Raw genomic sequence first — 57,671 nt, 5'->3', positions numbered from 1 at the left:
AACAAATACTAGTAGCTTGCTCACGATTACTGTACCATACTTTCCTTAATAGAACATTAATTTTTTTAATGAAATAAATAGTAATTTTATCTTATTTATCATTTTAGCCCAACAAATTAATAACATACCTATCCAAAATAAAAAGACATTGTTATTTCAATGTCTTTTCTATATGGTGATTAAAAAATAAACGTTGTAATCTCATCTACTTCTTTTCTTGGAAGTTTCTTCGGTTTATCTTTCGGATAACCGAGTGAAATAACCATATTTATTTGTTTTTCGGTCTCAATTTGGAAATATTGTCTTAGTTCTTTTTGAGCTAACAATACAGGCCCTGTCATTGGACACGTACCAAGACCCTTCGCATGTGCAGCCAGCATTAAGTTTTGTGCCGCTAAACAGCTACTCTTAATTCCTTCCTCTTCCCACACTGCATCCGGAACGAAGACAATTGGATCAAATATCTTTTCACGAAACTTTGATTCATAAGGTGTTGCCAAACATACGATTAATACTGGTGCCTCAGAGAAAGCTGTTGCATATGGCCCGAAAGAACGTGTAAGTAATTTCCCTGCTTTCTCTTCTCCATTTTCTGCTGCTTTTGCCGCAAGTTTATGTAATGCATCCCAAGTCATTTGTTCAATTTCTTTAATTTTCTCTCGATTCATAATGACTAAGAACTCCCACGTTTGCGAGTTCGTATCACTCGGTGCATAACGAGCGCAATCAATAATTTCTTTTATATCACTAGTAGATACTTCTTGTTCTGTAAACTTTCTAACACTTCTTCTTCCGTGGATTACCTCTTTAAAAGCTTCATAATTCATACATTAAATCCCCTTTTACAGCGTTTTCAAAACCTGTCCTATGTTTGAATTATATCACGAAAAAAAGCTGGGGGAATACCAGCTTTTTTCTTCATTATTAATTTGTCACTTTAAACAAACTAATACTTTCTTCATATGCAGATTGTAGTTTTTTCGTAATTGGTCCTCTTTCGCCGCTAGCAAACTGTTCATCGCCAATTTGAACAACCGGGAATATTTCGAGTGGTGTCGCTGTAAAAAAGCACTCATCCGCCTCATATACCTCTTGTAATGAAAATTCTCGTTCTTCTACTTCGATATGTAACTCTTTCGCTAATGTTATAACATAATGGCGAGTAATACCATGCAAAATAAAGTGATCAGCTGGATGTGTAATCAGTTTATCATTTTTTACTATGAAAAAATTAGAATGACATCCCTCTGTTACAACTCCATCTCGCACTAAAATCGCTTCTTGATATCCTTGTTCATTTATTTTATTTTTAATCATGATATTAGGAAGTAGATTTAATGATTTTATATGACAAAATTTCCATCTTATATCCTCCTCTACCGTTACTTTTATACCGACTTCCATCGTAGCGACTGGTCTTGGGAACGAAACAATATTTGCAAAATACGTTGGTTGAAGGTCTTTTTTATATACATGGTTTCTTGCTTGAGCACCTCTTGATATTTGTAAATATACATTACCATCTTCTTGAAATTGATTTTTTTCAATCATTTGATGTAGCTCTTCTACTAACTCTTCCTTTGTAAATGGTGCAATGAGTTTAATTTCTTCCATTGATTTAAAAAAACGCTCCAAATGTAAATCTAATAAATGTGGCTTCCCATCGTATAGTCTGAATACCTCATATATACCATCACCAAATTGAAAACCTCGCTCTTCTAATGCAACCATCGGCTGTTCTTCCTTCGTATTTACAATTCTCCCATTAAACAAAATCCAATCTTTATGAGTAGCTTTCATTCCTTCCCACTCCTTTATTACGTGATTGATTTTATTGTACAACTTAAAACGACTGAAAAAAAGGAATTTTCTGTATTTATATAAATAAAAAATGCATCACCTATTTAAAGTGATGCACTCAGCCATTCATTTATCCCGCTATTGACGGGCAGTAAAACTCCCACCTCAAGGTTAGGTGGGAGATAACGGCCCGTAATTGCCTGATTGGTTCAACTTTATTTCAGAAAATATTTTTCAATATCATCTAGCATTAGGTTTGCTGCTTTAATACCGCCTGCTGTATTCCAAATTACTTCATCTACTTGGAATACTTTATTATTTTTAGAGGCTTGTAGCTGCTTAAAGAGTGGGTCTTCTGTCCATTCTTTTGCTAACGTGTTTCCTTCATTCTTCTTATCGCCATCTTTATCAGATGTGAAATAGAATAAGTAGTCCCCGTCCATATTTGGAATTTGTTCTTTTGTAATTCCTTTTATCGCAAATTCATCTTTATCTTGTAATGGTGGTCGTTTAAATCCAATATCGTTTAAAACAACACCTGAGAATGAGTTCTTTTGATATATACGAACATCACCTGGAACGAAGCGAATAATAGAAACTTTAGAGCTTAATTTATCTCCTAGCTTCTCTTTCATTCCTTCAATACGCTTTTTATAATCTTCAATTGCCTTTTGACCTTCTTTTTCTTTATTTACAGCCTTTGTATAGAGCGTAAAGTTTTCCTTCCAATCTCCACGCAATGTTTCAGCGTATACAGTTGGCGCGATTTCTTTCAATTGTTCATATATTTTTTCATGACGCATTTTATTCCCGATAATTAAATCCGGCTTAAGCTTCATTACTGCCTCTAAATTAATATCACGCTCAGTTCCTACAACTTTCGTATCTTTTAACTCTTTCGCTAAATGAGGGTACCATTCATCACCCGCACGCGGTTTCGTAGTTCCAACTGGCGTTACTCCCACAGCTAGAAGAGCCTCTGCACCTTCATTTGTTAAAACAACAACTTTTTTAGGTGTACCATTTACTGTTGTTTCCCCCATTGCATGCTTTACAGTATAAGAATCTTTCGCTTTAGCTGATGGATCATTTTCTTTTTTTTCTTCTTTACTACACCCTGCGATTATAACCATAAGTATCATAATGCAGAACATAAACATTTTTTTAGTATGTAACATATGTCCTCCCTAGATGAAATCGATTATCATTAACAACTAAAGGTTAATGTATATTACATACATTGTCAATGTATATCAGAGAACTTTTTTAATATATACTATTTAGATTCTATCCGTTATTCAAATGTTTCTTTTTGAAACTTTCTGTATAAGTATGTAAATAATGGCCGTTCTTAAAATGCGTATCTATGTTATATATAGATACGCATTCATATTACATTATAAATTTATTTCCTAATATTGATTATATTTAATATATGATGGATCATTATACACCCACTGATTTCCACCAAGGTTCAACCAACTGTTTTGATTAATAAATACTAAATAAGATTCTGGTTTATTTAATTTACGAATTACTGAAGAAGATGTTGATGGACCACTTCTTAAATTCACATTCGTTCCTTGTATATATGCGACACCGATTGCGCTACCATCACTATTGCTCGTCTTTACAAAATTAATGTAAGACGGGTCATAATACACCCACTGTCCGTTACCTAAGTCTAACCATCCATTACTTTCTTGATATACGACATACGATTCTGGAGAGTTTAATTGGCGAATTACTGAAGAAGATGTTGATGGGCCACTTCTTAAATTTACATTTTTCCCAAGTATATAAGCAACTCCCTTCGTTTGTGGTGTTGGCTGAGGGTTTGGAGGTTGTGGATTTGGAGGATTCGGATTCGGAGCTACTCCAAAAATAGCTGCTATTCCGTTTGCATATGCTTGACATAGATCTTCAATAAATTGTGGATTTTTCAATAAATTTGCATCAAACGTTGTATCAATAAAAGCAGTCTCAGTTAAAATTGCATCCATTGCAGTCTCTCTTAGTACTGCATAATTTGCTTTTTTTGCCCCTCGGTCACGAAGGCCGTATTTTGTTAATACAGGATTGACTGCTGCATGAATTTTTTGTTGCTTTGCATATGCGGAGCTACTGTTAGATAACCCATTATAAATATAACTTTCAAATCCAGTTCCACCGCCACTATTTATATGAAATGAGATAAAGTAATCTGCTCCAAAAGAATTAGCGATATTAGCACGTTCTGATAAAGAGATAAATACATCACTATCACGTGTCATTTTAATAGTAATTGGGTAGTTTGCAGATAGAATGTCTCGCACACGTCTCGCTATTTGAAGTGTTAAGTTTTTTTCTACTAAACCATTACCAACAGCACCAGAATCATATCCACCGTGACCTGCGTCTATTACAAGTTTCATATCACTGTCTCGTTCCTTTCTTTCGTGTAATAGGTTTACATTGCTACTCGTCCTATTTTATGTAAAATGTACAAGTTCCGTTACAATTACAAATAAAAAACCACCTTATGTAAGGCGGTTTCTATCATCTTGCTTTAACCAATTTAAAATAAATATATACGATTGATAGTGAATATAACGTATGCAAAATAAAATAAATAAAAGACCCATTCCAACACCGCTGTATAACAAACCGAACTTTAAAAAAATGTTCAAAAGTGGCGGGAAATTAGTAATATTTTGTACTGTAACAAGCATGCAAAACAAAATAAAAAACACAGGTACATATTGTAATTCGTACGGCTTTCTTTTCTTACTAGCTCTTTTCCGAATGAACTTATGGCTTAGTTCTGCCAAAATAAAACATCCTCCAATTAATACAAGACCAGAAGTCATTATCATGTATCCACCTGCCTTATATTTATTTTAGCACATTACTAATCATCGTTATATTTTCTTCACGTATGTTCCATCTTCTTCATTAAAGCCAAAGCTCTCTATGAAAGTTTTTGCTTGTTCTGTTAATTCCTTTTGTAACACTTTTATCTCTTTCACACCTCTTTGTTTCATCATCTCTTCAAATGTAAAATACGTATTTGTTCCATATCCGTAACTTTGATAATCAAAATGAATTATTAATTGAGATAAAACTACACTCTCTTCTTGAACACTGTAATCTATTACACCAATATATGTATCATCAACTTTTACGCAATACTGCACCTGTTTCTCACTTACATTATGCGAGCGGAACATTTCTTTAACAACGCTTTCATTTTCTACTGTTACTTTTTCAAACGCAATCATATGTTGTCCATCCTTTTACTATTATTGTATCAATAATACGTTCTATTTATGAAAAAAAACCTTAAGACCATATGCGGTCTTAAGGTTTTTCTTATTAAACTAAGCTATACGCACGTTTTGTTTCTTCGTGGAACTTATTCGTATCGTATTTATGCTCAACATAAATTTGGTGCCAAACCATAAACGCAAGTACAGTCCAAATTTTACGGCTATAATCGCCTTTATCTGCACAATGTGCTTCCAGTAAGTTTAATACATACTGTTTGTCGATTAAATGATCTGTTTTACTTTCGTTTATAATATTTATAGCCCAGTCATGCATTTCATCTTTTAACCAGTGACGAATTGGTACCGGGAATCCAAGTTTTTTACGATCTAACACGTGATCTGGAACGATTCCGCGTGCTGCTTCACGTAAAATAGCTTTCGTAGTTCCGTTAGCAATCTTTAATTCAGTTGGAATTTTTGATGCAACATCGAATACTTCTTTATCTAAGAACGGTACACGAAGTTCTAATGAGTTTGCCATTGTCATTTTATCAGCTTTTAATAAAATGTCACCACGTAACCACGTGAACATGTCAATGTACTGCATTTTACTTACATCATCATAATCTTTAATCTCGTTATACAATGGTTTCGTGATATCCATATAGTTAACACTTTCATTGTAGAACTTCATTAATTCCGCTTTCTCTTCTTCACGGAAGATTTTCGCGTTTCCATAGTAGCGCTCCTCAATTGGCGTACATCCACGCTCTAGGAAGCTCTTTCCTTTAAATCCTTCTTTAAGAGCACCGCTTAATGCTTTTAGAACACTCTTACCTGGGCTAGGAATGTACGAGAACATTTTTAGTGAGTTTGGCTCACGGTAAATGTTATAACCACCAAATAGCTCGTCTGCGCCTTCCCCTGAAAGAACAACTGTTACATGTTTACGTGCTTCTTTTGCAACGAAGTACAATGGTACAGCTGCTGGATCTGCTAAAGGATCATCCATATGCCAAATAATTTTTGGGAACTCATCCATAAATTCTTTCGCTGAAATAAATACGTTATGGTTTTTAACGCCTAATTTCTCAGCAGTTTCTTTCGCAACATCAACTTCACTGAAACCACGTTGTTCAAAACCAACAGAGAACGTTAAAAGGTTCGGATTCATTTCTCTTGCGATAGAAGCGATAATAGATGAATCGATACCACCAGATAAGAATGAACCTACTGGTACATCACTTCGCATATGTACTTTTACTGAATCGTATAATACATCACGAATTGCTTGGATATGCTCTTCTTTCGTTGCGCTTGAAGCATTGAAATAAGGCTTCCAGTAGCGATGGATTTCCATCTCTTTACCGATTTCCTTTACGAAATAATGACCAGGCTCAATTTTATTAACATCAATTGTTAATGTTTCTGGTTCTGGACCATATTGGTACGTAAAGTAATGTTGTAGTGACGTTGGGTTTACCCCTTTGTCTTCCATTACATGCATAATACTTTTCTTCTCAGATGCGAAAAATGTAGTATCACCTTGTTGCGCGATATATAATGGTTTAATACCAAAGTGGTCACGTGCACCGAAAAGTTTCTTTTCTTCACGATCCCAAATCATAAATGCAAACATACCACGAAGATAGTCTACACATTTTTCTTTCATATGTGCATACAATGCAATGATAACTTCTGTATCAGATTGCGTTGCGAAAGTCGCACCTTTTTCAAGTAACATTTCGCGTAATTCTACATAATTGTAAATTTCACCATTAAAAATAATTACATATCGATCATTTTCATAAGTTAGCGGCTGATGTCCTGCCTCTAAGTCAATGATACTTAAACGGCGGAAGCCAAATTGTACATGTTCATCACGAAAATATCCTTCGTCATCTGGACCGCGGTGGAAAATCATCGTGTTCATATTTTCAAATTGATGTTTTTCTGTTTCTGAAAACTCTCTAGGGTTTTCACATAAACATCCTACAAAACCACACATACTTCTTACCCTCTTTCGGTTTTCATTCTGTTTCTATACTACTATATCAACCCTATTTATACTAGCATAATCAACTCAATATGGCGACCAAAAACTATAAAAAAATCACTCCATTTCACATTTTTAACATTTTTTTATGAAAACATGAAAATTAGGCAATCACCTTTCTCCGCTTTTGTCATATGATATTGCAAATTGATTTCTAGGAGGGAATACCATGAGTGAAGAAAAAAAAGATTCTTCTCGTCCACCGGTTCGCAATTATTTAAAGCAAATTGATGATTTTTTTGAGCAAACACCTCTTCGCAATGTAATCGCTGATTTGAATCATTTTTTCCAAAAAGGAAATCGTTTATTAACATTCCCTGTAGATTTATATGAAGTTGATGAAGAACTCGTTGTTACCGCTGAACTACCGGGTATACAAAAAGAGCAAATTCAAATTGAAATACAAACCGAATACTTAAAAGTCTCTGTAAAAGAAGAAATACTTGAAGAGGCAGAAGAACAAACATCTCATAACTATTATCGCCGAGAACGGTCTATTTCAGAAGCCGCAAGAATGATTAAATTGCCTTATTCTATTAATAAAAAAGCAGCGAAAGCTTCCTATCAAAATGGTGTGTTAGAAATTCGTGCACCGAAACTTCCACAACAGCATGACATTTTATCTATAGACTAATGTAAAAAAATAAGGGTGCTACGCGCCCTTATTTTTAATCCACTAATCGCTTCATATCACGTATTATATCTTCGTACGGTGTATTACTAATACCGCTATACTTTTTCATTACTTTTCCATTTTGATCAATTAAATAAAATGATGTACCATGTATTACTTGACCGTTCTCTGGCTTATCTACAAGTGATTGGAAATTATCTTTTGAAAACTTTGTAATATCTTCTAACGAATAACCCGTCAATAAATTCCAATTACTAGTATCTTCTGTAAACTTTTGAATGAAAGCTTTCAGATTTTCTGGTTTATCAAGATCTGGATCTACACTAAACGAGACAAACTGAACGTCTAACTTCTCTTCCTTTGCCATCTTCTGTAATTTTGCCATATTAGCAGTCATTGGCGGACAAACTGTTTGACAGTTTGTGAACATAAAATCTGCAACCCATACTTTCCCTTTTAAATCTTTTGTACCAAATTGTTTTCCATCTTGATTTGTGAATTGGAAAGTTTCTAAATCCCAATTTAATGGTTTACGAAGCTTTGAGCCTGATCCACTACATCCAGCGAGTACAAATAGACAAAATACAACCATAAGACCAATTAGTTTTTGATAACGCTTCATTTATAAACCTCTTTTCTCTATCCTAAATTTAAATAGGTTATGCTCATCATAACAAAAGTTAACACTACGAGAAAATTGTTTACTGCATTTGTTCACGAAATCGTACGAATTTACGTATGATACTTCTTAATTTCAAGCGAATTACTAGACAAAATATGTTTTTTCACTATTATTTATCTAAATCGTATTCGCAAAACAAAGCTCATTGTTAAAATTGTAAATACCTCTCCCTATTTTTTAACAATTAATTAAACATTAATCCATGTTATACACTGTATTCCTTAACAACATTTCGGTACAATACAACTACAACGATTTTAAATGAGGTGATGTTCATGGCAAAGCGCTATGAAAATATGGATAATGTCAGTACAAAAAAATCAATTCGTTCTTTTTTAAGATGGCGTAAAGAACGAAAGCTGAACAAAAAAGACTTTTCTTTTTTAGTAGAACAATCACCTGTTAAACAAAATGCATTTTTGCAAAGCAATGTTGAAAAAACGACAGTCACATGGGTGGGCCATTCTACTTTTCTTATCCAAACGAATGGACTTAATATATTAACAGATCCAGTATGGGCAAATAAATTAAAGTTAGTTCCGAGGCTTACTGAACCAGGTCTTACTATACAAGAACTACCTAAAATTGATATAGTCCTTATTTCACACGGTCATTATGATCATTTAGATTTTTCAACTCTTCGTCAGTTAAATGATGATGTTCTATATCTTGTACCTATCGGATTAAAAAAATTATTTACTCGTAAGAAATTTACGCATGTAGAAGAATATAAATGGTGGGAAAGTACGACGATTAATGAAGTTTCTTTTCACTTCGTACCTGCTCAGCACTGGACGAGAAGATCCTTATTTGACATGAATACATCTCACTGGGGTGGATGGATTATTGATAATGAAACGACTTTGGAAACCATTTATTTTTGTGGCGACAGCGGCTATTTCCAGGGTTTCAAAGAGATTGGAAAGCGCTTTTTAATTGATATTGCTCTTATGCCAATTGGCGCTTATGAACCAGAATGGTTTATGAAAGTATCTCATGTTTCCCCTGAAGAAGCAGTGCAAGCTTATTTAGATTTAAACGCGACACATTTTATTCCAATGCATTACGGAGCTTTTGCACTTGCTGATGAAACACCTCGCGAGGCAATAACAAAACTTCGAAGTAATTGGAATTTGCGTATGTTACCGTGGGAACAACTGCATGTACTCTTTTTAGGCCAAACTTTTACTTATAATAGCGACACAAATAAAAAACAAGTACAAGAAAAAATCGAAACTTTACAAGTGTAATGTAACTACTTATTTTCTATATCCATCATATAATATAGAAAATCATAAAGGGTGTTTTCTATGAATGAATATTTACAGACTCGCTACATCATTAGCGGGAGCGCCTGTATAGCCCTTCTCATTTCTTACTTTCTATTCACATAAAGTGAAACTTTAATCAGTGGGGGTTGTTCATCATCCCCACTGATTATTAGCCTTCACCAATCGGGCATTTACGGACAGTTGATCTCACACCTAACTTCTTTGCTTTCGCTGAATTTTGAGGTGAGGGTCTTACTGTCCGTTAATGCGGGATAAAAAAGCTACTTGAAATATATTTTCAAGTAGCTTTTTTATTACTCTGCTAAATACATAAATCCAATTGCACCCGGACCTGTATGAGTACTAATAATAGGCGTTGTATAGAAAATTTCTGATTGAGTAAATCCACTCACTTTTTCCACAGCTGCTTTCATACTTTCAGCTAAAGGAATTGCTTTTGCATGCGGAATCGCAACAGCTTTTACAACTTTTCCTGCTGTATCTTGCTCAAATAACTTAGCTAACGTTTTTACAATTTGGCCTTGACTGCGCACTTTCGTTACAGGGTTATAAACACCGTCTTCAAGGCTAGCAATTGGCTTTATATTAAGTAGCGAACCGATAAACGCTTTTCCTTTACCGATACGTCCACCCTTCACTAAGTTTTCTAATGTATCTACCACTACATATAAACGAGTATTCTTTCTCACTTCATCTACACGTTTTAAAATTTCTTCTAGTGAGCGTCCTTCATTTGCCATTTTTGCAGCTTCTATTACTTGATATGCTAAAGCATGTGTAATAAATTGTGAATCAACAACTGTTACTTTTGTATCAGTCATCGATGCAGCACTATTTGCAGTCGCAACAGTACCACTCATTCCACTTGTCATATGGATAGAAAGTACTTCACTTCCATCTTCACCTAGCTTGTCATACATTTCTACAAATGTACCCATAGCTGGTTGTGATGTTTTTGGTAGTTCCTCTGATTTAATCATTTCTTCAATAAACTCATCAGGTTGTAAATCAACGCGATCTAAATATGTTTGTCCATTTACAGAGATTGATAATGGTAGAACATGAATGTCATACTTCTCGATTACATCTTGTGATAAATCTGCCGTTGAATCTGTTACAATTTTAATTTTTTGCATACTATCCTTCTTCCCTTTCCAATACGCTCTCCTTGTTATTATACTAGCATTCCTAATGCTTTCAACAATTTCGAACGAAATTTCATCAAATTAATTATATTTTTATACCTAAAATAAAAAGACAGAGTATTCCTGACTCTGTCCTGCTCTAATTTATGCGTTTTTTTCAAGGGTATTTGTTTTATATACATTTAAATAATCATTCCACTTCAAACATTTTTGTAAATATTCACGGAAAGAATACGAAAATCTTGGGTGCTTTTGTTTTTGAATTTTTGCAATAAATAATTGAAGACGAGACTGAATTAGAAACGATAATGGATGCTGCGCCTGTAGGACAGGGATTTCGAATATTTTAATACAATCCCCTGTTGAATGAGTGAAATAAAAACTTTTCGTAATCACAATATCAATCCTCTTTTTCATTGGATTTTGAACTTCCTCTACTTTACGCTGTAACACGTTGTTTAAAGTGGAGACTCCTTTGAATACAAAAGTATCCTTAGATGATCCCTTTAGTCCTTATGGTTAGTAGATTTATTCTCTATTCATCTCCACCTAATCCATCCCCCGTCCTAATTATCACGTGAGACGGGAATCTCGTTATCCGTAAATTGCTTAATACATTCAGTATAAACTTATAAAGGTGCAAAGTTTGTCTAAATTTTGGAGATTCTATTATTTTTTTCTTCTTTATATTGTATACGTTTATAGCCATAGTATAACAAATAATTAAAAAAGTGCCTTTATAACGAGGCACTTTTCGACTGTATTTCTTCTTCCCTTTTCTTTTTTCGCTTACTAACAATCTTTGATAAGGCAATACTAATTTCATAAATACAAATAAGCGGTACCGCAACTAAACTATGAGATAAAAAATCTGGCGGTGATATACACGAGGCAATGATAATCAATGCTACGTAAGCATACCTTCTTATTTTTATTAGAAACTCCGCCGTAAGTATGCCAATACTCGTTAAAAACATTACCACTACAGGTAATTCAAAAATCACAGCAAATGGAACTGTTAAATTAAGTACAAAATGAAAATACTTTTCTGTCGTAAACATCGTATTAAACATTTCATTACCTATCGTAGTTAAAAAATGAAATAAAAACGGCATTACAATAAAATATCCAAAACTTAAACCTGCAATAAATAATATAGACAATACCGGTATATACATTACAGTCATCTTTTGTTCATTTGGATGTAAACCTGGTTTTACAAATAACCAAATTTGTATAGCAGCAAAAGGAATTGTACAAACGATAGCAAATACTGTAGCAATCGAGAAAAAAATCCACAATACATCACTTGGACCGAGAACAGTTAATTTCATTGGTAAATCTTTTACAAGCCAAAAATAAATATCCTTCGTAAAAGTAAATCCAATAATTAAAAATAATACAAAGGATAACACTGTATAAATTACTCGTTTGCGAAGCTCAACGATATGTTCTACTACACTCATTTCCCGATCTTCCATCTCGTTCACCACACTTTACTTATCCATTACGAGGAAAATCCATTACATTTTTTCTTTCTTTTCCTTCTCTTGAAATGCGTCATCAGTCAATTCTTTCGTTGATTTTTTGAATTCTTTTAACGTTTCCCCTAAAGCCTTTCCGATTTCCGGCAATTTTTTAGGCCCAAATAATATTAGTACAGCTACTAAGATTAAAATTAACCCTGGAAAGCCAATATTTGAAAACATTTCCCCATCCCCTTTATTAGTAGATTTCTTGTCCTACTATTGCATAATTTTATTTTGTCAAAAAAGTTTGAAAACGTCAACAAATCCATCGTCTTTTGTCAAAAAAATTCAAAAATATAATCAATTATACAAATTTCATTTTCTATTGCTCTTGTGTATGATATGGTAAGGGAAATGACATATTATTTCATGATAGTAGAAAGGATTTGCATTATGACTGAAAAAATGACACGAATGACCCAATTTGTAAAAGAAGAAATTGCAAATGCAATTACACATGGTATCGGTGCCATTTTAAGCATCCCTGCCTTAATCATATTGATTATTCATGCTTCTAAGCACGGTACCGCATCAGCTGTTGTTGCATTTACCGTTTATGGTGTAAGCATGTTCTTACTGTACTTGTTTTCAACGTTGCTACATAGCATTCACCATCCAAAAGTAGAAAAATTATTTACTATTTTAGATCACTCAGCCATCTATTTATTAATCGCTGGCACATATACTCCTTTTCTACTCATTACACTTCGTGGACCTTTAGGTTGGACGTTACTCGCAATTATATGGACACTTGCAATTGGCGGTATTGTCTTCAAAATTTTCTTTGTACGCCGTTTTATAAAAGCATCCACTTTATGTTACATCATTATGGGCTGGCTCATAATCGTTGCTATTAAACCACTTTACGAAAATCTAACTGGACATGGTTTTTCACTACTTTTAGCAGGTGGCATTTTATATTCAGTCGGGGCAATCTTCTTCCTTTGGGAAAAGCTACCTTTCAACCATGCCATTTGGCACCTCTTCGTTTTAGGCGGTAGTGCAATGATGTTCTTCTGTGTACTCTTTTACGTCTTACCTGCAGCGTAATAAAAAAGGTTTCAGCTTGATGAAAGCTGAAACCTTTTTTATTACTTATGTAATTGTGATGCGATAACATCCTGTGTATGCTTCGTTAATTCTTTAATATCCATATTCGCATACTCTTCAGGTATAATCGGCTTAGAAATCGTTACTGTTGCATGAGCTGGTTTCATACGATTTCCATTCGCTTCAAACATTTTATATGTACCATCTAACGTTACAGGTAAGATTGCTACACCAGATTTTACTGCTAGGTGAAAACTACCAGCTTTAAACTCTCCAATTTCGCCACCCTTACTTCTCGTTCCTTCAGGGAAAATTACGATAGAATGTCCATTCTTTAAAAGTTCAATTCCATCTTTAATCGCTTGAAGAGATTGACGACGATCATTACGAACCATAAATACACAATTCATAAGTTCCATCCAAGTTGGTACAACTGGAAACTTCTTAATCTCTGCCTTTGAAACGAATCCAATTGGTTTATTTAAGTAACCTAGTAAAACAGGAATATCCATATTACTTTGATGATTACTTACAACTAGTACCGGCTTGTCTTTCGGAACATTTTCAAGCCCTTTTACTTCTACTGCCCCACCAGCAACACGTACCATTTTTTTACCAAACCAATTTGTCGTTTTATACACAGCATTATCTTTTTCTTGAGGTGACATCGTATTTACTTGTTTTTTAAGACGCCACATTCTCGGTGTAATCGCAATTACAATTAAAATTAAATAAAAGATTTTAAAAAACGTTTGAATCATACAGAACCCCCACCTATTATCATTCCGACCTTCATTATACTAGACAAACGAAGGAAAAAGAAGAAAAAATGTCCAAACAACAAGTGTTTGGACATTTTTAAGTATTCTATATTAGAAACGTTTTGCTAATTCACGTGCGTTAGCAATTGCTGCTTCTTTAATTTCTTGTGCTTTTTCAGGATTAGCATTCATACCTTCAACTGCAATATATTCAGTTTCATTTACACCGATGAATCCTAATACTGTTTTCAAGTGATTACGACCGAAGTCTACAGCTGCGTATGCTCCTTCAGAATAAACGCCACCTGTTGCTTGAATGTGAAGTGCTTTTTTGCCTTCTAATAAGCCAACTGGACCATTTTCAGTATATTTGAATGTTTTACCTGCGATTGCTAAGTTATCTAAGTATGCTTTTACTACTGGTGGATAGCTAAAGTTCCACATTGGAGTTACGAATACATAACGATCTGCATGCATAAATGTTTCTAAGTTTGTGTTCATTGCTGCAACTTTTTGTTGTTGAACTTCTGTTAAAGTTTCAAAGCCTTCACCTGCTGCAAATTTACCCCAAGCAGCAAATACATCTGCATCAATTGCTGGTACAGTCGTATTGAATAAATCAACTGTTACAACTTCGTCTTGTGGATGCTCGTTTTTATAAGCTTCGATGAAAGCTTCTCCTACTGCCATTCCGAAAGAACCTTCTGCTGAATTTGGATTTGCTGTGATAAATAGTACTTTTGTCATTGTATTCTCTCCCTTTAATTTTATCTTTAATTTGAGATTTATAATTCGAAAGTAAATAACTTACCTTATGTAAGTATAATACAAAATCTCTCGCTTCATGTCAATAAAAAATAGCTACTTTTTTTTCGTAAGTTAATAAGTTGTTTTGTAATCTATAAATTATATATTTCCATTTAAAATGTTAACTAAATAAAAAACTACCTCCATATTTCATGGAGATAGTCCTTCATCAACCTTTATTTTTGAAAAATATGTTTCACTTTTTCAGCTGGAATGTTACTTCCACCTCTACCTTTTACATCTTCAATCATCATTGTAATGACCATATCAGGTGCATTTAAATCAAATGCAGCGAACCAGCCTAGTTCTTTTCCTTCGGCCTCTTTAGATACTTTTAATTCCGCTGTACCTGTTTTTCCAGCAAGGGTCATACCATCAATTTTAGCAATTTTCCCTGTACCATCCGGATCATTAATTACTTTAGTCATAGCAGTTTTTAATATATCCTGATTTCCTTTTGAAATGACATTTTCTTTCCAAGCTTTTGGTTGTTTATCTGTTTTAATGATATATGGTGACGGAATTGTTCCATCATTTACAATTGGCGCATATGTTAAAGCTAGATGAAGAGGAGTCATTAACACTTGTCCTTGACCATATCCTGTATCTGCCATTTGAATATCATTTTTAATACCATCATTTGCGATTTTAGAAGCTGGGAATCCATATTCAATTGGTAATTTCTCATCGAATCCGAATTTTTTCGCTTCACTCATAAATTTATCTTTTCCGATTTTTAAAGCTTCTTGTGCGAAGTAAATATTATCCGAATATTTCATTGCCTTATCCAAATCAATCGGATTTGCATCTTTCACACGTGTTACGTAATAATTGCCCCAAGAAGAATCTTTTGTCCATTTCAATCCTTCAATTTTCAATTCTTCTTTTGGATCAATCGTTTTCGTTTCAAGACCGATTGCAGCTGTAATTGGCTTAAATACAGAACCTGGTACCGATAATTGTGTAAATCGGTTCGTCATCGGTTTTTTCGGATCATTATTCCAAGCTTCACGTTGTGCTTTCGATGTTCCTCGTGCAATTAAATTAGGATCATATGCTGGACTACTTACAAGTGCAATTGTTTCTCCACTTTTCGGATTAATTGCCGCACTTGAACCAGCTTCGCCCTTCATTTCATTATACGTTTTTTCTTGAACAGCACTATCGATAGTTAAAGTTACATTTTCTCCATCAACAGCTTCTGTTTTTGCTAAATTTTTAATTTCTTTTCCTTGTGCATCTTCTACAAAGACACGGCCACCTTTTTTACCGCGTAGCTTTTCTTCCAATACTTGCTCTAATCCAGCTTTACCAACTGGCTCATCAGCTTGGTAGCCTTTCTTTTGTAGCGTTTTTAAATCTTCAGCATTTACCTTTCCGATATAACCAGTTAGATGAGCTGCCGCTTCCCCTAACGGATATGTACGAACATTTACAGGTTTTGTTGCAACACCAGGTAAATCAATATACGTATTTTGCGTTGTCCCTTCAGGTAAAATTCCAATTGGTACAAGATACCCTGGTTTTACCCATTTAGCAGTTAGTTTTTGATCAATTTCTTCTACAGACATATTTAACAACTTAGCTACTGCTTCTTTCGTTTGCGGAGCAGTTTCATCTAATTTTTCTGGAACGATTCCGATCTCAGAAGCTTTCCCATTCGTCGCAAGACCTTTTCCATTACGATCGTATATTTCACCACGTTTTGGCTCTGTTGTTTGCATACGCACTTTACTATCTTTTGTCATGCCAGGGAAAATGAAATCAGGTGTCCAATCTATTTTCCAAGATTCTTTATCTCCATCTTTTTCTTTCAACATTTTTGCTTCATGACCAAAAGTGATTTTACCACCAACTGTATCCATGCTTACTTTAAAAGGAACAGGGCCTTCATCTTTTTTATCTTCTTTTACTTCCCCTGTTTCTACCTTTAAGTCTTTCACTTCAATACCAGAATAAATTTTTTCATATTTCTCAGTAAACTCTTTCTTGGAAATATCTTTTTTTGCATTTTCTGATAATTGATCGTACATATCTGCAAATTTTTGTTTATTCCATGATTTTACATATGTATCAAACGCTTCTTGTGGTTTTTCTTCTTTACCACATCCAACTAACATGAATGTTAAGCAAAGAAAAAGAATCCCCCATATTTTTCTCAACTGATTCTCCTCCTCTTTCTATATTAATACTTTTGAAAATTTTAGCATTTTTCACATGCTACCTTTCATTATAGCACTATTGAATACCATCTATAAACTTACATTTATAAATACAAATAAAAAAATTGATGCGAATACTCACATCAATTTTTATTATTATTGTTGTTTCTCGTATACATGGTAATAATACGTATACGGATTTTTTTCATCCGTTAAACCTTTTTCTACAAAAATCTCTTTCCAATTTGTCATATCCATTTCTGGGAAGAATGTGTCTCCTTCAAATGCGTAGTGGATTTTTGTTATATATAACTTGTCTACATACGGTAAAAAGAGATCATAAATTTGCGCTCCGCCAAAAATAAAAATCTCTTCTTCATTTTTACATAGTTCAAACACTTCTTCTACAGTATGAGCTACTTCGCAGCCTTCTACATGATACCCTTCATTACGAGTTACAATAATATTACGTCTTCCAGGCAATGGTCTACCAATTGCTTCATAGTTCTTTCTCCCCATAATAAGTGGGTGACCCATCGTCGTTTTCTTTACATACTGTAATTCACTCGGTAAACGCCAAGGTAAGTTATTATCTTTACCAATTACTCTATTCTCGTCCATTGCGACCATAAATGAAACAATCATCTTGTCATCTCCTCTACAATTACACTGCAACCGGTGCTTTAATCGCTGGGTGTGGATCATATCCTTCAATCGTTAAATCTTCCATCTCAAAATCAAACACAGATTTCACATCTGGATTTAATGTAAGTTTCGGGAACGGACGTGGTTCACGTGCCAATTGTTTTTCTACTTGTTCAAAATGATTCGTATAAATATGCGCATCTCCAATTGTATGAACAAATTCTCCTACTTCAAGACCACATTCATGTGCAATTAAATGTGTTAGTAGTGAATAACTTGCGATGTTAAATGGAATTCCAAGGAAGATGTCGCCACTTCTTTGATATAGCTGACAAGAAAGTTTTCCGTCCGCTACATAAAATTGGAATAGCGTATGACAAGGCGGTAATGCCATACTCGGTACGTCTTCAGGATTCCAAGCAGAAACGATTAGGCGACGTGAATCTGGCGTTTTTTTAATCATTTCAATTACATCTTTTAGTTGATCCAGTGTTTCACCAGCCGTCGTTTTCCAAGCACGCCATTGCTTGCCATATACGTCTCCTAAGTAGCCATATTTATTCGAAAAATCATCATCTTCTAAAACATTCTTTTTAAATAGGTCCATTTGCTCATCATATTGCACTTTAAATTCCTCATCTTGTTGTGAGCGAAGACCGAAATCTGTCATATCAGGCCCAGTATACTCGTCACTTTCTACCCAGCTCTTAAATGCCCATTCATTCCAAATGTTATTATTATGCTGCAATAAATAGCGAATGTTTGTATCACCTTTCATAAACCAAAGTAGTTCACTTGCTACAAGGCGAAATGGTACTCTCTTTGTCGTTAATAAAGGAAATCCTTTACTCAGATCAAAACGCATTTGATATCCAAATACAGATACAGTTCCTGTCCCTGTACGATCTTCTTTCTTCGTACCGTGCTCCATTACATGGCGGCATAAATTTAAGTATTCATATTCAGCATGTTTCATATGTAGAAAAACCTTCTTTCAATCTTATATGAAATTTATCATAACATGAAAAACAACAAATTTAATAATCTTGATAAATAAAAATTTTTTTCAGTAATTCTTACAAAATTATTAACTTTCCATATTTAAAAAGGTTTTCATTTTCTATTACCGAAAGTATAGTGCGGTAGGACAAAATTTAAATTTGGAGGTTAGAAGTATGTCTAAAATTGAAACTCCTGTTATGACTTCGTTACAAACTACGGTTGAAAAAATGATGAAGGATTTAAAAGTTCCTGGTGCTTCTGTAGCTGTTATAAAAGACGGTGAAGTTATTCTTTTAGAAGGTTTCGGCTATCGAAATATAGAAACAAAAGAGGCTGTTACACCGAGCACCCGGTTCGCAATCGGTTCCTCAACGAAAGCTTTTGGCACACTTTCATTAAGCTTGTTAGCACAGCAAAAAAAGTTTAATTGGGATACTCCTGTCCAGTCTTATATACCTAACTTCTCTTTATGTGAACTACTTGCTACCTCACAAGTTACAGGACGGGATTTAGCCTCTCACCGCACTGGAGTGAGTCGTCATGATGCTCTTTGGTACAGCTCTTCCTTATCTCGAAAAGATCTCGTTGAAAAAATAAAACATTTACCACTTGATGCACCGTTCCGAACAGCATTTTTATATAACAACTTAATGTATGCGACAATTAGCTGCATTGTTGAAAACATTACAAATCAAACGTGGGAGCAATACGCTACAGAACATATTTTAGAACCTTTAAATATGAGGCATACAAACTTCTCTGTTACAGATTCACAAATTACAGAGGATTATGCTTTACCTTACATTGAAAAAGACGGTGAAATAAAAGAAGTTCCATTCCGTAACATCGATACAGTTGGCGCTGCTGGGTGTATTAATTCTACAATTGAAGATATGGCAAATTGGGTACTTCTTCACTTAAACAAAGGAAAGTTTGGAGATCATGAATTAATCTCCTCTGAATTATTACAACAAATGTATACACCACACAATTCAATTCCAGATCAACCAGTTCTATCACTCCCTGAATCTCCATTAAATAGTTACGGCCTCGGTTGGTTTATTAGCGCTTATCGTGGTAATAAAGTGATTCATCATGGCGGTAATATTGATGGATTTTCGGCACTTGTTTCATTCATGCCAAAAGAAAATGTAGGTCTTGTCATTTTAACGAATGCTGGAGGCACATTACTTCCTACTTATCTTGCTAACCAAATTTATGACGAGCTACTTGAATTAGAAGGCATCGATTGGCATAAACGTGCTGTAGAAGATACTGAAAAAATGAAGGAAATGATGAAAGAAGCAACTGAATCCCTTCCTGAGCAAATTAAAGGGACTACACCTTCTCACAAATTAGAGGATTATACTGGTACTTTCGAACATCCTGCATACGGAACATTACAAGTATACAAGCGAGATGATTCATTATTTGTGCAATTCATGGAAATGGACATTCAATTAACACATCATCATTACGACATCTTCTCTGCAAAAGTTGACTTATTCCGAATGAAAATGAGTTTATTATTCGCTTATGAAATGAGTGTGAGTGGTGAATTTCCATCCCTTCAGTTACATGTGCCAGCTACGTTAAGTACTCAGCCGCTTGCATTTAAGAAAATTAAATAATTATTTTAATAATAAAAAAGTAGGTGTCAGATAACACACCTACTTTTCCTATTCTTCATTTATCATTTCACTACCAAACCAAATCGGCTTCGATAATTCAAAGTTTTTATGATCCTCTAAAACAATAGCAAGGCGTTCTAACGTATCCTCTAACATATGCGGTGCTGCTCGTAAACTCCAAACAACTGAAGAGAAAACCGTCATTCCAACGTATACCGCATATAATCTCCAAAACTCATCCGGTATTTTCCCGTTATAATATCCCGTAATTTGTCCAATGGAATACGGAATACTAATGTCCCTTGCAAATAGTGCAATTTTTACGAAATCATGAAGTGGGTCGCCCCAATCATAACCATTAAAATCAACAACACCTACATATTTCCCATCCCGCACAATTATATTTTCTAAATGAAAATCATCGTGTTGAAATCGATTTGGGCGGTTTTGTACATACATTTCATTTTCATCTATAAACTTAATGATTTTATCATCATTTTTTATTTTTATTCCGCATGTTTTGTATGCCTCTAAATATTTTCGATGTTTTTTCATGGCTCTTTCATACCATGGAAGTATACCCTTAAGAGCTTCATATGTATGCATTTTTGCTAAATCTTTTCCTGCTTCTATACCAATATCATATTGTTCTTTTAGTGTATATGTAGGCAACAATTTTTTCGCATCTTCTCCTTCTATATACGAAAAAACACCATAGCATAAACCTTCTTCTTCCAACAAACCCATTTCAATTGGCCTTTGTGCTTGCACACTACGTTTTTGCATTTCATTTAAAATTTGAAACTCTATTTTCTTTCTTTCAAACTCTTTTATATCGCCTGTCCGTAACAAATACTTTTCATCTTTAATAGTCGTAATGATATATTTTTTATCAGGTGAGAAACCTTTAGAAATTTCTTCAATATTTGCTGCATCCTTTACTATTTGTATATTGCTTTGCCATGCTGTAATTGTCTTCATGTTTATTCCCCTTACATTTCTACATTTGGTGTATACGCTACTTCTATAATAAATCCATTCGGATCGTAAAAATCAACCGTATAGTATCCGTCCGAATAATGACTCATTTCTATCGGACCACGTATTACCTTCACTTTTGTACTAGCAAGAAAATCTGCTACTTCATCAACTATTTCTCTACGAATAGCTTGATAACAAATATGTCTAGGCCCTAAAGTCCTTACAATTTCCCCGTCCACCTCTTTAAAATATATTTCACTTTCTCCCGTACTATATGCTACTTCATTTAACTTTCTCCATCCAATTATCGAAAACAATTTATCATAAAAAGAAATAGACTCCTCTAAATTCGCGACCCAAAATTCAATATGATGAATACCTGCTCGAAGTGTATTCATATTAAGAATGTGCCCCTTGTACGACTTGTACAATTTCCATAGGCGTATGAACCATATAATCTGGTGCATCTTTTTTCACTGTTTCAATGACATCATACCCCCAAGATACCCAAATTACGTTTACACCAGCCTTTTTACACGCTGCTACATCTCGCTGTTCATCACCGACATATAACATTTCTTGCTCTGTTATTTTTTTTGATTTTAAAAACCTTTTTATCATTTTGTCTTTACCGAACAAATTTTTAGAACAATACACTTCTTGAATATTTTCAATACCATTATTGTGTAAAAACGCCCGAATATGCTCTTCTGAGTTAGAGGATATGACGGCAATCCCGTAGCCTTTTTTATGTAATTCATCTAATACATCCTTCATCCCATGGAACAAAACGAGATCTTTTATAGCTGGTTGATATAATTTATAAAACTCTAACGCTAATATCGGTAGTTTATACAGTGGTACATCGAGTTGTTTACATCTCTCGGGCATCGTTAATTTACGTAAATGCTCAATTTCTTCTTCCCTTACTATTTTATAACCATGCTTTTCAGCTATTTGATTATAGATCGGTACAAATATATTTTGTGAATCTACTAATGTGCCATCAAAGTCAAAAACAATATATTTTTGCATTTCCATACTCCCTTTTCTTCTTTTTTCCTAAACATATGTTATTCAACAACATAGTTGTCTTACCCTTTTATCAACAAAAAAAGAACAAGATTTTCTCTTGTTCTTTTTAAGAAAGCCATTTTGGCGGTACATTCGTATTCCAATAAATATTTCCTAGTTCATGATGTCCAGAGTATCCATCATCAAAACGATGATAATGGAAATTGAAATAATAACCATCTTGCGGTGGATGATCTCTTCTTACATGAAATCGTAGTAAGTCATTTCCAGATTTCGTATCGTAAACGTGAAAAATCTTTTCATTATTTCCACCAGCTGGTTTCTGAGAAATCGATAATGATTGTAACGACTCCTCTGGAACATCATTGGCAAGCTCAGCAATTGCCTCTTCAATTTTCGGTAATATTACATCTTTAAACTCATCTTCAATTACTGGACCAATTTTAGTTCCAAACTTTTGCATCGACTGCTTCTCTGCTTCTTGCATTGCATAAGTAATAAAAGTATCGGTGGTTAACCTGTCATTCGTTTCTTCATATGTATAGGACGTACTCTCCAAATTTTGTTGCCCAGCTGTGCTCGTAGGCTTGTCCGCAGCTTTGGCATTATCAAGCAATATGGAGGGAGGCGTCACTAAACCAAATGTAAATACGGTAATTAATGCGACTAAGGTTTTTCTAAACCAATTTGGCATTTATGTTCCCTCCCCTTTCACTCATTATATTTTATCCCGCATTAACGGGCAAGTAAGACCCCCACCTCAAAATTCAGCGAAGGCAAAGAAGTTAGGCGGGGGATCAACTGCCCGTAAAAGCCCGATTGGTGAAGGCTAATAATCAGTAGGGATGAAGAAAACCCCCACTGATTAAAGTTTCACTTTATATAACGGTTGTTTCTTCTATTATACAAAATGATTGTAATTTTTGCACTTTACAATTTTGTTAACGTTCACATATTTTTCACTTGAATATGAAATTGTAAGATTTCATACAATAAAATACAACAACAATAAGGAGGCGATCAGATGACTTTAGATGTCATGTATTCCGCCGCAAGCATACTCGTTTTAGTATATTTTATTTATCAATGTGTGACAGATTAGAAAAAGAGCCGTCAATGGCTCTTTTTTAATGGGAAAAATATAATCCATACAATTAATAAAATAAAAACAACGCCACCGATCACAGCTGGCAATAAATAAAACTGAGAAAGTATAACTATGCCGTACAAAAATATTGCCGGAAGTAGTAAACAGCGATCCGCCTTCCATCTTAACAAAAGTAATTTTCCTTCATCACAATATAAATGAAGAAACATCTTTTTCGTAAATTCATTCCAATAATCACGCGCATAGCGAGAAATTGCAACTAAAGCAAATACAAGAATAATAGCTGCAATCCACCTCGGACTCATCATAATACTTACAGTGCTTATACATACAATTTGAATATAAAATATTCGTGCACTACTTGTACGGAAAAATTCTTTCAAAAAAGATTCAACAATACGCGAATCAGCTTTTTTCCCTAAAAGTCTTTTAGAATGTGGAAACATCCACGGTTTTTTATTTGAACTACTCGGCTTAGTAGCATGGCCACCAACTTGCATAATACCGCTCGTCCAACGCATACTTTCTTCTTTTTCTTTCTCAACTTCTTTAAAAAAGTAATTTTTATAATTCATCTTTTCTTTTACTAATACTATAGTTAGGAAAACTGCTAAACCGATAAATAGTATTGAATACAATGGATTTTTATAAGTGAAAAATAGACTCATTCCAAAAAAGGATAAGCTCATAGAAAATATTACATTTTTTATAATCCATAAAACCCATCGTTTCCCGACACGTATATGTATAAATCTCGTCAACAACGACAACATAAATCGAAATACAGTAAAGAATGTCCAAAATAATACGATTTGTATCTTTGTCGCTCCGATACTTTTCATTAACACCGGTAACATAACAACTACTACCATTACATTCGTTATTGCTATTCGAATAAATGTATATATCATGCCATACTGAATTAATTTTCGCATATGAGTTGGATACGAAATTAAAAATAAACTATCTGCTTGTTCAAAAAACGAGCGAACGCCTCTGGAATATGTTACAAGATAAAATGCGAGTAAACCTAATCCGAAATAAACAATCTCTTCCATCGATAATGTTTCCATCCATAGTGATCGATAATAGATTCCCATAAATATAAGTGCTGGAATAATAATATATAACGCAACTGTCCAATCTGTTACCGAACGTATGGACTTCCATTTCCGCTCAAGTTCATGGCGTAATCTTTTATAAAATTGGTTTTTAATCATGTTGTTCACGCCTTATGATTACATCAAAACAGTCTAATAATGAACTCCCTGGCATTTCTGCTAACGTTTGAATAGCCTCTAGATGTCCATCTGCAACTAATGTACCTTGTGAAATAAGCAAAAATCTCTCACAAATTCTTTCAGCAGTATCCAGTACGTGCGTACAAAGTAAAATTCCTGCCCCGCGCTCTTTTTCTTTATATAAATAACTTAAAAACTCTTTCGTAGCTACTGGATCTAATCCGATAAAAGGTTCGTCAATTATATAAAAATCCGGCTTAGTTAAAAACGCCAATATAAGCATCGATTTTTGTTTCATACCTTTTGAAAACTTTGATAAATACTCGTGCTTATGCTTATCCATTCGAAACATATGTAATAATTCTTCAGCTTTCCTTTCCCAGCTTCCTACTTCATTCTCACGAGCAGCCATTAATAATTCAATATGTTCCCAGAGCGTCAAATAATCATAATATGTTGGATGTTCCGGCACATATGCATACGGATTTTTCTTTTCACCAAATGATATTTCACCATTCATATTTACAAGTAAGCCTAGCATCGTTTTAATCGTCGTACTTTTCCCGGCACCATTTGCGCCAATAAGAGCAACTAATTCACCTTTTTCAATTGAAAAAGCAATATCATGAATTGTTTTTTCACCTATTTCATATCCAGCAGAGCGGATATTCACCTTCAACATACATTCCCCTTCTTTCCATTTCCAATACAATCAAGGAAAAGAATAACATATAACTATATATATCATTATAAAATATTTATTTTCATAGCAGGAAAAAACATTTTTTAACAGAATATTAAATGTTTGATTACATTTTATTGGAGTGAATAATATGTCTTTTCAAATTCGTGAAGCGACGATAGATGATATAGATGCACTTTGTTCTTTAACGAAAGAATTAAAAGGTTCCTCTATTTCCTATGAAGATATGAACAACCGCTTGCAATTCGTACAAATGAGTCCTTTTGATTTTTTATATGTTTATGTGGAAGAAGAAACTATATTTGGATTACTCGGGTTTCGTATACGCGAAAATTTAGAAGATGTAACTCGTTATGGAGAAATTTCAATTATTAGCGTCGATTCTACAATACGGCGGAAAGGCATTGGACAGGTGTTAATGGATTATGCAGAACAATTAGCAAAGAAGCATCATTGCATTGGAACATGGCTAGTTAGTGGAACAAAAAGAGTAGAAGCACATCCTTTTTACAAAAAATTAGGTTATGAAGTAAATGGATATCGATTTGTAAAACATTTTTAAACTACTTTTTACTTGAAGGGACTATAAATATGACAAACATTAAAGCAATTTTCATTGATCGTGACGGTACAATTGGCGGCGACACTACAATACATTACCCTGGTTCTTTTACATTATTCCCCTTTACAAAAGCAGCTCTGCAAAAAATAAAAGCTCAAAATATAAAAATTTTCTCTTTCACAAATCAACCAGGTATCGCGGATGGAATAGCGACTGTAGCTGATTTTGTACAAGAATTAAAAGGTTTCGGTTTTGATGATATTTACGTTTGTCCTCACAAACATGGTGATGGTTGTGAATGCCGTAAACCAAGTACAGGCATGCTTCTAAAAGCAGCGGAAAAACATGGGCTTGATTTAACACAATGTGCTGTAGTTGGTGATCGTTGGACTGATATTGTGGCAGGTGAAAAAGTGAATGCGACAACAATATTAGTACGAACAGGCGCTGGATACGATGCTTTACATACGTACCGAGACAGGTGGGCACATATTGAGCCAAACTACATTGCAGAAAACTTTGAAGATGCAACAAACTGGATATTAAATCAACTATAATACAATTTAAAAGAGACGTTTTCATTTTGAAAACGTCTCTTTTAATCTTACATTTTTTAAAATGTTAATTCATAATGGAAATAACGATTATCTCTTAAATAACCATTTTCAGCGTATAATCGCTGTGCTGATAAATTATCAATCTCTGTTTGTAATTTTACACCTTTTGCCCGATTTTCTAATGCGAATTTTTTAGCAGCTTCTAATAATTTTTTACCTGTTCCAGTTCCGCGCTTCGCGGCTTGTACAAACAGATCATTTAAAATCCATAATTCTTTCATTGAAATGGAAGAAAATGATGGATATAGTTGCGTGAATCCAATATATTCACCGTCTTCAACTGCTACGAAAATAACGGATTCTTTTCTCTCGATACGATTTTGTAAAAATACTTTTGCACCATCTAAATCGGAATCTTGTCGGTAAAACATACGATAGTTATTAAAAACTGATGCTAGTCCATCTAAATCTGCAATTGTTGCCTCATATATTCTCATTTTACTCCATTCCCCTTCCAATACTGTCTCATTATATCCGTTACCCATTTAGGCTGTAGAATTTCTTCTTTCGGCATAAATTCTTTCATTACCGGCTTTATATCCAATATAGGGGTGCCATCAATAGCATCTAATCCCTCAACAATAATTGATTTACCGTCTCTTTTTATCACTTTTACAATTGTTACACCTAAGCGATTCGGGCGATTTTTCCCGCGCTGTGCAAAAATGCCTACTTTAGGATAATCATTATTATTTCTAGGATGTCTAGCAACATATTGAATTTGTTCATCCGTTACTTTATGAAAATAAAAAACAACTTCAATATGAGAAAATTCTTCAATCCCTTGTATACTTTCCTCTGTATACAATTCAGTTAAAGTAATACAGGATCTTACTTCTCCCCATTCGTCATCTTTTATTTCCTTTCTTTCATTATGTACAAATGCGATTGGTTGAACTGAAAACATACGAATCCCCCTTAAATGTAACCACTTACATTATAAAATATTTTCTGAATGTTTTCCACATACACGAACTAAGTTTACATAATATAATTATAATCTATTTTCTAAAGCCACATTTACTGCTTCCATTGCATGTATAAAAGTTGTATCAAATATCGGAACTAATACATCTTCCTGCTTTATTAATAATCCTATTTCTGTACAACCTAAAATTATTCCCTGTGCTCCTTTTTGCACTAGCTCTTCTATGACTCTTTTATAATATTCTCTAGATTGCGATGTTATTTTTCCTAAACATAATTCTGTATAAATTATTTCATTTAATTTTTCTCTATTTTTTTCTACTGGCACTATTACTTTTATATTATTCTCTTCTATACGTGACTTATAGAAATCTTGCTCCATTGTATATTTCGTTCCAAGTAGACCAATCGTTTGAATACCTTTTCTTTTAATTTCTTTTGCAGTAGTATCAGCAATATGTAATACGGGGATGTTAATATTCTCTTTTATTTTCTCCACTACTTTATGCATTGTATTTGTGCAAATGATTATAAAATCTGCTCCTCCCTTCTGCAATGAATACGCCGCATTCCCTAATACTTCTCCTGCTCCATCCCAATCCCCGTTAGACTGGAATCGTTCAATCTCTTCAAAATCCACACTATTAATCAAACATTTTGCTGAGTGTAATCCCCCTAATCTACTTTTTATCTCTTCATTTAAAATTCGATAATATTCCGAAGTCGATTCCCAACTCATACCACCTATAAGCCCTATCGTTTTCATATATAACACACCTACCTAAACTTTTTTCTAAACTAATAACAATGTTTTATTATGTATATTATACACAATAAAACAAGACTTTAAGTTTATAATATAAAGTCTTGTTTTAACTATTTCCAAGAAAATTTTATGTGAATATTCTGAAATTAATCCCCTAATGTTTTTATAGAATCTTCATATTGATAATTAAAACATTGTCGATACAACTGTTTAATTTCATTATAAGAAGGAACTCGCGGATTATTTCCTGGGCTACCACTTTCAATTGCATCCGAGGCCATTTTTGAAATAACATTTTCAAATTCAACCTCACCGATTCCGTATTCTTTTAAATTTGGAATACGAAGATCAAAACAAAGTTTTTTTATTTCCCTCAGCGTATAATCGGCTACTTCTTCATCACAATAGGAATACATATCTTTATTTAAACAACGTCCAATTTCCGCTAGTCTTTTTGTTGCACTCACTTTTGTATATTCTAAAACTGTAGGTAATAGTATTGCATTTGATATACCATGTGGTACATGAAATAACGCCCCTACTGGTCTTGACATTCCATGAACTAATGTAACAGATGCATTTGAGAATGCAATTCCAGCTTGTAATGAAGCGATCATCATTGCTTCCCTTGCTTCCATATTACCTCCATCTTCATATACAATACGTAAATATTTCATAATACTTTCAATAGCCGAAAGAGCAAGTACATCTGTAAGTGGTTGAGAAAATTTAGAAATATATGCTTCAATTGCATGGCATAATGCATCTATACCTGTCGCTGCCGTAATATGAGGTGGTACCGAACTTGTTAATATCGGGTCAATAATCGCTACTTGCGGGGTAAAACTCGGATGCTTCATCATCATTTTTACATCTGTTTTTTTATTCGTAATTACTGCTACACTTGTTACTTCTGACCCAGTACCTGAAGTTGTTGGAATTGCAATGAGTGGTAGTGGATCATTTTCTATTTCAACATCTTTTTGGACGTAATATTCAATTGCTCCACCATTAGTATATAACACCGCTACTGCTTTCGCAGCATCAATACAACTTCCACCACCAATACCGATAATAAAATCACACTTTCCTTCTTTACAAATCGTTAACGCTTCTAATACGTGTAAATTTGTAGGCTCAGCATTCACTTTATTATATGTAATAACAGTAATCCCTTTCTTATTTAGCTGTTTTATGCACCTTTCAACATACCCTAATTTCTCCATAATTGTATCAGTAACTATAAAAGCTCTTTTCCCAAACTTCTTTGATTGTTCCCCCAGCTTTTCAATCGAATTTCTTCCATATAGTACAGACTTCGGCATACGAAACTCAGCAACTTCTTGCAAATACTCCACCCCTTCTTACCCTTATTAATGTTTAGTTTATAAAATAACAACTAAATAAACCTTTACAATTCATATAGTATCTATTTTTAATAAATTCCTGTAATACTATAGAATGCGATAACTAAAAACACAGCAAGCGTTTTCAAAACTGTAATAGCAAATATATCTTTATATGACTGTTTATGTGTTAAACCTGTTACTGTAAGAATAGTAATAATAGCCCCGTTATGTGGTAATGTATCCATTCCTCCTGATGCCATTGATACGATACGGTGCATAACTTCTAATGGGATATCAAATTGATTGGCTGCTGCAATAAATTTATCCCCCATCGCACTTAAAACAATCCCCATTCCTCCTGATGCAGAACCTGTAATACCGGCTAAAATATTCGTCGTTACCGCTCCATTCACTAAAGGATTTGTGAACGTTGCAGAAATGCCATCTCTCATAATTGCAAAACCTGGAAGTGCTGCAATGACACCACCGAAACCAAATTCTGCTCCAGTGTTCATTGTTGCAAGTAGTGCTCCACCAATACTTGTATTCAATCCAGCTTGAAACCCTGTTACTACCCGTCTCCAGTATAATAAAAGAGTTGTTAAAATTCCTATTATAAGTGCCAATTCTACAGACCATATTCCAACTACCGCACTCAATTCTACTTTTCCAAATGCTTTCATACCAATTGCTGAAAAGTCAAAACCGTTCGGATACCACTTCGGTATCATAATAGTAAACACTTTATTCATTACACCTACTAAAATAAGTGGTATAAAAGCAATAAGTTGTTGTGCCCTCGTAATTTCTAAACTATTTAACAGCGGTATTTCTTTCTGCTCTAATTCCAAAGATGCTGCCATTTCAGTATTCCCATCGTTAAAACCAAAATATCCTTCACCTGCTGCTTTTGCCTTCTTACGCCTACTCTCTAAATATAATAAACCTAACGTGAGTACAAAAATTGCCCCTACAATACCAAGTATCGGTGCAGCATAAATATCCGTTTTAAAAAATGTTGTAGGTATTACATTTTGAATTTGTGGTGATCCAGGGAGCGCATCCATTGTAAATGTTACTGCTCCAAGGACAATTGTTCCAGGTATTAAGCGTTTTGGAATATTAGCTTGTCGAAAAAGCTTAGCTGCAAACGGAAATATAGCAAATACCACTACATATACACTAACACCACTATATGTTAAAATAGCACCCATTAAAACAATCGCTAAAATTGTACGTTTTTCTCCAACCAACTCTACAATCGTCTTTGCAATAGAATCAGCAATTCCTGACATTTCTACTACTTTCCCAAAAATTGCTCCAAGTAAAAACACCGGGAAATATAGTTTAATAAACCCTACCATTTTCTCCATAAAAATATTAGAAAAGAAAGGTAATACAAAACTAGGTTCTGTCAAAAACACCGCAAATAATGCAAAAATTGGTGCAAATAAAATAACAGAAAACCCTCTATAGGCTACAAACATAAGTAAGCTAAGTGCTAATAATATAATAACTAGATCCAATTATACCCCTCCTTTAAACTGAAAATTCAATCTTTTTTTGATAAATTTCTACTAATCTTTCATTTCTGACATCCCTCCTCTAATTCATACAAATTTTTCATACTAAAATGTCTAATTATACATATTCGATTACATATGAAAAATCCCTTTAAACAAAAACGATTTCATCGTCATACGTTATAAAGGGATTGTTAGTCTCTATTTTTATTTTTTTATTAAACTATTTTCTATACAAAAATGGTGTAGTTCTTCTATATCCTTCGCTATATGGGTCGAACTAACTTCAATCAACTCATTTTCACTACCATAGCCATATAAAACGCCAATTGAAGCAATTCCATTATGATTTGCACCTATTATATCGTGCTTTCTATCTCCAATCATAACAACTTCCTCTTTATTAAGTCCTTCATTCTGAAGTAAAATATGTGCAATTATTTCTTCTTTTTTTATTCTTGTTCCATTTAAATTACTTCCAATGATATCTTCAAAATAATTCGTTAGTTGAAAATGCTCTATTACTTGTCTAGCAAAAATAGTAGGCTTTGAAGTAGCTATAAATAAACGATTTCCGTTATCTTTTAATTGTTTTAGGAGATTTGGAATACCCTCGTATACACTATTCTCCAACAACCCACGTTGCTTTAAATATTCTCTGAAATAAAAAACAGCTCGTTCAACTTCTCCTTCATTCATATTATATCTCTCTACGAATGATTGCTGAATAGGAGGACCAATAAATGAATCTAACTCACTTACATGTAATTCTTCAATTCCAACCTCTTCTAACGCGTACAAAACTGAATTTACAATCCCCTTTTTAGGATCCGTTACTGTTCCATCTAAATCAAATAAAAATGTTGTATACATATTTAATCCCCCACTCATCCTACTTTACATGTAATACTAAAGGTTTTTTTACTACTCTACCTCTACTATACTACCATTATTTGTTTTTTCAAAAAAATCACTTTTTCTATGTTACATAGTTTCGGTTACATTAGACGGATAGATATGATAAAGTAAGAAAGTTACAATTAATTCAATAGAAACTGGTGAAACAAATGTCAATTACGTTAATTTTTATAATGGCTTTCACAATTGTCATCCACGCAGTCGAAACTAGTTCTTATAGTATTCGATTAGCTGGTGTTCGTTTAAAAAAGATTGTCGTTGCCTTATCTGTCGTAGGAATGGTATTACTTATTTCAAGAACTTCAAATTTACTACAAGCCTTTTTAATTGGCGGGATTGTCGATGAAGCAAAACGAGATGCTTCTATTAATTTAGAGCATACTATACGACTTGTACTATTATCTGCTTCCATAGGTACATTACTTGCGATTATTCTTTATCCAACTTTGACAAAACTATTTGGATATGTCATTCAAAACTTTGAAACAGATGGTTCTTTCATTCGAATGATGAAAACAAATAACATTCAAAAATTAAAGTACACAAAAAAATATGTGCGCTTTCCAAGATTTGAAATGATTCATAGATTGCGTATCGGTGGTATTCCAAAGCGTATTATGCTTATTAACATGTTTGCTACTGCAATTTATACAGCAGGTGTTCTTTCTGCCCTTTATGCTTCTTTTCTAAATCCAGATTACGCAACAAATGCAAGTACAGCTTCTGGCCTTGTGAATGGTTTTGCTACTATTTTATTAACAGTATTGCTCGATCCACGCATTGCTCTATTAACCGAGCGTGCTTTACAATCAGAAAATGGTGCTGAATCTATGAGTAAAATGTATGGTTGGTTAATGATATCTAGACTTCTCGGTACTTTACTCGCACAACTGTTGTTCGTACCAGGTGCTTACTGGATTTTATGGATTATTGAACTGATGCATTAATTTACTAGGAAGGTGAATTTATCAATGAAGATACAAACAGAACAAGATGTAATTCGCTTAATAGAAAACGACAAATGGATGATGAACGTATTACACATAGCAAAATCACTAGAGCTACCTGATTGGTGGATTTGCGCCGGTTTTGTTCGTTCTAAACTTTGGGATACTTTGCATAACTACGAAGTAAGAACTGCTACACCGGACGTTGATGTCATCTATTTTGATCCATTACATAAAGACGAGACATATGAACAATCCGTAGAGAAAACACTAACAAATATGGATGCTTCTATACCTTGGTCGGTTAAAAATCAAGCTCGTATGCATGTGGTGAACAACATGCCACCATATTCTTCTTCTGTTGATGCTATTTCTAAATTCCCTGAAACAGCAACGGCTTTAGGGGTTACATTAGACGAAAAAAACAATGTTATATTAACAGCTCCGTGCGGTATTGAAGATGTTCTTTCATTACAAGTGAGACCAACAGCTCATTTTCTCGAATCAAAAGGACGTATACATATGTACAAAAACAGAGTTATTAAAAAGAATTGGCAAAGTAAATGGCCTAACATAACAATCACATATCCAGAAATTTAGAAAGGGTGCTTCTCATTAATAGAAGCACCCTTTTCTTCATTTCAAAAAATACATGACTGTTTCTGCGAATCTATCTGCTTCCTCATAATGAGGTGAATGACCGCTCTCTTCAAATGCAATATACTTGCCGTTTCGAGCATCTTTATTAAATATTTCAATTTGTTTTTCACACGTTACTACATCATGTTTTCCTACAAGTAATAACATTGGATTTTGTACATCTTTTATTTTGGATAATAATGATGTATGACATGCGCCTTCTAATTTTAATCTATCAAAATGAATCTTGGAGCGTTTTGAAAATATTTCCCACTCTTGATCACTGTATAAACTCTCATCTGTCCTATCTTCCTTATTATTGTAAATCTCCATTCTTTTTTCTTCTAATTCATCGCTTAATCTTATATAAGCTTCAAGCAACTCTTCGGAACTAGCATTGCTAGATGAATAAGCGATGGACTCTTCTGCTACTTCTTCTTTTCCATACTTTTTTAATAAATCCCCTGTCTTTTGTAACAAAGCTCTACTTGTTAATGCAAAATCGAAAGTTGGTCCTTCAAATATTATTTTCTCTATTGAACTTGGATATATCGATGCATATAACAATGCTACATATCCACCGAAAGAATGTCCAATTACAGACCACTTCTCAATTTGCAATACTTTTTTTAGTTCTTCACAATCTTCAATCAAATCATTTAATCCAAAAGCTTCGTCCTCAAGAATTTCATCTGAGCGACAAACACCTCTTTGATCTATCATAATTACATATAAAGAATCTTTTAAACGTTCCGCTTGATGAAATGAAAAATCATAACAGCTCTCTCCTGGACCGCCGTGCAAGTATAATACAGGCTTACTTTTAGGGTTTCCATGTGCTTCAACATATAACTTCTTCCCTCTAATGTCCATGTATTTCCCTGCTTCTATCAAATTCGCCTTTATAATCATCACCTTCTTTTTTACTGTATATTATAACATTTAATGTTAAATAATTCCTATTACATTTAAAAAGACGATGATGATGGCAAGTGGCGCTACAAACCGAAGTAAAAATGCCCAACAAGTAAATACTTTCTTTCCGTAATTTCCACCTACAAAAAATTCTGCTTCTAGCACCTTCTTTTCCATTTTGAATGATACGAAAATACTAATAAATAGCGCTCCTAGTGGCATTAATATATTACTAGATAAAAAGTCTACCGCATCAAAAATATTCTTACCAAAAATCGTAATATCACTCCATACTCCAAATGATAACGCAGATGGTATACCTACTAAGAAAATACAGAAACCAATGATCCATGATAGTTTCGTTCTTCTTTCTTGTTCACCATTTGCTAATGCTGAAACAACCGTCTCTAGTAGAGAAAACGCCGATGTTAATGTGGCAAATGTAAATAGCGCAAGAAATACCGTTAAGAACAATCCGCCAAATGGAATTTGACTAAATACAGATGGTAATACGATAAATAGCAATCCAGGCCCTTCCGTCGGCTCCATTCCTAATGAAAATACTGCTGGAAAAATTGCAAGACCTGCAAATAAAGAAACAAATAAATTCAATCCAACAATTGTTATTGCTGATTTTGGTAAACTTTCTTTTTTATTTAAATAGGAACTATACGTAACCATGATTGATATTCCGATACTAATCGCAAAGAACGATTGGCCCATTGCGAACAAAATACTTTCTGAAGTAATCTTTGAGAAATCTGGTTGTAAGAAAAACTTCACACCTTGCATTGCATTATCCAATGTTAATGAACGAATAATAAGGGCGACAAATAAAACGAACAATGCTGGTAACATATATTTACTTGCTTTTTCAATTCCGTTTTGTACACCTTTTGATACAACCCATATCGTAATGAACATAAAAGCGAAATGTCCAGTAATAGCCCAAGCGGGATTTCCAATTGTTTCAGTAAATAATGCACCGTAATTTTGTCCCGGAGTAATAAGTTGTCCAGTTACTCCTCTAAATAAATAAATCAATACCCATCCACCTACAACACTATAAAACGAAAGTAATATAAAACACGTTCCAACGCCAAGGCGTCCAATCCAGTGCCACCCTGTATTTGGTGCAATACTTTTAAATGCGCCAACTGCTTGTTTCTGTGTACTGCGTCCAATCATAAATTCAGCTATTAATAGTGGTAGTCCAATTAACACAGTAAATAATATAAAGATTAAAAAGAATGCTCCTCCCCCGCTCTTCCCAGCGATATAAGGAAACTTCCATATTGCGCCTAATCCAATTGCTGATCCTGCTGCAGCCATTATAAATCCTAATTTCGAAGTCCATTGCTCCGTCTGTTTCATCTTATTTTCCTCCTAATTAAATCTTTTTATATAAATAATTAAATTTTATATACCTATCCGAATAAACCCTCCATTTCTTTTTCTATAAAATAAAAAATGGCTCAGCATCTCTTTATAAAAAGAGACGCTAAGCCATTTACTTAACGCGGTACCACCCTTATTGATTCCATTATGAATCCACCTTAGTAGTAATCGTTTGATTACAAACCTAATATCGAAGGTTAACCGTTAAGATTTACTAAGAATGTAATTCCGTTCCACCTTACTGCTCCTAGGCGAGTTCAGGATGTCATTTGACTATGTCGCACCAACCCATAGCTCTCTGCACAAATACATGACCTTACTACTCCTATTCAACACATTTTAATATTTAGAATATATTTTCTTTTGAAATTAATATGAAGTATATCGGTTATATTTATAACTGTCAAGGTATATATTAATTTTTTTGTCGAAAAGATTTTTTATAAACTTTCAATGTAAAAATAAAAGAACATTAAAAAAGAATCTTCGCGATAATCGCGAAGGTTCTTTTTTATGGTGTAAGACGTGTACAATCTCTCGGAAAAGCACTCGCCTCTCGTACGTTCGTTAATTCTAAAAGTTTATATACAATCCTTTCTAACCCAATACCGAAACCGCCATGCGGTGGACAACCGTATCGGAATGTATTTAAATAAGATTGAAATTTCTCTGGGTGTAATCCTTTTTCTTTAAAAGATGCGAGTAATAGATTATAATTATGAATTCGCTGTGCTCCTGATGTTATTTCTAATCCTTTATATAGTAAGTCGAACGAATCAGTAATAGATGGATTCTCGTTATTCGGCATCGTATACATCGGTCTCGCTTCTTTCGGATAATGTGTAATGAAAACAAATTCACTATTATATGTTTCTTTCACATATTTCCCTAGTAACTTTTCACCTTCTGTATCTAAATCTCCAATCGGTGATTCTTTTCGATACTTACTTTTCAAAATCTCTTGTGCTTCTGACAATGTAATTTTCGGTATTTCAGTAATGACAGGTACTTCTATTTGTAATTGTTGTAGTTCTTTCTCACATGTTTCTCCTACTTGCTGAAACATATATCGTAAAACATCCGTTTCTAATTGCATCACTTCATGAAAATCATCGATAAATCCAAGCTCTACGTCTAACGATATATATTCATTCAAATGACGGGAAGAGTTGTGATGTTCCGCTCTGTAAACAGGTGCAATTTCAAAAACACGTTCCAATCCTCCCGCTACCATCATTTGTTTATAAAACTGTGGTGATTGAGCTAAATAAGCTTCTTTTTGGAAATATGGAAGCTTAAAAACATTCGCTCCTCCTTCTGCCCCTTGCGAAACAATTTTCGGCGTAAATATACGTATGAAATCGTTCTCTGTTAAATAGTCACTAAAACTTTGAGCGAGTGTAGCTTTCACTTTAAATATCGCCGCGGTTCGCTCATGTCTTAACGATAATACTCGTTCATTCAATAGTTGATCTAAACCAACTTGTAATTTCTTTTTATTTAATTCAAATGGAAGTTGTTCTGCACCATTTAATACTTTCACTTCATGAGCAAGTACTTCAACCCCTAATTCTGTTTTCGAAGTCTCTACAATTTCACCAACTATTTGAACGACACTTTCTACATCAACTTTGTATCCGGCTAACTCGTTTTCTAATACACATTGAATAACTCCCGTTCGGTCCCGTAATAATAAAAAACTAACATTACCTAGATGACGAATCTTTTTTACCCACCCTTGTAAGAGTACCACTTTTCCAACATGCTCCGTACACGCTTGAGTGAGTGAACGTTTCATTATTTGCCCCATTATATTTCCCTCCAATAGTTTTCATTTTATTTACGTTATTGTTGTCATCGTCGTCATCCACGTTCACTCACCTCCTTTCAAAGAATACAAAAATCCGCCCCTAGAAATAGGGACGGATTTTTTCCGCGGTACCACCCAAATTGTCACAATGACCATCTTAGCCCTGATAACGGTAGGTACCGTTTGCTTTTACTAATAATCACGTTCAAAGCAACACTCACAGGTGTCTTTCCATCATGCGGTATCGCAATCTTCCCAGCAACCGATTGCTCTCTGTAGACCTTTGCATCATGTACTTTTCCTGATCATCACTTTTTATATTTACAGAGTATTCTATCTCTTTATTTTATAAAACGCAAGCCTTTTTATTTAAGATTCTTCATCTACCGTTATATATGCGTATTTTTCATGTTCTATTATTATTTTCCCATTTAGATTTACACTAGTCTTTTTCATGCCCTATATACATTTCCATTTTATTACATAATTTACATGTTTCTCACGCATATTAATAGCAAAATTGTAGCGGAGGTGTACATATGAAAAAAGTAATTAGTTTCTTTCTCCTTTTGTTATGCCTAATTGTAGTAAATGAAACGTACGCATATTCACCAAAATCTTTACCAATCTCTCAACATTCTGATCAATGGCAAGTGAATATTGATGAAGTGAAAAAAACGAGTAAAAAATTGTTGCAACCTAAAAAAGGTGTATTACAAACATATTATTTCTCTGTAAAAAATCTCGGAAAAAGCGAAGTGTATAACGTACAAGTTGAAGTCTTCCGCAACGAGCCAAATACAAAAACGAAATATGAACTCTTTTCCCTAAAGGAAAGTCGTTTAGCAAGCAACAAAACTGGATTTGAACATGCTAACTTACATATTTCTACAAAAGCAGATGAGGTTGACGTGATTATTACGTGGCAAGAACACCCTTTCCACTCGATGCGAAACGGTCAAAAAGTTGAGTCTAGAAAATTTAAAGAGCATTTTGTTTTTAAAGAATCTAAAAAGTAAATGAGGATGTATTCACATTATCATTGATATTACTTTATTTACTAGTACCAGTTCTTATGTAGATTAAAAAGTCGTGGCTTATAAACGCCACGACTTTTTATATTAATTCGTACTAATTCCTCTTGCTGCCCAAATACGATCGATATCAGCAGCATGTTGTCCGCCATATAGAAGAGCATCCGCTTGCTTAATTGCTTTTGCTCCATCACGGAATTTAGCATTTGGCGTTAATGACCAATGTGATTGTAAAATAATTTTTGTTGCTACATCACGGCCAAAAACTTGTGCCATTTCGTATTGTCCTTGAGCCCAAATTTCCCCATCATCATGTACTTCATTCGTAATATCTTTCGGATATACTTTATTCGTATCTAATCGGCGTAAGCATGTTGGATCCGAACTAGAATAAGCTGTCGCATCCCATTCTCCAACACATGCTTTTCCGTACCCTGTAGTCGACACTGCATCTTCATAAGTAGCACCTAAGAAATCACCAAATCCTTCTCCCATTGCTCCACCTTCTGGTGAGCTACCGAATCCAGGCACTTGATTGTCTTGAATTGAATGGCCGTATTCATGCGCGATAATACCAGCATCTTCTGCATCATCAACTCCGCCAGTACCGAAAGTTAAAGCTTTCGTTGATGGAGAATAGAATGAGTTATCATCCGTTGTACCATTAACATTTACTTTAATCGAACGATTATTAATATTTTTAAAGCCTAGTCCTTGAATATAGCGCTGCAATGTATCGATATGATAATACGACATAACATCTTCAAAGCTATCATTTGCACGTGTATAGTTAAATTGTAAGTTTGTAGATTTCGTCATCGCTTTTGAAGAAATCGTTACATACTCTCCAATTAAAAATCCTGTTCCATCTAAACCTTTTAACGTAACAGTCTTCAATTGGTTCGTTAGAGCTGTTGAATCTGCATCATTATTATCTTTTAATCCTACTTTACTACCGCTAGATACGACCGGGTTAGGTAAAAATACTTTTCCTGACCCTTCAGCTTTTCGGTTTATATCAACCTTTTTAATTAACTTTCCATTTTCTGCATCAATAAATGTTTCCCATGCACCGAATGGATTATTAGAATGGACTACCACTTTATATACTGGAAGAGCGACACCTTCTTCAACAATATATCCGAATTCTTTTTCTGTAGGAGCCCATAAGTTTTGCTCACTCGCTTCTCCAACATACGCCATTGACTTTTGTATTGCATCTTTTTCACTAATTTTTGTCGTTACTTCCTTCACACCTGTAACAGGTTGATAATCCGAAACAGCAAGTACTCCTTTTCCCTCTCCGTTAAGAGTAACCGTAATTTGTTTTGAAAATACAGGCGCGCCATTTACTATTTGTTGGAACCTAACATATGAAGCTACTGACGTTTCTGTTGTAGAAATATATTGCAAGTCTGAAAGGTCGGGCTTTAATCCATACTGATTGGCATTCCCTTTTAAATATTCAACTGCTTTTTTCTGTGGTGAATAAGCTTCTACCTTTACTTGCTTCTTTTCCAATGCGGAAACTGTAGAAATCGTCCCCATTACTAATGGTACAGTCATTGCCATTGCCACCATTTTTTTGTTTAACATAAAACCACTCCCCCTAATAAATTGAAACCTTTACCCCATTCCTATAAGGCTATTACTGTCCACAAGTAACGAAATAAAGTGAATCTACGAGTAATTCTATACGAGCAATTCTATTACCTTTACATTTTGGGTAAGTGAAATTTTCTCAATATTTATGTGTAAAACGAAAACAATACTTTAGAAATATATTTCTTTATCAATTCTTTCAACCTTATACTTTTAAAATATGAAGAAAGAAATTTTCCAGTGTCCCTATCGAGTGGATTATGAGGAAATCATTCGGTTAATCTCCCTTCATACAAAAAAGGAAGTTGGAATGATTCCAACTTCCTTTTTCATTAATTAGCCTCGCTTAACTTAATTCGGAGTTTTGTCTCCCCTAAAGAAAACTCGTCGTCTTCATTCGTTAAGTGGCCAAATGTAAATTGCTTGACGAGTAAGTTTTCTTCCAATAGATGTTTATGATTCGTTAACGTTTGCTGTAGTTCTTCCTCTGCATCAAGAATCACATCAACTCGTAAGTTAACTGGTAAATTCAACTGCTTACGATATTCTTGAACCGCACGAATGAATTCACGAGCTACTCCTTCTTGTAACAATTCTTCCGTTACATTCGTATCTAACATAACCGTATATTGTCCGTTAGTCGTATTAGAGAATCCTGATTTTGCAACTTTCTCAACTAACACATCTTCAGCGGTTACAACCACTTCTTCTCCTGATGTTGCTTCGTAAACTGCTCTTTCTGTTGATACAAAGTTTTGTACTTCTTCTTGTGATAATTGTTTTAACCAGCCGTTTACTGCATTCACATTTTTACCGAACTTCGGCCCTGCTGTTTTAAAATTGAGCTTCAATTGATATGATGTATACTTCGTTTCATCCAGTTCAACATGGAATGCTTTCACATTTAGCTCATCCATTACAATATCGCGATAAGATTCCCAATCGATATCATTCTCTTTATGCTCAAGTAATACAAGCTCAGCTAACGGCTGTTTTACTTTTAAAGAATGCTGATTACGGTTACTTCTTCCAAGTTCGACAACTTGTAAAACAGCATCCATTTCCGCTTCTAATTTCGGCTGAAGTAGTGATTCATTTACAACTGGATAATCCGCTAAATGAACGCTACTTCCTTCTAAATTCAGATGAATGTCTTCCGCGACAAACGGTGTAAATGGTGCAATTAATTTACTAATTGTTACAAGCACTTCATGAAGTGTCTCATAGGCAGATGCTTTTTCAGCGTTCATACCAGATTCCCAGAAACGATTACGTGAGCGTCTTACATACCAGTTACTCACTTCATCTACAAGTGCTGCAATTTCACGAGCTGCATTCGTAAATTGATACTCATCAAGTGCTGTTCTCACTTTTTTCGTTGTACTATGCAATCTTGATAATACCCATTCGTCTAACTTCGTAAGCTTTACGTCATACGTTTCTTTCGGATTATACTCATCTAAATTTGCATATAAAACGTAGAAGCTATACACATTGACTAATGTATCTACAAATTTAGATTTCGCTTCCAGTACTGTTCTTTCAGAAAAACGCTTCGCATTCCACGGGGCACTATCAACGAGTAAAGCCCATCTTAGCGCATCTGCACCAAACTTCTCTACTAAATCAACTGGATCTAGTGCATTGCCTTTACTTTTAGACATTTTTTGTCCTTCTTCATCTAAAACATGCCCTAGTGATAACACTCGTTTATACGGTACTTTGCCTGTATATAGTGCTGATACTGCTAATAAACTATAAAACCAGCCGCGTGTTTGATCAATTCCTTCTGCAATAACATCCGCTGGAAACTGCTCTTCAAATAAATCTTTATTTTCAAATGGGTAATGATATTGTGCAAATGGCATAGAACCACTATCAAACCAAACATCGATTACTTCTGGTGTGCGATTCATTGTGCCTCCGCATTTCCCGCAGCACACTTGCACTTCATCTACATACGGCTTATGCAATTCTAAATCTTCAGGTGTTTCTTTCTTACTATGCTTTCTTAATTCAGCAATGCTTTTCGGTGCGAACTGATGATCGCAACTTTCGCATTCCCAAACGTTTAATGGTGTTCCCCAATATCTATTTCGGCTAATATTCCAGTCAACCATATTTTCTAAAAACTTACCAAAACGTCCATGTTTCATATGATCCGGATACCAAGTAACAGAATCATTATTTTTTAAAAATGTATCTTTAATTGCAGTTGTTCGGATTAACCAACTTTCTCCTGCATAATAAAGAAGTGGTGAATCACAACGCCAGCAATGCGGGTAACTATGTTCATATTTTTCTTTATGATATAGCAAACCTTCCTTCGCCAAATAACGAACGATATCAACGTCACAATCTTTTACAAATTTACCTTTCAAAAATGGTACTGCATCTGTATACTCACCTTTTCCATCTACAACATGTAGGAACGACAATCCTTCACTTTGAACAACTCTATAATCATCTTCCCCATATGCTGGAGCAATATGAACGAGTCCAGTACCACTATCTGCCGTTACAAAATCCGCTGCAATAACACGGTAACCATTTGTCACTTCTTTCATTGGAAATGGTGCTGTGTAAAATGTATTTACTAATTCTTCACCTTTATGAACAGATAATACTTCATAGTTTTCTTTTAATACTTCTTGTACACGTTCTTTCGCAACAATGTATACATGACCTTCTTGTTTCGCTTTAACGTATTCCATATTTGAATGTACAGCAAGTGCAACATTTGCTGGAAGTGTCCATGGTGTTGTCGTCCAACCTAAGAAATACTCATTTTCACTATTTTCCACTTTAAACTTAACTGTTGCACTTAAATCTTTTACTGTTTTATACCCTTGTGCAACTTCATGTGAACTGAGAGAAGTTTGACAGCTTGGGCAGTACGGTGAAACTCTATGCCCTTTATATAACAAGCCTTTTTCATGAATCGTCCCTAAAATATGCCATACACTTTCGATATATGGATTTTCTAAAGTAACGTATGGATCATCCATATCTACCCAGTAACCGATACTTTCAGTGAACTCACGCCACTGCTTTTCATATGTGAATACACTCTCTTTACACTTCTTAATAAATGGCTCAATTCCGTACTCTTCGATTTCATGTTTACCAGAAATACCAAGTTGCTTCTCAACACCTAATTCTACAGGTAAACCGTGTGTATCCCATCCTGCTTTTCTTACCACTTTATAACCGGCCATCGTTTTATATCTTGCTACTACATCTTTAATTGCCCGACCAAGTGCATGGCCGACGTGTGGTAAACCGTTCGCCGTTGGTGGTCCTTCATAAAACACAAACGATTGCGCGCCTTCTCGATTCTGAATTGATTGTTCAAAAATGCTCTGTTCGTTCCACTGCTTACGAATACGTGTTTCTCTCCCTACAGCTGACTCTTTTACATCTACTTTCTTCATCTACAATCACTCCTTTGAATGTTTTAAAAGCACACAAAAAACCCGCCCCTATGAAGTAGGGACGGGTTTACCCGCGTTACCACCCTAATTCTATTAGCTTTTCACTAATAGCGCTTAGCAACGTACTAACATACGCGTTCTTTGTAACGGTAGACATCCGTCCGGGCCTACTTACTTTCAGCCTCGGCTCCTCGGAGATGATTTTCAAATAACGTCTGAACACCGGCTTTCAGCACTTTACCGGCTCTCTGGGGAACAGTTCATTATTTTACTCTTTCTCGTCTTCAGATTTGTATACTTTGTTAAAAGCTATTTTATGCCATTTAACAATAAATTGTCAACTAATTCAAAATATATTTTTATTTATATCCTTTTTTCACTACTTATATACATATACAATTACTTTTCAAACTCTCTCAATCTTGCTAGATCTTCATCTTCTTCGATAAGTTCAGCAAAAAATCCAGATTCATCCTCACGAAGTACATGTTCAAGCTCTTCTTTCGCCTCTGCATTTCTATTTAATAACGCTAAATAACAAGCATGATCATATCTTGCTAACAGATCACTCGTATCCATTGTTACTACTTCACTTGTTATTTTTTCTGCCTTTATCGTTTGGCCGGCACTATGATATGAAGATGCTAATGAGAGAAGAATTGCCGTATCATTTGGATGATGTATAGAAGCATCTTCTAATAACTGAATTGCCTCTTCATATCTCTCTTGACTTTGGTATATTTCTCCTAAAGCAAGGAATCCTCTACTTACAAACGGTGTTTTCTCCGTTAATTGTAAGCATATTTTTTCTGCTTTTCCTTCTTCCCCAACTTTCAAGAATACTTGCGCTTGTATAAGAAGCGTATCATAATCATCCGGTAGCTCTCGAACTAATTGCTTCATTAACTCTACAGCATCTTGTAACAAATCTTCGTCCTCACACTCAATGAAAAGATTTACAAGTTGCTTCGCTACCTCATAATCCCATTTATTTTCTAACGATGTTTGCAGAACATCTATCGCTTCTTTATTCATCGATACATTTTCGTAAAATAATCCAAATCGTTGTGCTGCCATACTATTTTTTGGATTTAACTTTAATGAGATTTCATATAACTCAATAATTGTTGTAACCATTGAAATTTCTTTTGCCCGGTTTTTCATACGATAAAAAGCTCTCGTAAATATAGATTTTTTCGGTTGTTCATTTTGTTGACGTTCAATCCATCTTTCCGTAACCCCAGCTGCTGCACACATGAATGCTGTACTTCTTTCTGCTTTTTTCACTTTTAATGTATGAAGAAAATCCCGGATGTTAGACAATTTCTTATGTTGTTCTACCGCTTTTACATAAACATTAAATATACGTTCATTATTTACATCTTTTTGTATTACTTTCATTGCAACTTCAATCGCTTTTGCATCTCTTTTTTTCACTAATACTTTTGCATAATGATATAGAACTTCTGCATGCTCACTATCTAATTGTAGCGCTTCTTCAATCTGTGCTTGTTCTTTATCTATTTCATCCATCGCTCCATACACATACGCAATCGCATCTAAGCGCCATATTTCGGGTACTTCGCCTGCTAGATGTTCTAATTCCTTTAGCAACTCTTCTTGAAGATTTATTTCTACTGAAAGCTGTGCCAAATATTCCATATTTATATACAAAGGCTCTTCTTTCATCGCCTGAACCATATGAATTTGTTCTTTGAAACGGTCTTCTTCTTTTTCGTATATTTCTGCTAGTTGTAAATGTACACCTAAAAAGTTTTCATCAAGCTCTAAACATGTTTCATACGCTTGTTTTGCTTCTGTCAATTGTCCTAATGCCATAAGTGTTTCACCAATTCGGTAATATGGCAATGCCGTTTTCTTTTGTTCTATTGCTTTATTATATCTTTTCATCGCTTGGCCATACTGTCCAATAGATTCATGTAAAATACCTGCATAACAACTGTATTCACTTACTTCATTTCTTTCTTTTTGTAACGTTCTTAAGAATGCTATACCTCGTTGTACAAATACAGTTCCTTTAATTCGATTCACATATTCATCTAACGCACTTGCTACATTATATTCACTCTGCTTTATACCACTCTCTAACTTAGACAATGCTACTTTAAACCCATCTTCATTTCCACCAAGTTCAACCTCTGCATCCCATAAAACCATTCCTGCATTCATAAGGAAATCTTGGCTCTTTTCAATTTGTGTTTCGAGACCAAGAATATATTCTTTCGCTTCATCATATCGCTCTTTTGCCATATAAACTTGCGTAAGTCCGAAATGAGAATAAACATCTTCATTATCTTCTTCTAAAGCACGCTTATATAATGTTTCTGCTTCTTCCAGACTATCATTTTGAAAATGATAATCACCTAATCTTACATATAGAGACGCCTTATCATCACAATTCTCAATACCTTTTAATAAAATTTCTTTTGTGCTTTTCTCATCCTTCAAATCAGATTCATAGATCTCTGAAAGTTTCGTATAAATGTAAGGCGCATTACTATCTAACTGAATCGCCACTTTAAGTCCTTTTATCGCTAAATGTAATTTCCCTAATTGATGCGCACATCTCGCTCGTTCATACCATACATGCGCCTCATTTTTATATTCTCTTAACAAATTATTAAAGATTTCATATGCTTCTTCATATCTTTCTAAATCTATTAATATTAAACCGTGATTCGTTAAAGTGAACCTTTCTGGACTACGTTCTACAGCTACTTGAGAAAACTGCAACGCATTTTCAGATTGATCGATATACATATAAGATAACGCAAGGAAACTCCAGGCGATCGGCTGATCTGCGTCCAATTGTAATGAGGAACGAAAACTTGTAATCGCTTCTATATAACTTTCCTGTTCAAATGCATATCTTCCATTTATCAAATGATATAAAGCACGATTATTTTTCTTCTCAACACTTGCCAGCATTTGCTCAGCTTTCTCCATTTCTTGAAGACGAATAAAGCACTGTGCACCATGAAATTTAACAAAATCCGAGTTCGGAAACTTTTCCATTAACTTTTCTATACAATATAAAATAAATTCTTTATCTACTTCAACATCTAAATGTTTCATCGTATATAACCACGTATTCGGATTATCACTCGTCTCTTTTAAAAATTGTACTAAGTTATTAATTCCCTCTTTATCTTGTTCATCTAAATGATCTGTAAGAGAGAAAATGGATTTAAAATAATGATTCTCTTCTTCACTTAAAAATGCTAGTTGTTCCTTCTTTTCTTTCGGAACAAACGTGATCGCCAAACAACCTGTATAACGATATTTCTCTTGCAATTTACTATATTCCACAAGAACTGGTTCTATAAAGTTTGGATCTTGAACATAAAAAGCTTGTAACGTATCATCATATCCTGATAGCACTTGCACATGTGAAGCATGTTCGATGTCTATACTTAATAAAACGGGGATCTTTCGGTCGAGTAATATCTTATAAATTTCCTCATTCCCTTTAAAATAACGATATTCATAGCCTAATTCTTCAATATAAGAGACCGTATCGGAAAACTTTGAGCCTGTCATATCAAAAATAAACTCTGCTATTTCATCTTGTGTACGTTTTTCTCCCCATAGCTGCAACATCATTTCTAAACTTGTCGGAACACAATAATTATCCTTTTGTACAATTGGAACTATCGGCAGGTGAACCTTTTTTCCATCTGGATTTTTTTCTAAATTATGATATAAAGAGCCTTTTAAACTTTTTTCTTCTTTTAATAACTGTTGTAAATCTACAAGTTTATTCATTTTGTACAACGCTTCTGCACGTAAATGTACAAAGTAAGTTTCATAAGCATGATAAGGAAGCGTACTATTAATATTATCTATTACCTCTAACATCTCTTCATATTTCGCTAAATCTAATAAATACTTTACCTTTTCAAAATGAAAATATGGTACTTGTGGAAACTTTACAATCGCATCATCGATTAACTGTAATGCACGTTTTTGTTCCCCTTTATTCGCATATAACTGTGATAATAAGTAGGTAGATAGTTCTTCACAATCTTTATGCTGCTTTCCAGCTAAAAATTGTTCTTCTGCTTTCTCCCATTCACCTGTATGCATATAGACGTAGCCCCATTTATCAAAGACCGCACGTGTACTGTACTCCTCTGCTTTTTGCATATAAATGAGCGCTTCTTCATTTCGTTTCATTTCTAATAAACATCGTACTAAAGTAAAATATGTTTTCGCTAAAAAATCGTCATCTATTTCTTCTTTATCTGCCTCTTCTAAAGAGTCTTTTAACAACTGTTCTGCTTCAAGGATTTTTCGCTCATCAATTAACTCATCACAATATAAAGAGAGCGTTCTCATATTTGGGAATTTTTTATAAGCGTAGCGAATGAGGAATGAACTGTATTGGTGCATAAGCCCTTCATCAGTAAGGCGAATTAATATATCAAACTCCTTATGTGAAGGAATATTAGCAAGCCAAGTCTTCACATAGGATAAAGTATTCGTTTCTTTTACATATGCAATTTCATTATTTATTTCCTGTAATCCATCTACAAATCTCTTGTCTTTTAAACAAGTTTCTAACTGCTTAAAATCTAGCATGCATTCACCTCGAATTTATATTTATACTGCTACTTGCTTAGATTTTACACACCATATAGTATGTATTCAACTAAAATCTCTTATAATGGATGGTATTAATTAATATTATTCAAATTTATAACAAAATATAGTAAAAATGATTGTTTTTCTCCGTATTTTGTTTAATTATATGGAATAACGTAACATGCGGTTTTAATCTTGTAGAAGCTGAAATTAGTACATAAAATTATATCAGCGATAATTCAAATATATCGGCGATTTTCAAATTATATCGACCAATTCTTAACATATATCAGCGATTATATGTCGAATATCGATTTATCGACATTAAACGACAATCCTTATATATCATACCTTTTAACATACTATGTCACCAAATGTAATTTTCATATTCGGAGCGTATACTAAAGAAGAATGCACATGAAATATTTTAAAAAATCGTAGTTCAGCTTCATATTGAGCTAGCGCATTATCATATGTTAATCCTCTGGCTATTAAACGTTCTACAAATTGTTGCTTATCACCCGGGTTGTCTGCAATCCCCTCTTCTTTTAATGATTGATACAAATCGTTTTTATCATTGTGATGCATATTTGAATCTAAAAAGTTCACTTTATCGCTTACTCTACATTCAATATTTTTCACACCTAATTCACTTAAATATATCGGTATTTTCATGCCTATATTGCCATCTTTACCATTTCTTTGCGTATCACTTTCAAATAATTTCTGCAAAACACCTAGCTGAATAAATTCCGATTGTTTCTCCCCATCTAGTAAATAAGAAGCCATATTAGAAATCCAATGTGGTTCAAAACAGATTATTTTTCCGCCCTTTTTAACTGAATGTATCATTTTTTGTAGCATTGTTTCTGGAGTAGTCATATGTAATAAGAAAGCATGACAGATTGCTATATCGTATGTATCGTTCAGTTCAATTTCTGTAGCATCTCCTTCAAGAAATTCTGAATCATACGGAAGTAAACGAAACAACTCTCTCGCTTCAGCTAATAATGTTTCTCCACTATCAATACCGGTATACTTTGATCCTTTTGGAAGTAATGGCATTAATATTAGGCCTAAATAACCATATCCACAACCGTAATCAACGATATGTACAGGCTTAGTAATCTTCCAAACTGTATTTACTAAAAAGCTTACATAATCGTCGTTGTAATATAAATCTCTCGTGTTTTTTAAATATGTTAGTTTATTGTTCCAATCATACGTTTCCAACATCTAACGCCTCCTTTTATATACAAAACTAAAGTTCTCTATATAATAGCCGTATTCCTACACTTTTCTTAAAATTTCAAAGCAAAAAAGCTAGTGTATTTTTAATAATACACTAGCCTTTTATTTGGAAGAAAAATTTAACAAGTACAATCACAATCAAAATAATCCGTACAGTCTAAATCGTCACAATCTGCTTTTCTCTTTCTTTTGTTTCTTTTAAGATAATAATACAGTAGCCCAAACAATAGTATACAAATAACAAAAGCTATTATTGCTTCTGTATACTTATTTTGAGTCATAAAACCAATTCCACTTCCACCTGAAATAAAAATTAGAATTAAGTAAATCCAGAACATCTATGTAAACACCTCCATTACTATATATCTTAAGATAATATCCATATAACACTAGATGAAATGAATAATCCCATACCATTACCGCTTAATACACCAGTAGTTATTCTTAGCAAATTTGAGCTACTTCTCCATTTCCACTTTTGGGTGAACCCATCGATAAGTAACGGAATTTGAGCGAAAAATGATAGTATGATTGCCAAAAGAAATGAAGGTGTCATATAAAAATAAATTGGAAACATTAAAATACCAATAAGCATACCTGTACAACGCGCACATAAAGGTATGTGCTTTTGTAGTTTAAAAAAACTCCTATCTAATCTTCTATGACAAGGAATTTGTAAAATAAAAGTTCGAATCAATATGAATCACCGTCTCTAAAAAGATTTTAATTGATTTTGCAAAAAAATTATAGATCCAATAAAAAACAAACCAGGTTTATACTAGACCCAGTTTGTCAGTTTACTACTATGTTACATCTCCTCAGGTGCCTCCACCCCAAGTAAACGTAATCCTTCTTTTAATACAACCGTCACAGCATAAACCAATGCGAGTCTGCTGTCTTTCTCTTCGCTCTCTTCTAATATACGCACATTTCCATAATATTTATTAAAAGATTGCGCTACATCTAATACATATTTCGAAATAATCGATGGCTCATTTTTATTGAAAGCTGCTTCAATTACTTGAGGAAATTTATTAAGTAATTTTACGACACTCCAGCTATGATCATCTTTTAAAGCAAACGTACATGTTTCAAATTCTACACTTTCTTTTCTTAAAATAGAGCAAGCACGCGCATGTGTGTACTGTACATATGGTCCTGTTTCTCCTTCGAATTTCAGCATATTTTCTAATGAGAATTCAATATTATGCATACGCTCATTTTTCAAATCGTGGAAGATGACTGCTCCTACACCGACTTGCTTTGCTACTTCTTCTTTCTGTTTTAAGTTTGGGTTTTTCTCTTCAATATTTTGTTTTGCAAGCTCTATTGCTTCCTCAAGTACTTCTTCCAGTAAAATAACTCTTCCTTTACGTGTCGACATTTTCTTACCGTCTTTTAAAATGAACCCAAACGGTACATGTTCCATGCCGTCAACCCAATTGTAGCCAAGCTTTTTTAATACAGTGAAAAATTGATTGAAGTGTAAACTTTGTTCCAGGCCAACTACATATAGGGCTTTATCAAATGCATATGTGTTTTGACGATATAACGCTGCCGTTAAGTCACGTGTTGCGTAAATAGTCGCACCATCTGATTTTCTAATTAAGCAAGGCGGCATTCCCTCCTCTTCTAAATTAACGACTAATGCGCCTTCTGACTCTTCAAGCAAATCATGCTCCTCTATAATTCCAATGAAATCTTCCATTAAGTTATTATAAAAAGCTTCTCCTTGAAAATTAGTAAATTCTACACCGAGAAGTTCATAAATTCGAGAAAATTCTTTTAAGGATTCGTGACGGAACCAATTCCAAAGCTCAACAGCTTCTTCATCACCTTCTTCTAATTTCTTAAACCAAACACGCCCTGCTTCTTCTAGTTCTTCGTCGTCTTTTACCTCTTCATGGAATTGAACGTATAACTTAAATAATTCACGGATTGGATCCTCTTTAACTACTGCTTCATTTCCCCATTTTTTATAAGCAGTAATTAACTTTCCAAACTGTGTTCCCCAATCCCCAATATAATTAATTCCTACAACTTCATAGCCACATTTTTCAGCGATATGTTTCAGTGAATTTCCAATCATTGTAGAACGTAAATGCCCCATCGAAAAAGGTTTTGCAATATTTGGAGATGAGTAATCAATAACTACTGTTTTTTCACATCCAAAGTAGTTTTGACCGTATTCTTCTTTCTTAGCTAAAATCATTTTTAATACAGCATCACTTACAGTTTCACGATTGAAAAATACATTTACATAAGGACCAACAGCCTCTACTTTCGTAAAGAACGAATCATTTACTTTCTCCGCAATTTCCTTTGCGATAATAGCTGGTGATTTTTTATATTGCTTCGCTAGTGAAAAACATGGGAACGCTGCATCTCCGAATTCATCTTGTTTCGGTGTTTCGATTAAATCTAAAATTTGATTTTGCGTTAATTCATTTACAAAAATATTTGATAAACTTTTCGCAAACTGTGTTTTATATTCCATACTACAACCTCCTTATTTTTTTAAACACAAAAAACTCGTCTCTATATAAGAGACGAGTTTTAACCCGTGGTACCACCCTTGTTGTTCATTACGAACCACTTTCCCGTTTATAACGAGGACAGGGGACCTCGGCTTACTCTACTATTCGTTCAAGAAGCGTCTCCGAAGTGCGCTTCATCTTTTTCTTCCGCACTAGGCTCACACCATCCCTAGCTCGCTTTCCTTCTGAAAAAGACTACTCTCTTCATCACAGACAGTATATTTAATTAATTATTGCTTATTATACATCTTTTCAAACAATTAGCAAGGGTCAATTACACCAAAGTGAAACTTAGCACTTTTTCTTTTGTATACGTGAAAATTGTGTTTTTCAAATCTAGAACTACGGAAATGATCTTTCAAAACGACACGCTTTCTCGCCACTCGCTTCGCCTCTGCAATTGTTTCATCAGTAATATCATGATACAAAGCGAAATGTTTTAACCCTTTAATTCCATCAGATTCTATGACAGTTTCTTCAAACATCGGATCGAGATATACGACATCATAACTATTGTCTTCACATTGCGCTAAAAATGAAAAATGCTCCGTTTGCTTTACTTGGATTCTTTGCATTGCTTCATCGATTTCAGAAACAGATGAAGACCATGTTTTCAAACCATTTCTCATGATATAAGCCATATATTCATTGCCTTCCAGTCCTGTTACTGTTCCACTTTCACCAACAACATAACTAGCTACAATACTATCTGATGCCATACCGAGCGTACAATCTAACACCGTCATTCCGCTCTCTAATTTAGCAGCTTGTACGAACGGATCGTGCTCTCCGCGCATTAACCTTTTCACACGAAACATCGCTGAGTTCGGATGAAAGAAGAATGATTCTTCCGTACCTTTCGGATAAATAGCTAATCGGTTCTTTCCTACGACAAGTACATCTTGTTCATACTGCTCATGTAATTTATGCACTGGTATATCATTACGTAAAATGAAAGAACGATTTAATTCTTCCGCTACCTTTTTTGCATATGCTGTCATTTCTTTATTTGTTCTTCCTGCTGTTGTTACTATCATTGTTTCACCTCTATATAAAGAAAAGAGGGAGATTTACTCTCCCCCTTCTTTAGCAATTCTTTTCGAAAGCTTGTTCTAAGTTCGTAATAATTTCGTCCATAGTTGCACCTTCAATTTCATGACGGTGAATGAAGTGAACAACTTCTTTTCCTTTTAATAATGCCATAGATGGTGAAGATGGAGGAATTTCTCCGAAGTATTCACGCATTTTTGCAGTAGCATCTTTATCTTGACCTGCAAACACAGTTACAAGATGGTCAGGTTGTTTTTCAGCACGAACAACTGCTTGGCCTGCTGATGGACGCGCTAAACCAGCTGCACAACCACAAACCGAGTTTACAACTACTAAAGTTGTACCTGATGCATTCTCCATAAATTCTGTAACAGATTCTTCTGTAGTTAATTCTTCAAATCCAGAACGCACTAATTCTTGACGCATTGGAATTACCATTTGGCGCATGTATTCTTCATAAGCATTTGACATCTTGTATCTCTCCTTCAACTTTCATTCCAAATTCATCATATCACGCTCTATTAATAGGTGCAAAAGAAAGATAGTGACGTTTTCATTTTTTTGAAGGGATTTCACAAACCCCACCGCGGCAATGTCCGACTGGGACAAGTTTTCTATTGTTAGCGATATAATCGTATACTTTGCTTCCAAATCCAAGTACGATAGATAATTTTATAAAAGGCACTGCAAACCAATAAGATGGAACGGCCTTCGCTAATACATCTATGCTCTGAATACCGTCATACCACTTATTATTTTTAAAAATATACAGTCTTTGTTCCATCTTACTTTGTAGTTCTTGAGAAAGCTCATACTTCTCAACTACATCTTCATTTCGAAATGAAACAAATTTCATCTTACCCTTTTTATCTAATTTTTTCGTACGTTCTGCAACGGCCGTACACATCGGACACCAACTATCATAGAAAACAATCATATATTATTCCCCTTTACGAGATTCCGTCATTTGTTTCCATACAGAACCTTTCGCTTCTTCGCCGCCTTCAATACGCTCTAATGCAAGACGAGCTTGCATCGCTACTTCAAACTCTGGATCATCTTGCGCTGCTTTTAATGCCGGAATCGCACTTTCACCTCCAAGTTCAAATAAGAACATAGCTGCACGCCAGCGTACTAATTTACTTGGGTCTTTCAGCGATTTAATCATAACGAACATCGCTGCTGGGTCACCTACGTCTGATAAGCAATCCCCTGCAGTACGACGAACACTTACTGAACGATCTAATAACGCTTTATATAATAACGGTAATACTTCATCACCTTTTACCATACCTAAATAAGCTGTTGCTATGCGGCGGATAGATACTTTTTCATCGTCTAACGCCATTTTCAACACTAGAATATCCTCTTCAGTAGGATCCATTTGCTCTAAAGCTGCAAAACGATTTTTCCAGTCAGAATCTTTCATCATCTCTTCTGTTACTTTATATGGCTCACGCTTTTGAATCGTTACTTCAACTGCCCCAGCCTGATCTAATAATTCTTTAACTGTTTCATTTACACGTTCTTCTGAATAAGCAGCAACAATTTCTTCTACTACTTCTTTCCCGATTTCTTCAAAATTACCGTAACGTGTACTTTGCTCTACCCATTTACGCTCTTTCACAACGTTAGGTGCAGACATTTGCACTTTCATGATTGATTCTTTAAAACGATCAGGTAAACCAACACGCTCTTCCGTCGTTCCATCTGTTAACTTCACTTGCATCGGAATTGTAAAGAACATTTGAATAAATACTTTCACTTCCCCAAAGTGAGAAAGTTGCTGTTCTTCGCTTTTTTCTACTACTTCTTCACCGAAAACGGCACGAACTTGTTGTAATAAAACTTTCCAATCATACTTCGCATTACGCTCGACTGCTAAAAAGTCTGCTACATGATACACACCTTTAATGCCTTCAATTTTCAAAATTTCTTGCACTTGTACTGGTGCTTGTTCTTTATTTTCATTTGTATAATTATTACGCGCTCCTGATGGTAATACTTCATTCAAAATAACTTTCATTGTATTTGGACTTGGCGTCGGTTCAATTGCTTTAATCTTCACGTAAAAAACTCTCCTTTATTGCGTGTTCTTAGCTGTATTGTAACATGTTATCACTCTATACTCCTACTCGGATGCTTTATTTTACTACTTTCTTCCTGCTACCATACTATTTCATCCTTTTTTACATTTCAAATTAGGAACGAAATTTGAAAACCATTCGCTTCCGATAAGTTTTATTTTAAGGAGGGAATTTGTTTTCTTTGCCCTACATAAAAAGAGGTATCTATATCCTAGTTAGATCATTCATTTTAAAGTGAAGTGCAGTTAATAAATAAAGCTCTGGAGGATACTACTAAAAAAGAAGAACGCTTTATATATAAAAACGTTCATACGAATGCGCTCTGAGGGACTTGTTGGTGGAGAATTGATTTCTGAAGACATTTTGATTGTGAATGTTCCGAAAGATGAATTAATGGAATTGTTTAGAGTGATAGAAAGAAAGAAAAAAGGCGAACCCTTTATGAGATTAAGGGGTTCGCCTTTTTTTTGTTACCGATAATTTCACATTATGTCAACTATATTTGTATATGATATACATCATCATGGTGTTAGCAAGCAAAAGTATATTCTTCATTCCTGAAAACAGTAGATGGAAGATTGTGACCTTCTGAGTCTGCTAAGAAAGAATACACAAGAACATCCTCAACATCATCTTTATTTCCTCTAATGATGACATCAAGAAAATCTTCTATATGGAATTCTGGAGTAAACAACACAATCTTAGATGTTCTGTTTGGTCCTAAAGAAACAATAGTACGAGAGATTTCAACTAATTCATTTTGCGTTGGGAAAAAAGTGTTTGGACTTCTCTTAACAATTACCGTCACATTACTAGTATGGCAGCGTGAATCATTGTTTAACATAATATTGAGAGCAGTTGGAATAATACCATTCTCAGAAACCGGAACTCGAAAAACCCCAGTAGATTTATGAGCCATATAATCACATCCTTTCAAAATAAAATATTCTTAACAATATAGTAGATGCAAGAAAAGTTCATTTTGATAGGGACAAATTATGTGATTAATATGCACATAATTATCTTCAATATTAATAAATCAATGATTCAAAAGATTAACAAGTACCGTGAAAAATGTGGAATAAAACCAATCTAATAATCCCAATTCAATGAGTAACCATTTCCAGAGGAATCTTTCAATATTCAGTATAAAAGATTTTAAATTTATAATTTTCGTTAGCTTATTTTTCTTCAAAATTGCTGACGGTACCCCATGGCTATCAAGCTAAAATAAATTTGTATCCATATAAACAAAAAAAAGCTATTCTTTTTGTAGAAATATACAGAAAGGATGGCATTTTTGTATGAATCTATCGATTCAGGATGAGTTTCATTTATTCGCTGAAGAACTACAGCGATATCTATCCCCACATATTCTTCAACAACTTGCACAAGAGGCAGGTTTTGTAAAACGTAAAAGCAAGTATGGTGCACAAGATTTGACTGCTTTATGTATCTGGATTAGTCAACACGTAGCAAGCGATTCTCTGACTCGATTATGTAGTCAGCTTTATGCAAATACAGCTACACTTATGAGTCCAGAAGGACTTAATCAACGTTTTAACCGTTGTGCTGTTTTATTTCTACAGCGTGTATTTTCCCTTTTAATCCAAAGTAAACTAAATGATTCTTCTCAAATCTCAAACCAATACATTTCTTATTTTCAACGTATACGTATTTTAGATGCTACTATTTTTCAAGTACCCAACCATTTAGCTTCTATTTATCCTGGTTCAGGAGGATGTGCACAGACAGCTGGTATTAAGATTCAACTAGAGTATGATTTACATAGTGGAAAATTCCTCAATTTTCAAATGGAACCAGGTAAAAATAATGATAAAACCTTTGGTACAGAATGTTTGGATACCTTACGACCAGGAGATTTATGTATTCGAGATTTAGGATACTTTTCTCTAAAAGATTTAGACCAGATGGATCAACGAGGGGTGTTCTATGTTTCACGGTTGAAATTAAATAATAGAGTATATGTGAAAAATGAATCTCCAGAATTCTTTCGGTATGGGACAGTAAAAAAGCAATCTTTATATGCTTTACTTGACCTTGAACATATCATGCATCAGATAAAACCAGGAGATACTTATGAAATTCGAAATGCCTATGTTGGACAACAAAAATTACCCTCACGAGTTGTAATATACAGACTCACATCAACTCAAGTTCATAAACG

At 34.3% G+C, this 57,671-nt stretch carries 54 protein-coding genes and 4 other annotated features; of the genes, 10 read left to right on the top strand and 44 right to left on the bottom strand.

The features are described from left to right. Positions 1-179: 179 nt before the first annotated feature. The 7 genes from JDS81_RS12575 to asnB form a co-directional block, all read right to left on the bottom strand. Positions 180-827 (bottom strand): nitroreductase family protein, encoded by a 648-nt coding sequence (locus JDS81_RS12575; protein WP_097953477.1) that lies wholly within the window; start codon positions 825-827, stop codon positions 180-182. Between the two features lie 97 nt (positions 828-924). Beyond that, positions 925-1,800 carry a D-amino-acid transaminase gene (dat, locus tag JDS81_RS12570; protein ID WP_097953478.1) on the bottom strand — a complete coding sequence of 292 codons (876 nt, stop codon included), beginning with the start codon at positions 1,798-1,800 and terminating at the stop codon, positions 925-927. Between the two features lie 215 nt (positions 1,801-2,015). Then, complete coding sequence (locus tag JDS81_RS12565) at positions 2,016-2,978, bottom strand: ABC transporter substrate-binding protein (RefSeq protein WP_000903334.1); 963 nt, start codon at positions 2,976-2,978, stop codon at positions 2,016-2,018. Between the two features lie 234 nt (positions 2,979-3,212). Next, positions 3,213-4,214 carry an N-acetylmuramoyl-L-alanine amidase gene (locus JDS81_RS12560; protein WP_000779879.1) on the bottom strand — a complete coding sequence of 334 codons (1,002 nt, stop codon included), beginning with the start codon at positions 4,212-4,214 and terminating at the stop codon, positions 3,213-3,215. Between the two features lie 105 nt (positions 4,215-4,319). Beyond that, the gene (locus JDS81_RS12555) at positions 4,320-4,649 is read right to left on the bottom strand and encodes a hypothetical protein (RefSeq protein WP_000200454.1); all 330 of its coding nucleotides are present in this window, start codon (positions 4,647-4,649) and stop codon (positions 4,320-4,322) included. 51 nt (positions 4,650-4,700) lie between these two features. Then, positions 4,701-5,060, bottom strand: a complete 360-nt coding sequence (locus tag JDS81_RS12550) for a GNAT family N-acetyltransferase (RefSeq protein WP_000559960.1) — start codon at positions 5,058-5,060, stop codon at positions 4,701-4,703. Positions 5,061-5,154: 94 nt separating this feature from the next. Continuing rightward, positions 5,155-7,056 carry an asparagine synthase (glutamine-hydrolyzing) gene (gene asnB, locus JDS81_RS12545; RefSeq protein WP_000333815.1) on the bottom strand — a complete coding sequence of 634 codons (1,902 nt, stop codon included), beginning with the start codon at positions 7,054-7,056 and terminating at the stop codon, positions 5,155-5,157. 217 nt (positions 7,057-7,273) lie between these two features. Here asnB and JDS81_RS12540 point away from each other — a divergent pair, with 217 nt between their 5' ends. Beyond that, complete coding sequence (locus JDS81_RS12540) at positions 7,274-7,738, top strand: Hsp20/alpha crystallin family protein (RefSeq protein ID WP_001288081.1); 465 nt, start codon at positions 7,274-7,276, stop codon at positions 7,736-7,738. A gap of 34 nt (positions 7,739-7,772) precedes the next feature. On the opposite strand, the gene JDS81_RS12535 is transcribed toward JDS81_RS12540, so the two are convergent. Then, positions 7,773-8,360, bottom strand: coding sequence for an SCO family protein (locus tag JDS81_RS12535; protein ID WP_000833349.1), 588 nt, complete (start codon positions 8,358-8,360; stop codon positions 7,773-7,775). A gap of 335 nt (positions 8,361-8,695) precedes the next feature. Here JDS81_RS12535 and JDS81_RS12530 point away from each other — a divergent pair, with 335 nt between their 5' ends. Beyond that, entirely contained in the window at positions 8,696-9,670 is a 975-nt protein-coding gene (locus JDS81_RS12530; protein ID WP_001129623.1) for an MBL fold metallo-hydrolase, read from the top strand. A gap of 335 nt (positions 9,671-10,005) precedes the next feature. Here JDS81_RS12530 and JDS81_RS12525 read toward each other — a convergent pair whose 3' ends face one another. The 4 genes from JDS81_RS12525 to JDS81_RS12510 all read right to left on the bottom strand — a co-directional run bounded on the left by JDS81_RS12525 (position 10,006) and on the right by JDS81_RS12510 (position 12,566). Continuing rightward, positions 10,006-10,848 (bottom strand): DegV family protein, encoded by an 843-nt coding sequence (locus JDS81_RS12525; protein WP_001169475.1) that lies wholly within the window; start codon positions 10,846-10,848, stop codon positions 10,006-10,008. 153 nt (positions 10,849-11,001) lie between these two features. Next, complete coding sequence (locus tag JDS81_RS12520; RefSeq protein ID WP_000629011.1) at positions 11,002-11,253, bottom strand: DUF2535 family protein; 252 nt, start codon at positions 11,251-11,253, stop codon at positions 11,002-11,004. 341 nt (positions 11,254-11,594) lie between these two features. Continuing rightward, positions 11,595-12,338 carry a twin-arginine translocase subunit TatC gene (gene tatC / locus JDS81_RS12515; RefSeq protein ID WP_000390131.1) on the bottom strand — a complete coding sequence of 248 codons (744 nt, stop codon included), beginning with the start codon at positions 12,336-12,338 and terminating at the stop codon, positions 11,595-11,597. A 42-nt stretch (positions 12,339-12,380) separates the two neighbouring features. Next, positions 12,381-12,566, bottom strand: coding sequence for a twin-arginine translocase TatA/TatE family subunit (locus JDS81_RS12510; RefSeq protein WP_000492443.1), 186 nt, complete (start codon positions 12,564-12,566; stop codon positions 12,381-12,383). Positions 12,567-12,779: 213 nt separating this feature from the next. Between JDS81_RS12510 and trhA the strand changes: the two genes are divergently transcribed. Next, positions 12,780-13,436, top strand: a complete 657-nt coding sequence (gene trhA / locus JDS81_RS12505; RefSeq protein WP_087971298.1) for a PAQR family membrane homeostasis protein TrhA — start codon at positions 12,780-12,782, stop codon at positions 13,434-13,436. Positions 13,437-13,477: 41 nt separating this feature from the next. Here trhA and JDS81_RS12500 read toward each other — a convergent pair whose 3' ends face one another. The 5 genes from JDS81_RS12500 to JDS81_RS12480 form a co-directional block, all read right to left on the bottom strand. After that, on the bottom strand, positions 13,478-14,197 hold the full coding sequence (locus tag JDS81_RS12500; protein WP_097953479.1) for a lysophospholipid acyltransferase family protein: 720 nt from the start codon (positions 14,195-14,197) through the stop codon (positions 13,478-13,480). Between the two features lie 111 nt (positions 14,198-14,308). After that, complete coding sequence (locus tag JDS81_RS12495) at positions 14,309-14,944, bottom strand: FMN-dependent NADH-azoreductase (RefSeq protein WP_000170037.1); 636 nt, start codon at positions 14,942-14,944, stop codon at positions 14,309-14,311. Between the two features lie 236 nt (positions 14,945-15,180). Next, positions 15,181-17,166, bottom strand: coding sequence for a penicillin-binding protein 3 (pbpC, locus tag JDS81_RS12490; protein WP_097953480.1), 1,986 nt, complete (start codon positions 17,164-17,166; stop codon positions 15,181-15,183). A 156-nt stretch (positions 17,167-17,322) separates the two neighbouring features. Beyond that, the gene (locus tag JDS81_RS12485) at positions 17,323-17,811 is read right to left on the bottom strand and encodes a dihydrofolate reductase (RefSeq protein WP_097953481.1); all 489 of its coding nucleotides are present in this window, start codon (positions 17,809-17,811) and stop codon (positions 17,323-17,325) included. A gap of 19 nt (positions 17,812-17,830) precedes the next feature. Continuing rightward, positions 17,831-18,787 carry a thymidylate synthase gene (locus JDS81_RS12480; protein ID WP_000679621.1) on the bottom strand — a complete coding sequence of 319 codons (957 nt, stop codon included), beginning with the start codon at positions 18,785-18,787 and terminating at the stop codon, positions 17,831-17,833. A gap of 199 nt (positions 18,788-18,986) precedes the next feature. Between JDS81_RS12480 and JDS81_RS12475 the strand changes: the two genes are divergently transcribed. Beyond that, positions 18,987-20,444 carry a serine hydrolase gene (locus JDS81_RS12475; RefSeq protein ID WP_097953482.1) on the top strand — a complete coding sequence of 486 codons (1,458 nt, stop codon included), beginning with the start codon at positions 18,987-18,989 and terminating at the stop codon, positions 20,442-20,444. A gap of 48 nt (positions 20,445-20,492) precedes the next feature. Here JDS81_RS12475 and JDS81_RS12470 read toward each other — a convergent pair whose 3' ends face one another. The 6 genes from JDS81_RS12470 to JDS81_RS12445 form a co-directional block, all read right to left on the bottom strand. Beyond that, positions 20,493-21,425 (bottom strand): aminoglycoside phosphotransferase family protein, encoded by a 933-nt coding sequence (locus JDS81_RS12470; RefSeq protein ID WP_097953483.1) that lies wholly within the window; start codon positions 21,423-21,425, stop codon positions 20,493-20,495. Between the two features lie 11 nt (positions 21,426-21,436). Then, a complete protein-coding gene (locus JDS81_RS12465; protein ID WP_097953484.1) occupies positions 21,437-21,823 on the bottom strand; it encodes a VOC family protein in 387 nt (128 codons plus the stop codon). A gap of 1 nt (position 21,824) precedes the next feature. Beyond that, positions 21,825-22,460: an HAD family hydrolase gene (locus tag JDS81_RS12460; RefSeq protein WP_141499335.1), complete on the bottom strand. Its 636-nt coding sequence runs from the start codon at positions 22,458-22,460 to the stop codon at positions 21,825-21,827. Between the two features lie 106 nt (positions 22,461-22,566). After that, on the bottom strand, positions 22,567-23,154 hold the full coding sequence (locus tag JDS81_RS12455) for a YpjP family protein (RefSeq protein WP_001134417.1): 588 nt from the start codon (positions 23,152-23,154) through the stop codon (positions 22,567-22,569). Between the two features lie 419 nt (positions 23,155-23,573). After that, positions 23,574-24,788: an ABC transporter permease gene (locus tag JDS81_RS12450; RefSeq protein ID WP_097953486.1), complete on the bottom strand. Its 1,215-nt coding sequence runs from the start codon at positions 24,786-24,788 to the stop codon at positions 23,574-23,576. Continuing rightward, positions 24,781-25,491, bottom strand: a complete 711-nt coding sequence (locus tag JDS81_RS12445; protein ID WP_097953487.1) for an ABC transporter ATP-binding protein — start codon at positions 25,489-25,491, stop codon at positions 24,781-24,783. The genes JDS81_RS12450 and JDS81_RS12445 overlap by 8 nt, the downstream gene beginning before the upstream one ends. Before the next feature lie 151 nt (positions 25,492-25,642). Between JDS81_RS12445 and JDS81_RS12440 the strand changes: the two genes are divergently transcribed. Continuing rightward, positions 25,643-26,074, top strand: coding sequence for a GNAT family N-acetyltransferase (locus tag JDS81_RS12440; RefSeq protein WP_000009785.1), 432 nt, complete (start codon positions 25,643-25,645; stop codon positions 26,072-26,074). Between the two features lie 29 nt (positions 26,075-26,103). Beyond that, a complete protein-coding gene (locus tag JDS81_RS12435) occupies positions 26,104-26,631 on the top strand; it encodes an HAD-IIIA family hydrolase (RefSeq protein ID WP_000181775.1) in 528 nt (175 codons plus the stop codon). A gap of 56 nt (positions 26,632-26,687) precedes the next feature. Here the strand turns inward: JDS81_RS12435 and JDS81_RS12430 are convergent, their stop codons facing one another. The 6 genes from JDS81_RS12430 to JDS81_RS12405 form a co-directional block, all read right to left on the bottom strand. Then, a complete protein-coding gene (locus JDS81_RS12430; protein ID WP_097953488.1) occupies positions 26,688-27,128 on the bottom strand; it encodes a GNAT family N-acetyltransferase in 441 nt (146 codons plus the stop codon). Continuing rightward, positions 27,125-27,598 (bottom strand): SAM-dependent methyltransferase, encoded by a 474-nt coding sequence (locus JDS81_RS12425; protein WP_000493241.1) that lies wholly within the window; start codon positions 27,596-27,598, stop codon positions 27,125-27,127. Before JDS81_RS12425 ends, JDS81_RS12430 begins: the two co-directional genes overlap by 4 nt. 87 nt (positions 27,599-27,685) lie before the next feature. Continuing rightward, positions 27,686-28,384, bottom strand: a complete 699-nt coding sequence (locus JDS81_RS12420) for an aspartate/glutamate racemase family protein (protein WP_000848586.1) — start codon at positions 28,382-28,384, stop codon at positions 27,686-27,688. Between the two features lie 146 nt (positions 28,385-28,530). Then, complete coding sequence (locus tag JDS81_RS12415) at positions 28,531-29,733, bottom strand: iron-containing alcohol dehydrogenase (RefSeq protein WP_097953489.1); 1,203 nt, start codon at positions 29,731-29,733, stop codon at positions 28,531-28,533. Positions 29,734-29,819: 86 nt separating this feature from the next. Beyond that, positions 29,820-31,259 (bottom strand): GntP family permease, encoded by a 1,440-nt coding sequence (locus JDS81_RS12410; protein WP_097953490.1) that lies wholly within the window; start codon positions 31,257-31,259, stop codon positions 29,820-29,822. A gap of 204 nt (positions 31,260-31,463) precedes the next feature. Beyond that, on the bottom strand, positions 31,464-32,129 hold the full coding sequence (locus JDS81_RS12405; protein WP_097953491.1) for an HAD family hydrolase: 666 nt from the start codon (positions 32,127-32,129) through the stop codon (positions 31,464-31,466). 194 nt (positions 32,130-32,323) lie between these two features. Here JDS81_RS12405 and JDS81_RS12400 point away from each other — a divergent pair, with 194 nt between their 5' ends. After that, entirely contained in the window at positions 32,324-33,121 is a 798-nt protein-coding gene (locus tag JDS81_RS12400; protein ID WP_000028917.1) for a lipid II flippase family protein, read from the top strand. A gap of 24 nt (positions 33,122-33,145) precedes the next feature. Then, the gene (locus JDS81_RS12395) at positions 33,146-33,721 is read left to right on the top strand and encodes a nucleotidyltransferase family protein (RefSeq protein ID WP_000701725.1); all 576 of its coding nucleotides are present in this window, start codon (positions 33,146-33,148) and stop codon (positions 33,719-33,721) included. Positions 33,722-33,757: 36 nt separating this feature from the next. Here the strand turns inward: JDS81_RS12395 and JDS81_RS12390 are convergent, their stop codons facing one another. The 3 genes from JDS81_RS12390 to aspS form a co-directional block, all read right to left on the bottom strand. Beyond that, the gene (locus tag JDS81_RS12390) at positions 33,758-34,672 is read right to left on the bottom strand and encodes an alpha/beta fold hydrolase (RefSeq protein ID WP_097953492.1); all 915 of its coding nucleotides are present in this window, start codon (positions 34,670-34,672) and stop codon (positions 33,758-33,760) included. A 36-nt stretch (positions 34,673-34,708) separates the two neighbouring features. Then, on the bottom strand, positions 34,709-36,049 hold the full coding sequence (locus tag JDS81_RS12385) for a sodium-dependent transporter (RefSeq protein ID WP_000814552.1): 1,341 nt from the start codon (positions 36,047-36,049) through the stop codon (positions 34,709-34,711). A 117-nt stretch (positions 36,050-36,166) separates the two neighbouring features. Then, positions 36,167-36,415: a binding site (T-box leader), on the bottom strand. A gap of 169 nt (positions 36,416-36,584) precedes the next feature. Then, positions 36,585-37,883, bottom strand: coding sequence for an aspartate--tRNA(Asn) ligase (gene aspS / locus JDS81_RS12380; RefSeq protein WP_097953494.1), 1,299 nt, complete (start codon positions 37,881-37,883; stop codon positions 36,585-36,587). Positions 37,884-37,988: 105 nt separating this feature from the next. Next, positions 37,989-38,201 (bottom strand) — a binding site (T-box leader). Between the two features lie 221 nt (positions 38,202-38,422). Between aspS and JDS81_RS12375 the strand changes: the two genes are divergently transcribed. Beyond that, complete coding sequence (locus tag JDS81_RS12375; RefSeq protein WP_097953495.1) at positions 38,423-38,902, top strand: hypothetical protein; 480 nt, start codon at positions 38,423-38,425, stop codon at positions 38,900-38,902. A gap of 102 nt (positions 38,903-39,004) precedes the next feature. On the opposite strand, the gene JDS81_RS12370 is transcribed toward JDS81_RS12375, so the two are convergent. The 12 genes from JDS81_RS12370 to JDS81_RS12315 all read right to left on the bottom strand — a co-directional run bounded on the left by JDS81_RS12370 (position 39,005) and on the right by JDS81_RS12315 (position 56,402). Beyond that, entirely contained in the window at positions 39,005-40,513 is a 1,509-nt protein-coding gene (locus tag JDS81_RS12370; protein ID WP_097953496.1) for a M36 family metallopeptidase, read from the bottom strand. A gap of 338 nt (positions 40,514-40,851) precedes the next feature. Further along, positions 40,852-43,953, bottom strand: coding sequence for an isoleucine--tRNA ligase (gene ileS / locus JDS81_RS12365; RefSeq protein WP_097953497.1), 3,102 nt, complete (start codon positions 43,951-43,953; stop codon positions 40,852-40,854). 54 nt (positions 43,954-44,007) lie between these two features. After that, positions 44,008-44,247 (bottom strand) — a binding site (T-box leader). 105 nt (positions 44,248-44,352) lie between these two features. Then, on the bottom strand, positions 44,353-48,555 hold the full coding sequence (locus JDS81_RS12360) for a bacteriocin-processing peptidase family protein (protein WP_097953498.1): 4,203 nt from the start codon (positions 48,553-48,555) through the stop codon (positions 44,353-44,355). Positions 48,556-48,912: 357 nt separating this feature from the next. Further along, positions 48,913-49,791 (bottom strand): class I SAM-dependent methyltransferase, encoded by an 879-nt coding sequence (locus tag JDS81_RS12355; RefSeq protein WP_142312414.1) that lies wholly within the window; start codon positions 49,789-49,791, stop codon positions 48,913-48,915. Between the two features lie 137 nt (positions 49,792-49,928). Then, the gene (locus tag JDS81_RS12350) at positions 49,929-50,147 is read right to left on the bottom strand and encodes a hypothetical protein (protein ID WP_097953500.1); all 219 of its coding nucleotides are present in this window, start codon (positions 50,145-50,147) and stop codon (positions 49,929-49,931) included. A gap of 29 nt (positions 50,148-50,176) precedes the next feature. Further along, on the bottom strand, positions 50,177-50,506 hold the full coding sequence (locus JDS81_RS12345; RefSeq protein WP_097953501.1) for a DUF2085 domain-containing protein: 330 nt from the start codon (positions 50,504-50,506) through the stop codon (positions 50,177-50,179). Positions 50,507-50,617: 111 nt separating this feature from the next. Continuing rightward, a complete protein-coding gene (argS, locus tag JDS81_RS12340; RefSeq protein ID WP_097953502.1) occupies positions 50,618-52,306 on the bottom strand; it encodes an arginine--tRNA ligase in 1,689 nt (562 codons plus the stop codon). Positions 52,307-52,351: 45 nt separating this feature from the next. Continuing rightward, positions 52,352-52,566 (bottom strand) — a binding site (T-box leader). Between the two features lie 40 nt (positions 52,567-52,606). Then, a complete protein-coding gene (locus tag JDS81_RS12335) occupies positions 52,607-53,383 on the bottom strand; it encodes a class I SAM-dependent methyltransferase (protein WP_097953503.1) in 777 nt (258 codons plus the stop codon). A gap of 49 nt (positions 53,384-53,432) precedes the next feature. Next, the gene (locus JDS81_RS12330) at positions 53,433-53,867 is read right to left on the bottom strand and encodes a BrxA/BrxB family bacilliredoxin (RefSeq protein WP_000063715.1); all 435 of its coding nucleotides are present in this window, start codon (positions 53,865-53,867) and stop codon (positions 53,433-53,435) included. Positions 53,868-53,949: 82 nt separating this feature from the next. Further along, positions 53,950-54,333, bottom strand: coding sequence for a thiol-disulfide oxidoreductase DCC family protein (locus tag JDS81_RS12325; protein ID WP_097953504.1), 384 nt, complete (start codon positions 54,331-54,333; stop codon positions 53,950-53,952). Between the two features lie 3 nt (positions 54,334-54,336). Further along, positions 54,337-55,464 (bottom strand): conserved virulence factor C family protein, encoded by a 1,128-nt coding sequence (locus JDS81_RS12320; RefSeq protein ID WP_097953505.1) that lies wholly within the window; start codon positions 55,462-55,464, stop codon positions 54,337-54,339. 548 nt (positions 55,465-56,012) lie between these two features. Then, positions 56,013-56,402: a hypothetical protein gene (locus JDS81_RS12315; RefSeq protein WP_000940649.1), complete on the bottom strand. Its 390-nt coding sequence runs from the start codon at positions 56,400-56,402 to the stop codon at positions 56,013-56,015. Positions 56,403-56,787: 385 nt separating this feature from the next. Between JDS81_RS12315 and JDS81_RS12310 the strand changes: the two genes are divergently transcribed. Then, on the top strand, positions 56,788-57,671 hold an 884-nt coding region (locus tag JDS81_RS12310), incomplete at its 3' end, for an IS4 family transposase (protein WP_199688516.1).

It is taken from the genome of Bacillus cereus group sp. N31, from assembly GCF_016483245.1.
Taxonomy (GTDB): Bacteria; Bacillota; Bacilli; order Bacillales; family Bacillaceae_G; genus Bacillus_A; species Bacillus_A toyonensis.
The sequence above is the reverse complement of the archived record's forward strand: the minus strand, read 5'-3'. Positions and strand labels throughout refer to the sequence as shown.

Coding starts and splice junctions, on each gene's coding strand:
- JDS81_RS12575 (WP_097953477.1), bottom strand. CDS start 827: ATGAATTATGAAGCTTTTAAAGAGGTAATCCACGGAAGAAGAAGTGTT.
- dat (WP_097953478.1), bottom strand. CDS start 1,800: ATGAAAGCTACTCATAAAGATTGGATTTTGTTTAATGGGAGAATTGTA.
- JDS81_RS12565 (WP_000903334.1), bottom strand. CDS start 2,978: ATGTTACATACTAAAAAAATGTTTATGTTCTGCATTATGATACTTATG.
- JDS81_RS12560 (WP_000779879.1), bottom strand. CDS start 4,214: ATGAAACTTGTAATAGACGCAGGTCACGGTGGATATGATTCTGGTGCT.
- JDS81_RS12555 (WP_000200454.1), bottom strand. CDS start 4,649: ATGACTTCTGGTCTTGTATTAATTGGAGGATGTTTTATTTTGGCAGAA.
- JDS81_RS12550 (WP_000559960.1), bottom strand. CDS start 5,060: ATGATTGCGTTTGAAAAAGTAACAGTAGAAAATGAAAGCGTTGTTAAA.
- asnB (WP_000333815.1), bottom strand. CDS start 7,056: ATGTGTGGTTTTGTAGGATGTTTATGTGAAAACCCTAGAGAGTTTTCA.
- JDS81_RS12540 (WP_001288081.1), top strand. CDS start 7,274: ATGAGTGAAGAAAAAAAAGATTCTTCTCGTCCACCGGTTCGCAATTAT.
- JDS81_RS12535 (WP_000833349.1), bottom strand. CDS start 8,360: ATGAAGCGTTATCAAAAACTAATTGGTCTTATGGTTGTATTTTGTCTA.
- JDS81_RS12530 (WP_001129623.1), top strand. CDS start 8,696: ATGGCAAAGCGCTATGAAAATATGGATAATGTCAGTACAAAAAAATCA.
- JDS81_RS12525 (WP_001169475.1), bottom strand. CDS start 10,848: ATGCAAAAAATTAAAATTGTAACAGATTCAACGGCAGATTTATCACAA.
- tatC (WP_000390131.1), bottom strand. CDS start 12,338: ATGGAAGATCGGGAAATGAGTGTAGTAGAACATATCGTTGAGCTTCGC.
- JDS81_RS12510 (WP_000492443.1), bottom strand. CDS start 12,566: ATGTTTTCAAATATTGGCTTTCCAGGGTTAATTTTAATCTTAGTAGCT.
- trhA (WP_087971298.1), top strand. CDS start 12,780: ATGACTGAAAAAATGACACGAATGACCCAATTTGTAAAAGAAGAAATT.
- JDS81_RS12500 (WP_097953479.1), bottom strand. CDS start 14,197: ATGATTCAAACGTTTTTTAAAATCTTTTATTTAATTTTAATTGTAATT.
- JDS81_RS12495 (WP_000170037.1), bottom strand. CDS start 14,944: ATGACAAAAGTACTATTTATCACAGCAAATCCAAATTCAGCAGAAGGT.
- JDS81_RS12485 (WP_097953481.1), bottom strand. CDS start 17,811: ATGATTGTTTCATTTATGGTCGCAATGGACGAGAATAGAGTAATTGGT.
- JDS81_RS12480 (WP_000679621.1), bottom strand. CDS start 18,787: ATGAAACATGCTGAATATGAATACTTAAATTTATGCCGCCATGTAATG.
- JDS81_RS12475 (WP_097953482.1), top strand. CDS start 18,987: ATGTCTAAAATTGAAACTCCTGTTATGACTTCGTTACAAACTACGGTT.
- JDS81_RS12470 (WP_097953483.1), bottom strand. CDS start 21,425: ATGAAGACAATTACAGCATGGCAAAGCAATATACAAATAGTAAAGGAT.
- JDS81_RS12465 (WP_097953484.1), bottom strand. CDS start 21,823: ATGAATACACTTCGAGCAGGTATTCATCATATTGAATTTTGGGTCGCG.
- JDS81_RS12460 (WP_141499335.1), bottom strand. CDS start 22,460: ATGCAAAAATATATTGTTTTTGACTTTGATGGCACATTAGTAGATTCA.
- JDS81_RS12455 (WP_001134417.1), bottom strand. CDS start 23,154: ATGCCAAATTGGTTTAGAAAAACCTTAGTCGCATTAATTACCGTATTT.
- JDS81_RS12450 (WP_097953486.1), bottom strand. CDS start 24,788: ATGATTAAAAACCAATTTTATAAAAGATTACGCCATGAACTTGAGCGG.
- JDS81_RS12445 (WP_097953487.1), bottom strand. CDS start 25,491: ATGTTGAAGGTGAATATCCGCTCTGCTGGATATGAAATAGGTGAAAAA.
- JDS81_RS12440 (WP_000009785.1), top strand. CDS start 25,643: ATGTCTTTTCAAATTCGTGAAGCGACGATAGATGATATAGATGCACTT.
- JDS81_RS12435 (WP_000181775.1), top strand. CDS start 26,104: ATGACAAACATTAAAGCAATTTTCATTGATCGTGACGGTACAATTGGC.
- JDS81_RS12430 (WP_097953488.1), bottom strand. CDS start 27,128: ATGAGAATATATGAGGCAACAATTGCAGATTTAGATGGACTAGCATCA.
- JDS81_RS12425 (WP_000493241.1), bottom strand. CDS start 27,598: ATGTTTTCAGTTCAACCAATCGCATTTGTACATAATGAAAGAAAGGAA.
- JDS81_RS12420 (WP_000848586.1), bottom strand. CDS start 28,384: ATGAAAACGATAGGGCTTATAGGTGGTATGAGTTGGGAATCGACTTCG.
- JDS81_RS12405 (WP_097953491.1), bottom strand. CDS start 32,129: ATGTATACAACATTTTTATTTGATTTAGATGGAACAGTAACGGATCCT.
- JDS81_RS12400 (WP_000028917.1), top strand. CDS start 32,324: ATGTCAATTACGTTAATTTTTATAATGGCTTTCACAATTGTCATCCAC.
- JDS81_RS12395 (WP_000701725.1), top strand. CDS start 33,146: ATGAAGATACAAACAGAACAAGATGTAATTCGCTTAATAGAAAACGAC.
- JDS81_RS12390 (WP_097953492.1), bottom strand. CDS start 34,672: ATGATTATAAAGGCGAATTTGATAGAAGCAGGGAAATACATGGACATT.
- JDS81_RS12385 (WP_000814552.1), bottom strand. CDS start 36,049: ATGAAACAGACGGAGCAATGGACTTCGAAATTAGGATTTATAATGGCT.
- aspS (WP_097953494.1), bottom strand. CDS start 37,883: ATGGGGCAAATAATGAAACGTTCACTCACTCAAGCGTGTACGGAGCAT.
- JDS81_RS12375 (WP_097953495.1), top strand. CDS start 38,423: ATGAAAAAAGTAATTAGTTTCTTTCTCCTTTTGTTATGCCTAATTGTA.
- JDS81_RS12370 (WP_097953496.1), bottom strand. CDS start 40,513: ATGTTAAACAAAAAAATGGTGGCAATGGCAATGACTGTACCATTAGTA.
- ileS (WP_097953497.1), bottom strand. CDS start 43,953: ATGAAGAAAGTAGATGTAAAAGAGTCAGCTGTAGGGAGAGAAACACGT.
- JDS81_RS12360 (WP_097953498.1), bottom strand. CDS start 48,555: ATGCTAGATTTTAAGCAGTTAGAAACTTGTTTAAAAGACAAGAGATTT.
- JDS81_RS12350 (WP_097953500.1), bottom strand. CDS start 50,147: ATGTTCTGGATTTACTTAATTCTAATTTTTATTTCAGGTGGAAGTGGA.
- argS (WP_097953502.1), bottom strand. CDS start 52,306: ATGGAATATAAAACACAGTTTGCGAAAAGTTTATCAAATATTTTTGTA.
- JDS81_RS12335 (WP_097953503.1), bottom strand. CDS start 53,383: ATGATAGTAACAACAGCAGGAAGAACAAATAAAGAAATGACAGCATAT.
- JDS81_RS12330 (WP_000063715.1), bottom strand. CDS start 53,867: ATGTCAAATGCTTATGAAGAATACATGCGCCAAATGGTAATTCCAATG.
- JDS81_RS12325 (WP_097953504.1), bottom strand. CDS start 54,333: ATGATTGTTTTCTATGATAGTTGGTGTCCGATGTGTACGGCCGTTGCA.
- JDS81_RS12315 (WP_000940649.1), bottom strand. CDS start 56,402: ATGGCTCATAAATCTACTGGGGTTTTTCGAGTTCCGGTTTCTGAGAAT.